At 56.3% G+C, this 56905-nt stretch carries 55 protein-coding genes and 3 tRNA genes (1 of these 58 cut by a window edge); 21 read left to right on the plus strand and 37 right to left on the minus strand.

Features of this window, described 5'->3' with window-relative positions; genetic code table 11:
* Positions 1 to 174: 174 nt before the first annotated feature.
* Positions 175 to 561 (minus strand): helix-turn-helix domain-containing protein, encoded by a 387-nt coding sequence (locus FHC48_RS17555; RefSeq protein WP_008502885.1) that lies wholly within the window; start codon positions 559 to 561, stop codon positions 175 to 177.
* A gap of 84 nt (positions 562 to 645) precedes the next feature.
* On the opposite strand from FHC48_RS17555, the gene FHC48_RS17560 reads away from it, so the two are divergent.
* The 3 genes from FHC48_RS17560 (at position 646) to FHC48_RS17570 (ending at position 3441) form a co-directional block, all read left to right on the plus strand.
* Entirely contained in the window at positions 646 to 1494 is an 849-nt protein-coding gene (locus tag FHC48_RS17560) for an SDR family oxidoreductase (protein WP_045415439.1), read from the plus strand.
* A gap of 81 nt (positions 1495 to 1575) precedes the next feature.
* Positions 1576 to 2400 (plus strand): AraC family transcriptional regulator, encoded by an 825-nt coding sequence (locus tag FHC48_RS17565; protein WP_059365050.1) that lies wholly within the window; start codon positions 1576 to 1578, stop codon positions 2398 to 2400.
* A 75-nt stretch (positions 2401 to 2475) separates the two neighbouring features.
* Positions 2476 to 3441 carry a DMT family transporter gene (locus tag FHC48_RS17570; RefSeq protein WP_059365052.1) on the plus strand — a complete coding sequence of 322 codons (966 nt, stop codon included), beginning with the start codon at positions 2476 to 2478 and terminating at the stop codon, positions 3439 to 3441.
* An 87-nt stretch (positions 3442 to 3528) separates the two neighbouring features.
* Here FHC48_RS17570 and FHC48_RS17575 read toward each other — a convergent pair whose 3' ends face one another.
* Positions 3529 to 5178 (minus strand): methyl-accepting chemotaxis protein, encoded by a 1650-nt coding sequence (locus FHC48_RS17575; protein WP_039265356.1) that lies wholly within the window; start codon positions 5176 to 5178, stop codon positions 3529 to 3531.
* A 244-nt stretch (positions 5179 to 5422) separates the two neighbouring features.
* Between FHC48_RS17575 and ytfE the strand changes: the two genes are divergently transcribed.
* Positions 5423 to 6085, plus strand: a complete 663-nt coding sequence (ytfE, locus tag FHC48_RS17580; RefSeq protein WP_008502890.1) for an iron-sulfur cluster repair protein YtfE — start codon at positions 5423 to 5425, stop codon at positions 6083 to 6085.
* Between the two features lie 86 nt (positions 6086 to 6171).
* Here ytfE and cycA read toward each other — a convergent pair whose 3' ends face one another.
* Positions 6172 to 7581, minus strand: coding sequence for a D-serine/D-alanine/glycine transporter (gene cycA, locus FHC48_RS17585; RefSeq protein WP_008502891.1), 1410 nt, complete (start codon positions 7579 to 7581; stop codon positions 6172 to 6174).
* Positions 7582 to 7893: 312 nt separating this feature from the next.
* Positions 7894 to 8514, minus strand: coding sequence for an FKBP-type peptidyl-prolyl cis-trans isomerase (gene fklB / locus FHC48_RS17590; protein WP_008502892.1), 621 nt, complete (start codon positions 8512 to 8514; stop codon positions 7894 to 7896).
* Positions 8515 to 8747: 233 nt separating this feature from the next.
* Between fklB and FHC48_RS17595 the strand changes: the two genes are divergently transcribed.
* The gene (locus tag FHC48_RS17595) at positions 8748 to 9392 is read left to right on the plus strand and encodes an OapA family protein (RefSeq protein WP_008502893.1); all 645 of its coding nucleotides are present in this window, start codon (positions 8748 to 8750) and stop codon (positions 9390 to 9392) included.
* Between the two features lie 68 nt (positions 9393 to 9460).
* Here FHC48_RS17595 and rplI read toward each other — a convergent pair whose 3' ends face one another.
* From rplI to rpsF, 4 genes are read right to left on the minus strand one after another with little or no spacing between them, the layout of a single operon-like run.
* The gene (rplI, locus tag FHC48_RS17600; protein ID WP_008502894.1) at positions 9461 to 9910 is read right to left on the minus strand and encodes a 50S ribosomal protein L9; all 450 of its coding nucleotides are present in this window, start codon (positions 9908 to 9910) and stop codon (positions 9461 to 9463) included.
* Between the two features lie 41 nt (positions 9911 to 9951).
* Positions 9952 to 10179 (minus strand): 30S ribosomal protein S18, encoded by a 228-nt coding sequence (gene rpsR / locus FHC48_RS17605; RefSeq protein WP_000135199.1) that lies wholly within the window; start codon positions 10177 to 10179, stop codon positions 9952 to 9954.
* A 4-nt stretch (positions 10180 to 10183) separates the two neighbouring features.
* The gene (gene priB / locus FHC48_RS17610; protein ID WP_059365054.1) at positions 10184 to 10498 is read right to left on the minus strand and encodes a primosomal replication protein N; all 315 of its coding nucleotides are present in this window, start codon (positions 10496 to 10498) and stop codon (positions 10184 to 10186) included.
* Between the two features lie 6 nt (positions 10499 to 10504).
* Positions 10505 to 10900 carry a 30S ribosomal protein S6 gene (rpsF, locus tag FHC48_RS17615; protein WP_008502896.1) on the minus strand — a complete coding sequence of 132 codons (396 nt, stop codon included), beginning with the start codon at positions 10898 to 10900 and terminating at the stop codon, positions 10505 to 10507.
* 341 nt (positions 10901 to 11241) lie between these two features.
* Between rpsF and yjfY the strand changes: the two genes are divergently transcribed.
* Positions 11242 to 11517, plus strand: a complete 276-nt coding sequence (gene yjfY, locus FHC48_RS17620) for a DUF1471 family protein YjfY (RefSeq protein ID WP_008502898.1) — start codon at positions 11242 to 11244, stop codon at positions 11515 to 11517.
* Between the two features lie 140 nt (positions 11518 to 11657).
* Here the strand turns inward: yjfY and FHC48_RS17625 are convergent, their stop codons facing one another.
* Genes FHC48_RS17625 through ulaA form a run of 6 tightly spaced genes read right to left on the minus strand, consistent with a single transcriptional unit; the run spans position 11658 to position 16065 of the window.
* Complete coding sequence (locus FHC48_RS17625; RefSeq protein ID WP_045335503.1) at positions 11658 to 12344, minus strand: L-ribulose-5-phosphate 4-epimerase; 687 nt, start codon at positions 12342 to 12344, stop codon at positions 11658 to 11660.
* On the minus strand, positions 12337 to 13197 hold the full coding sequence (locus FHC48_RS17630) for an L-ribulose-5-phosphate 3-epimerase (protein ID WP_008502900.1): 861 nt from the start codon (positions 13195 to 13197) through the stop codon (positions 12337 to 12339). Before FHC48_RS17630 ends, FHC48_RS17625 begins: the two co-directional genes overlap by 8 nt.
* 9 nt (positions 13198 to 13206) lie before the next feature.
* Entirely contained in the window at positions 13207 to 13857 is a 651-nt protein-coding gene (gene ulaD / locus FHC48_RS17635; protein WP_008502901.1) for a 3-keto-L-gulonate-6-phosphate decarboxylase UlaD, read from the minus strand.
* A gap of 12 nt (positions 13858 to 13869) precedes the next feature.
* A complete protein-coding gene (ulaC, locus tag FHC48_RS17640; protein ID WP_003856024.1) occupies positions 13870 to 14337 on the minus strand; it encodes a PTS ascorbate transporter subunit IIA in 468 nt (155 codons plus the stop codon).
* 9 nt (positions 14338 to 14346) lie between these two features.
* Positions 14347 to 14652 carry a PTS ascorbate transporter subunit IIB gene (gene ulaB / locus FHC48_RS17645; RefSeq protein ID WP_059365056.1) on the minus strand — a complete coding sequence of 102 codons (306 nt, stop codon included), beginning with the start codon at positions 14650 to 14652 and terminating at the stop codon, positions 14347 to 14349.
* A 12-nt stretch (positions 14653 to 14664) separates the two neighbouring features.
* The gene (gene ulaA / locus FHC48_RS17650; RefSeq protein ID WP_021240705.1) at positions 14665 to 16065 is read right to left on the minus strand and encodes a PTS ascorbate transporter subunit IIC; all 1401 of its coding nucleotides are present in this window, start codon (positions 16063 to 16065) and stop codon (positions 14665 to 14667) included.
* A gap of 359 nt (positions 16066 to 16424) precedes the next feature.
* On the opposite strand from ulaA, the gene ulaG reads away from it, so the two are divergent.
* A complete protein-coding gene (gene ulaG, locus FHC48_RS17655; RefSeq protein WP_010427455.1) occupies positions 16425 to 17489 on the plus strand; it encodes an L-ascorbate 6-phosphate lactonase in 1065 nt (354 codons plus the stop codon).
* Between the two features lie 109 nt (positions 17490 to 17598).
* A complete protein-coding gene (gene ulaR / locus FHC48_RS17660) occupies positions 17599 to 18354 on the plus strand; it encodes an HTH-type transcriptional regulator UlaR (RefSeq protein ID WP_008502904.1) in 756 nt (251 codons plus the stop codon).
* Here ulaR and yjfP read toward each other — a convergent pair.
* Positions 18351 to 19073, minus strand: a complete 723-nt coding sequence (gene yjfP, locus FHC48_RS17665) for an esterase (RefSeq protein WP_059365058.1) — start codon at positions 19071 to 19073, stop codon at positions 18351 to 18353. The two genes, ulaR and yjfP, sit on opposite strands and share 4 nt — an antisense overlap.
* Before the next feature lie 137 nt (positions 19074 to 19210).
* On the opposite strand from yjfP, the gene bsmA reads away from it, so the two are divergent.
* From bsmA to FHC48_RS17680, 3 genes are all read left to right on the plus strand, one after another.
* Positions 19211 to 19540 (plus strand): biofilm peroxide resistance protein BsmA, encoded by a 330-nt coding sequence (bsmA, locus tag FHC48_RS17670; protein ID WP_023616161.1) that lies wholly within the window; start codon positions 19211 to 19213, stop codon positions 19538 to 19540.
* 136 nt (positions 19541 to 19676) lie between these two features.
* Positions 19677 to 19964 carry a DUF1471 family protease activator YjfN gene (yjfN, locus tag FHC48_RS17675; RefSeq protein ID WP_021240708.1) on the plus strand — a complete coding sequence of 96 codons (288 nt, stop codon included), beginning with the start codon at positions 19677 to 19679 and terminating at the stop codon, positions 19962 to 19964.
* Positions 19965 to 20136: 172 nt separating this feature from the next.
* The gene (locus tag FHC48_RS17680) at positions 20137 to 22068 is read left to right on the plus strand and encodes a methyl-accepting chemotaxis protein (protein ID WP_059365060.1); all 1932 of its coding nucleotides are present in this window, start codon (positions 20137 to 20139) and stop codon (positions 22066 to 22068) included.
* Here FHC48_RS17680 and FHC48_RS17685 read toward each other — a convergent pair.
* On the minus strand, positions 22065 to 23687 hold the full coding sequence (locus tag FHC48_RS17685; RefSeq protein WP_032655256.1) for an isovaleryl-CoA dehydrogenase: 1623 nt from the start codon (positions 23685 to 23687) through the stop codon (positions 22065 to 22067). The genes FHC48_RS17680 and FHC48_RS17685 overlap by 4 nt on opposite strands.
* A 194-nt stretch (positions 23688 to 23881) precedes the next feature.
* Here FHC48_RS17685 and FHC48_RS17690 point away from each other — a divergent pair, with 194 nt between their 5' ends.
* The gene (locus tag FHC48_RS17690) at positions 23882 to 25156 is read left to right on the plus strand and encodes an MFS transporter (protein ID WP_119312278.1); all 1275 of its coding nucleotides are present in this window, start codon (positions 23882 to 23884) and stop codon (positions 25154 to 25156) included.
* 82 nt (positions 25157 to 25238) lie between these two features.
* On the opposite strand, the gene rlmB is transcribed toward FHC48_RS17690, so the two are convergent.
* The 14 genes from rlmB to nnr all read right to left on the minus strand — a co-directional run bounded on the left by rlmB (position 25239) and on the right by nnr (position 41013).
* Complete coding sequence (gene rlmB, locus FHC48_RS17695) at positions 25239 to 25970, minus strand: 23S rRNA (guanosine(2251)-2'-O)-methyltransferase RlmB (RefSeq protein ID WP_025758266.1); 732 nt, start codon at positions 25968 to 25970, stop codon at positions 25239 to 25241.
* 66 nt (positions 25971 to 26036) lie between these two features.
* On the minus strand, positions 26037 to 28478 hold the full coding sequence (gene rnr / locus FHC48_RS17700) for a ribonuclease R (RefSeq protein ID WP_008502912.1): 2442 nt from the start codon (positions 28476 to 28478) through the stop codon (positions 26037 to 26039).
* A gap of 38 nt (positions 28479 to 28516) precedes the next feature.
* A complete protein-coding gene (gene nsrR, locus FHC48_RS17705) occupies positions 28517 to 28942 on the minus strand; it encodes a nitric oxide-sensing transcriptional repressor NsrR (protein WP_023293453.1) in 426 nt (141 codons plus the stop codon).
* Positions 28943 to 29134: 192 nt separating this feature from the next.
* Positions 29135 to 30433 (minus strand): adenylosuccinate synthase, encoded by a 1299-nt coding sequence (locus FHC48_RS17710; protein ID WP_006178975.1) that lies wholly within the window; start codon positions 30431 to 30433, stop codon positions 29135 to 29137.
* A gap of 104 nt (positions 30434 to 30537) precedes the next feature.
* Positions 30538 to 30735 (minus strand): DUF2065 domain-containing protein, encoded by a 198-nt coding sequence (locus tag FHC48_RS17715; RefSeq protein ID WP_003855996.1) that lies wholly within the window; start codon positions 30733 to 30735, stop codon positions 30538 to 30540.
* A gap of 71 nt (positions 30736 to 30806) precedes the next feature.
* Positions 30807 to 31811 (minus strand): protease modulator HflC, encoded by a 1005-nt coding sequence (gene hflC, locus FHC48_RS17720; protein WP_008502916.1) that lies wholly within the window; start codon positions 31809 to 31811, stop codon positions 30807 to 30809.
* 2 nt (positions 31812 to 31813) lie between these two features.
* Entirely contained in the window at positions 31814 to 33073 is a 1260-nt protein-coding gene (hflK, locus tag FHC48_RS17725; RefSeq protein WP_059365142.1) for an FtsH protease activity modulator HflK, read from the minus strand.
* 56 nt (positions 33074 to 33129) lie between these two features.
* Positions 33130 to 34410, minus strand: a complete 1281-nt coding sequence (gene hflX / locus FHC48_RS17730; protein ID WP_008502918.1) for a ribosome rescue GTPase HflX — start codon at positions 34408 to 34410, stop codon at positions 33130 to 33132.
* A gap of 74 nt (positions 34411 to 34484) precedes the next feature.
* On the minus strand, positions 34485 to 34796 hold the full coding sequence (gene hfq / locus FHC48_RS17735) for an RNA chaperone Hfq (protein WP_008502919.1): 312 nt from the start codon (positions 34794 to 34796) through the stop codon (positions 34485 to 34487).
* An 85-nt stretch (positions 34797 to 34881) separates the two neighbouring features.
* Positions 34882 to 35832 carry a tRNA (adenosine(37)-N6)-dimethylallyltransferase MiaA gene (miaA, locus tag FHC48_RS17740; protein ID WP_008502920.1) on the minus strand — a complete coding sequence of 317 codons (951 nt, stop codon included), beginning with the start codon at positions 35830 to 35832 and terminating at the stop codon, positions 34882 to 34884.
* Positions 35825 to 37669 carry a DNA mismatch repair endonuclease MutL gene (gene mutL / locus FHC48_RS17745; protein ID WP_059365141.1) on the minus strand — a complete coding sequence of 615 codons (1845 nt, stop codon included), beginning with the start codon at positions 37667 to 37669 and terminating at the stop codon, positions 35825 to 35827. Before mutL ends, miaA begins: the two co-directional genes overlap by 8 nt.
* 9 nt (positions 37670 to 37678) lie before the next feature.
* Positions 37679 to 39019, minus strand: coding sequence for an N-acetylmuramoyl-L-alanine amidase AmiB (gene amiB / locus FHC48_RS17750; protein WP_059365140.1), 1341 nt, complete (start codon positions 39017 to 39019; stop codon positions 37679 to 37681).
* 16 nt (positions 39020 to 39035) lie between these two features.
* Complete coding sequence (tsaE, locus tag FHC48_RS17755) at positions 39036 to 39497, minus strand: tRNA (adenosine(37)-N6)-threonylcarbamoyltransferase complex ATPase subunit type 1 TsaE (protein WP_008502923.1); 462 nt, start codon at positions 39495 to 39497, stop codon at positions 39036 to 39038.
* Positions 39490 to 41013 carry a bifunctional ADP-dependent NAD(P)H-hydrate dehydratase/NAD(P)H-hydrate epimerase gene (gene nnr / locus FHC48_RS17760; protein WP_059365139.1) on the minus strand — a complete coding sequence of 508 codons (1524 nt, stop codon included), beginning with the start codon at positions 41011 to 41013 and terminating at the stop codon, positions 39490 to 39492. Before nnr ends, tsaE begins: the two co-directional genes overlap by 8 nt.
* Here nnr and queG point away from each other — a divergent pair.
* The gene (gene queG / locus FHC48_RS17765) at positions 41012 to 42151 is read left to right on the plus strand and encodes a tRNA epoxyqueuosine(34) reductase QueG (RefSeq protein ID WP_023345299.1); all 1140 of its coding nucleotides are present in this window, start codon (positions 41012 to 41014) and stop codon (positions 42149 to 42151) included. The genes nnr and queG overlap by 2 nt on opposite strands.
* 270 nt (positions 42152 to 42421) lie before the next feature.
* Here queG and FHC48_RS17770 read toward each other — a convergent pair.
* From FHC48_RS17770 to orn, 4 genes are all read right to left on the minus strand, one after another.
* Positions 42422 to 42497, minus strand: a tRNA-Gly gene (locus FHC48_RS17770).
* Between the two features lie 36 nt (positions 42498 to 42533).
* Positions 42534 to 42609: transfer RNA gene (locus FHC48_RS17775), tRNA-Gly, on the minus strand.
* A 36-nt stretch (positions 42610 to 42645) separates the two neighbouring features.
* A tRNA-Gly gene (locus FHC48_RS17780) sits at positions 42646 to 42721 on the minus strand.
* Between the two features lie 196 nt (positions 42722 to 42917).
* Positions 42918 to 43463, minus strand: coding sequence for an oligoribonuclease (gene orn / locus FHC48_RS17785; RefSeq protein ID WP_059360840.1), 546 nt, complete (start codon positions 43461 to 43463; stop codon positions 42918 to 42920).
* Positions 43464 to 43570: 107 nt separating this feature from the next.
* Here orn and rsgA point away from each other — a divergent pair, with 107 nt between their 5' ends.
* The 3 genes from rsgA (at position 43571) to mscM (ending at position 49032) form a co-directional block, all read left to right on the plus strand.
* Positions 43571 to 44623, plus strand: coding sequence for a small ribosomal subunit biogenesis GTPase RsgA (gene rsgA / locus FHC48_RS17790; protein ID WP_008502927.1), 1053 nt, complete (start codon positions 43571 to 43573; stop codon positions 44621 to 44623).
* 97 nt (positions 44624 to 44720) lie between these two features.
* Positions 44721 to 45689, plus strand: a complete 969-nt coding sequence (gene asd, locus FHC48_RS17795) for an archaetidylserine decarboxylase (protein WP_023326546.1) — start codon at positions 44721 to 44723, stop codon at positions 45687 to 45689.
* A gap of 19 nt (positions 45690 to 45708) precedes the next feature.
* Complete coding sequence (gene mscM / locus FHC48_RS17800) at positions 45709 to 49032, plus strand: miniconductance mechanosensitive channel MscM (protein WP_119312277.1); 3324 nt, start codon at positions 45709 to 45711, stop codon at positions 49030 to 49032.
* Positions 49033 to 49069: 37 nt separating this feature from the next.
* On the opposite strand, the gene yjeM is transcribed toward mscM, so the two are convergent.
* Positions 49070 to 50569, minus strand: coding sequence for a glutamate/gamma-aminobutyrate family transporter YjeM (gene yjeM, locus FHC48_RS17805; RefSeq protein WP_059364623.1), 1500 nt, complete (start codon positions 50567 to 50569; stop codon positions 49070 to 49072).
* A gap of 178 nt (positions 50570 to 50747) precedes the next feature.
* Entirely contained in the window at positions 50748 to 51725 is a 978-nt protein-coding gene (gene epmA, locus FHC48_RS17810) for an elongation factor P--(R)-beta-lysine ligase (RefSeq protein WP_045337298.1), read from the minus strand.
* A 310-nt stretch (positions 51726 to 52035) separates the two neighbouring features.
* On the opposite strand from epmA, the gene frdA reads away from it, so the two are divergent.
* From frdA to frdD, 4 genes are read left to right on the plus strand one after another with little or no spacing between them, the layout of a single operon-like run.
* Positions 52036 to 53826 carry a fumarate reductase (quinol) flavoprotein subunit gene (gene frdA / locus FHC48_RS17815; protein ID WP_008502932.1) on the plus strand — a complete coding sequence of 597 codons (1791 nt, stop codon included), beginning with the start codon at positions 52036 to 52038 and terminating at the stop codon, positions 53824 to 53826.
* On the plus strand, positions 53819 to 54553 hold the full coding sequence (locus tag FHC48_RS17820; RefSeq protein ID WP_021240721.1) for a succinate dehydrogenase/fumarate reductase iron-sulfur subunit: 735 nt from the start codon (positions 53819 to 53821) through the stop codon (positions 54551 to 54553). The genes frdA and FHC48_RS17820 overlap by 8 nt, the downstream gene beginning before the upstream one ends.
* A 10-nt stretch (positions 54554 to 54563) precedes the next feature.
* Positions 54564 to 54959 (plus strand): fumarate reductase subunit FrdC, encoded by a 396-nt coding sequence (gene frdC, locus FHC48_RS17825; protein ID WP_008502933.1) that lies wholly within the window; start codon positions 54564 to 54566, stop codon positions 54957 to 54959.
* Between the two features lie 10 nt (positions 54960 to 54969).
* The gene (gene frdD, locus FHC48_RS17830; RefSeq protein WP_008502934.1) at positions 54970 to 55329 is read left to right on the plus strand and encodes a fumarate reductase subunit FrdD; all 360 of its coding nucleotides are present in this window, start codon (positions 54970 to 54972) and stop codon (positions 55327 to 55329) included.
* A gap of 29 nt (positions 55330 to 55358) precedes the next feature.
* Here frdD and ampR read toward each other — a convergent pair whose 3' ends face one another.
* Entirely contained in the window at positions 55359 to 56234 is an 876-nt protein-coding gene (gene ampR / locus FHC48_RS17835; RefSeq protein ID WP_023293463.1) for a LysR family transcriptional regulator AmpR, read from the minus strand.
* A 132-nt stretch (positions 56235 to 56366) separates the two neighbouring features.
* Between ampR and blaMIR the strand changes: the two genes are divergently transcribed.
* Positions 56367 to 56905, plus strand: the 5' end (the start) of a protein-coding gene (gene blaMIR, locus FHC48_RS17840; protein WP_059364619.1) for an MIR family cephalosporin-hydrolyzing class C beta-lactamase. Its footprint extends 607 nt past the window's final position; only the first 539 of its 1146 coding nucleotides appear in the window; the start codon lies at positions 56367 to 56369; the stop codon falls past the right edge of the window.

Below are 56905 nucleotides of genomic sequence, written 5' to 3' on the forward strand. Positions count from 1 at the left end.
GTCGGGTCTCAGTCCAGGGCATAGCGAGTCTCCTCTTCTATGCCAGTTATAACTGTTACCCATGTATCCGGTCTAAAGTGTTACCCATGTTTCCGGTTCATACCCTTCGCTTACCCGGCCTACGGGATGGAAGATTATGGGTAGGCCGGGTAAGGCGAAGCCGCCACCCGGCTTTTACGCCGCGCGATCGTCCCGATTCGCCATCACCTTCGGCGTATTCACCTCAATCCAGTCCGCCAGCGCGGCGACTTTCTCGCTGACCTCGATCCCCATCGGGGTCAGGCTATACTCTACGTGCGGCGGCACAACCGGGTACGATACGCGATCGACAAACCCGTCCTGCTCCAGCGCCTGAAGCGACTGGGACAGCATCTTTTCGCTCACCCCGCCCATTTTACGGCGCAGATCGCTAAAGCGATGCGTTCCCTGGCGCAGCGCCAGCAGAATCAGTACCCCCCAGCGGCTGGTAACGTGTTTGAGCACCTCTCGTGAAGGGCACTGTTCCGCGAAGAGATTGCCATCGCGCAATTGTTCGCTGAGCGTCGGTATCGTTGTTTTCATACTTACCTTTTTGTACGTACTTACTAAAAGTTAGCTATGGTGCTAGTGTGCCACAACACCAGACAAACACGAAGGAGATTCATCATGATCGCGATTACCGGCGCCACCGGCCAGCTTGGCCATCTCGTTATCGAACAGCTGTTGAACACCGTACCGGCTAACCAGATTGTGGCCATCGTACGTAACCCGGCAAAAGCTGAAGCCTTAAGCCAGCAGGGAATTGTGGTTCGTCAGGCGGACTACACGGATGAAGCCGCATTCACCGCCGCGCTGAACGGCGTGGATAAGCTGCTGCTGATCTCGTCCAGCGAAGTCGGCCAGCGCGCGATCCAGCACCAGAACGTGATTAACGCCGCCAAAGCGGCAGGGGTGAAATTTATCGCCTACACCAGCCTGCTGCATGCGGATACCTCGCCGCTCGGTCTGCACGTTGAACACGTTGCCACTGAAAAAGCGCTGGCGGCGTCCGGCATTCCTTATGCCCTGCTGCGCAACGGCTGGTATACCGAAAACTATCTGGCGAGCGCGCCGCCTGCGCTGGAACACGGCGTGTTTATTGGTGCGGCAGGCGAAGGCAAAATTGCCTCTGCCACCCGCGCAGACTATGCCGCGGCGGCAGCGAAAGTGATTGCTGAAGAGGGCCATGCGGGCAAGGTGTATGAACTGGCGGGCGACCACGGCTGGACGCTGAGCGAACTGGCGGCTGAACTCAGCAAACAGAGCGGAAAGCCGGTCACCTACCAGAATCTCAGCGAAGCGGACTTTGCTGCCGCGCTGAAGAGCGTCGGCCTGCCTGCCGGTCTGGCCGATATGCTGGCGGACTCCGATATCGGGGCCTCCAAAGGCGGGCTCTTTGACGACAGCCATACGCTGAGCAAACTGATCGGGCGCCCAACCACTACGCTGGCGGAGAGCATTAAAGCCATTCTGTAATTGTTACGGGATGGTTATTTTTTGTGGCATCCCCTCGGGTCATCTTTGATAATGAAAAGATGACCCACGAGGAGGCTCACCGTGCAAGGCGTACCGGAACAGTTTAATGATGAAAGAGACAGCGCGCGCTTTCGCCATCTGGCGCAGCTACCGGGCCTGGAGCTGTATCACGCGCATATTTCTGACTACGCCTTTGAGCCTCACACCCATGAAGCCTTCGGCATCGGCACGATTGAAACCGGTGCCGAACGCTTTCGCTATCGCGGCAGCCAGCATCTCGCGGCGGAGAAATCCGTCGTTACCATGAACCCGGACGAGATCCACACCGGCGAATCCGCCACCGAGGGCGGCTGGCGCTACCGGATGGTCTATATCGAACCCGACCTGCTGGAAGAGGTGACCGGCCTCCGGCACTGGTGGTTCAGCGACGTGACCCGTCATGACCCGTTGCGCTCACAGCAAATCGGCAGGCTTATTTACGGCTTGTGGCACACGGACGATCCGCTTGCGCAAAAAGGTTTACTGCTGGATCTGATTGAGACCTTCCAGCCGTTTGCCCACCACGCGCCACGGGTCCAGGAAGGCGCGCACCGCTTCGAACGGGTACGCGAGTACCTGCACGACAACTATATGCGCGCTCTGACGCTGGACGAGCTGGCCAGCGTCGTCTCGCTCAGCGCGTATCATTTCCAGCGCCAGTTCAAAGCCCATTTTCACGTGACGCCGCATCAGATGCTGATGGCCATTCGCCTCTGGCGCGCCAAAGCGTTTCTCACCCACGGCATGCCCGCCGCAGAGGTTGCCGCCGCAACCGGGCTGACCGATCAGTCACATCTGACCCGCGCGTTTACCCACCGCTACGGCATTACGCCCGTGCGCTACCAGAAGCAGGTTACACGGCGCTAATGCGCAATCTCATACAATACGCGCGCATTCGCCCCTCCTACACTGACTACAGCGTAAATACCTGTGGATGGAAAAATGATTAGTGGAGTGTTGTATGCCCTGCTGGCCGGGATGATGTGGGGACTGATTTTTGTCGGCCCGCTGATCGTGCCCGAGTATCCGGCAATATTACAGTCGACCGGACGTTATCTGGCGCTGGGGCTGATTGCCCTGCCCCTGGCGTGGCTGGGACGCGCGCGCTTGCGCCAGCTCAGCCGTCAGGACTGGGGGACCGCGCTGGCGCTGACCATGATGGGCAATCTTATCTATTACGTTTGCCTCGCGAGTGCCATTCAGCGTACCGGTGCGCCGGTATCGACCATGATTATCGGCACGCTGCCGGTCGTCATCCCCGTCTTTGCTAACCTGCTCTACAGCCACCGCGATGGCAAACTGGCGTGGTCAAAAATGGCCCCGGCGCTGGTATGCACCGCCCTGGGGCTGATATGCGTTAATATTGCCGAGCTGCGTCATGGGCAGGTGGACGTTGACCTGTGGCGGTACGGTTCTGGCATTCTGCTGGCGTTCGTTTCCGTGGCGTGCTGGGCGTGGTATGCCCTGCGCAACGCGCGCTGGCTGCGTGAGAACCCGGACAAGCACCCGATGATGTGGGCGACGGCGCAGGCGCTGGTCACGCTGCCCGTATCCGTCGTGGGATATTTCGGCGCATGCCTCTGGCTGGGCCATCAGCAGCCGGACTTCGTCCAGCCCTTCGGGCCAAGACCCTGGGTGTTTATCGGCCTGATGGTGGCGATCGCGGTGCTGTGTTCATGGGTAGGCGCGCTGTGCTGGAATATTGCCAGCCAGAAGCTGCCGACGGTGATCTTAGGGCCGCTGATTGTCTTCGAAACCCTGGCCGGACTGCTTTATACCTTCCTCATGCGCCAGAGCGTACCGCCGCTGTTCACGACCTGTGGGATCGTGCTGCTGGTTGTGGGGGTAGTGATGGCGGTGAGAGCGAAGCCGGAAAAACCGAGGGTCGTTCCGGCGTCGGAGGTGTGATATTTGCCGGGTGGCGGCTCCGCCTTACCCGGCCTACAAGGAGCCGTTTCGTAGGCCGGGTAAGCGCCAGCGCCACCCGGCATGATGTTAAAACGTTTCCCAGTTTGCTTCAGACGCCGCCGCGACAGGCTGCGCTTTTGGCACATAGGTTTTTACCGGCGCCGCTTTGACCGCCTGGTTGCGGGTAATTTTGAACACCGCCACCGCTTCGTTCAGACGCGCAGCCTGATCTTCCAGCGCCGCCGCCGCGGCCGCAGACTCCTCCACCAGCGAGGCGTTCTGCTGGGTCACGCGGTCCATCTCGGCTACCGCCTGGCCCACCTGGTCGATACCGCGGCTCTGCTCGTCAGAGGCCGAGGCAATTTCGCCCATAATGTCGGTGACGCGAGTAACCGCATTGACGATCTCAGCCATCGTCTCCCCGGCTTCGTTAACCAGCTGCGAGCCCGCGTTCACGCGTTCGCCGGAGTCATCGATCAGCGCTTTGATCTCTTTCGCCGCCTGAGCGCTGCGCTGCGCAAGGGTACGCACTTCCCCTGCCACCACCGCAAAACCACGGCCCTGCTCGCCTGCACGGGCCGCTTCCACCGCCGCGTTCAGCGCCAGAATATTCGTCTGGAAGGCAATTCCGTCGATCACGTTGGTAATTTGCGCGATTTTGCTGGAGCTGGTGGCGATTTCATCCATCGTCCGCACGACGCCTTCCACCACGTGACCGCCCTTCTTCGCCGTGGAGGAGGCATCCAGCGCCAGACGGGAAGCCTGACGCGCGTTATCGGCGTTCTGCTTCACGGTTGCCGTCAGCTGCTCCATGCTGGCTGCCGTCTCTTCCAGAGACGCGGCCTGCTGCTCGGTACGGGAAGAGAGATCGTTACTGCCTGCGGAGATTTCGCCTGCACCGGTGTAAATCGTATCTGCGCCTTCGCGCACCACGCCCACGGTGTTCGCCAGCGAAGTTTGCATCTCCTGCACGTTACGCGCAAGGATGGCCATTTCATTTTTACCGTCGGCCTGAATCGGCTGGGTGAGATCGCCTGCCGCAATGGCGCGAATATGGTTAATCACCTCTTCCAGCGGCAGCAGCAGCACGCGGCGCATCGCAATCCAGCTGGAGATAATCACCACAATCACCAGCAGCATGACCGCAGAGAGGATCCACAGGATGCGCTTGTAATCACTTTCGTTATCCTGAATGCCTTTATCCGTGAGCGCGGCCTGCGCTTCACGCCATTCACGATAAACCGTCTGCATCGCATTCTGTTTTTGTTCAGCATTCTGCTTGAACATATCTTCCAGATTGCCCTGGCTCAGCAGAACATTCATTTGCGTCAGCGTTGCAGAGTAAATGCGGTACTGCTCTTCGAGTTGGTTGGTCAGGTTCTCATCCAGGCCTGGCGTATTCGGCAAGGCATAGTATTTATCGTAATGAACCTGGGCTTCAGTCAGCAGATTTTTCGCCGTGGTCACCAGCTCATTCAGCTGACCGCCGTTAATTTGCGAGGCCATGCTGCTTTGCAGGCGCAGCATCCCGCGGTTCAGGGTGACGCGCGCCTGGTTCAGACTGATCCACGCATCGGTAAACTCCGCCACGTTCTTGCTGGAGAGCTGCGACACGGTAAAGTTGTCTTTATCGTTATTCAGGGCGTTGATAAAGATACCGGCGGAAATCACTTGCATGATGCCGAGCACAAGCAGCACCGAAATCAGAAGGGTAATGACTTTTATACGTTTAAACATGCGTTGCCTTTGTTATATGCAGGTTTGTCTGACGTGGATATATCGGCAGGTGCAGCGGGTTGTTTACTGTTTCTCCACCTTTAAAAAGTTTCGAAACCACTTTCCTGAACCCATTCAGAGAGTTAAATCGGATATTTTTTTGTGATCTGCATCTCACTTTTACCCGTCCCTCTAAAGGGTTATAGCGTCGTTTATAAGATGCATTTAATATGCATATTATATTATTGATGATGAGGTAACTGCTATGGCCTTTCGCGACCAACCCCTGGGCGAGCTGGCGCTCTCCATTCCTCGCGCTTCTGCGCTTTTTCGCAAATACGATATGGACTACTGCTGCGGCGGTAAGCAAACCCTGGCACGGGCGGCCTTACGCAAAGAGCTGAACGTTGAGGTGATTGAAGCCGAACTGGCGAAGCTGGCCGAGCAGCCCGTCGACAAAGACTGGCGAACCGCTCCGCTCGCAGAAATCATCGACCACATCATCGTGCGTTACCATGACCGTCACCGTGAACAGCTGCCGGAGTTGATCCTGCAGGCGACCAAAGTCGAGCGCGTGCATGCCGACAAACCTTCCGTACCGCGCGGTCTGGCGAAATACCTGACCCTGCTGCACGAAGAGCTTTCCAGCCACATGATGAAAGAAGAGCAGATCCTCTTCCCGATGATTAAACAGGGAATGGGAAGCCAGGCGATGGGGCCCATCAGCGTGATGGAAAGCGAGCATGATGACGCGGGCGAACTGCTGGAAGTGATCAAACACACCACCCACAACGTCACGCCGCCGCCAGAAGCGTGCACAACGTGGAAAGCGATGTACAACGGCATTAACGAGATGATTGACGACCTGATGGAACACATCAGCCTTGAGAACAACGTTCTGTTCCCGCGGGCATTAGCGGGGGAATAAAAAAGCCCGGTGGCGCTAGCGCTTACCGGGCCTGCAAGGTCCTCGAACGTAGGCCGGGTAAGCGTCAGCGCCACCCGGCAACATGCTTAACGCATGCCAGCCATCCGTTTCTTACCGATAAACATCCAGCCCAGCCCCAGCGCGATAAACCACAGCGGCGTGACGATCAGCGCCTGACGGGTATCATCTTCCAGCGTCAGCAGAACCAGCACGAAGACGAAGAACGCCATGCATACCCAGCACATCAGCTTGCCCAGCGGCATCTTGTAGATCGATTTTTCATGCAGGTGTGGGCGCTGTTTGCGGTACACCAGATAGGAACAGAGGATGATGGTCCAGACGAACATAAACAGGATCGCTGAGACCGTGGTAATCATGGTGAACGCGCCAATCACGCTTGGGTTTACGTAGAGCATCACCACGCCGCCCAGCAGGCACATGCAGGAGAAGGTCAGCCCTTTCGCAGGTACCGCACGCTTAGACAGCTTGGCGAACGCGCTCGGCGCCACACCTTCCTGCGCCAGACCAAACAGCATACGGCTGGTTGAGAACACGCCGCTGTTCGCGGAAGACGCCGCTGAGGTCAGCACCACGAAGTTAATCAGGCTCGCTGCCGCAGGCAGCCCCACCAGCACGAACAGCTCAACGAACGGGCTCTTGCTTGGCACCACCGAGCTCCACGGCGTCACGGACATAATGATGATCAGCGCGAAGACGTAGAACATGATGATACGCACCGGAATGGAGTTGATGGCGCGCGGGAGAGATTTCTCCGGATCTTTGGTTTCCGCAGCGGTCGTTCCGACAAGCTCAATCCCTACAAACGCGAACACCGCAATCTGGAAGCCAGCAAAGAAGCCGCTAATGCCTTTCGGGAACCAGCCTCCATCATTCCACAGATGGGTAAACGACGCCTGAACGCCGGTTGGTGACTGGAAGTGGGTGAGCACCATCACCAGGCCCACCACGATGAGCCCAACGATGGCCACGATTTTGATCATCGCGAACCAGAACTCCATCTCACCGAACATTTTAACGGTGGCGAGGTTCAGGCTCAGCAGCAGAACAATAACCGCCAGCGAGGCCACCCAGTCCGACAGCCCGGGGAACCAGAACTGCGCATAGGCGGTTATCGCCACGACGTCCGCCATACCGGTCACGACCCAGCAGAACCAGTAGGTCCAGCCGGTGAAATAGCCCGCCCATGGCCCGAGCAGGTCTGAAGCGAAGTCGCTGAAGGATTTGTATTCGAGGTTCGAGAGCAGCAGTTCACCCATTGCACGCATCACGAAGAACAGCATAAAACCGATAATCATATAAACGAATATGATTGACGGTCCGGCGAGACTGATGGTTTTGCCTGACCCCATAAACAGCCCGGTACCGATGGCACCCCCAATAGCAATGAGCTGAATATGACGGTTTGTGAGATTGCGCCGTAGCGACTGTTCAGACGACGCCTCTTCGTCGGCGACGACTTTGACCTGATCTACCATGTGATATTTTCCTGTTTATGCCTGTCTGTGTTGTTAAGGCTCTTCTGGCCTTTAAATACGTCAAAAAAATGACGTTCCCTTGTTAGGGCTAATCGATATTAGGTAAGAATCGGCGGGATGAATACTATGATTTAGATATTATGTTAATATTATGTTGAAAGTGAGTGTCATATCACTCATGCAGCGCGAAACAGCTCACAAAAATACACGCAACAGTTTCGTTTGCAAGATAAAATATTGATTCCGACTTAACTATAGGTTTTCACGCTATTTTCCCCTCCCCAAGCGGGGAGAGGAAATAAGAAAAGTCGATTACAGAATTTCCAGCAGCTCGACTTCAAAGACCAGAGTGCTGAATGGCGGGATGGACGCGCCAGCGCCGCGCTCGCCGTAAGCCAGGTTGTGCGGGATAGTCAGTTCCCATTTGGAACCGACTGGCATCAGGGTCAGCGCTTCGATCCAGCCCGCGATAACGCCATTCACCGGGAACTCAGCCGGTTCGCCGCGCGCGACGGAGCTGTCGAAGACGGTACCGTCGATCAGCTTACCGGTGTAGTGTACGCGAACGTGGTCGGTACGCGCCGGGATTGCGCCATCGCCCTGATTGATCACGCGGAACTGCAGACCAGACTCGGTGCTGTTCACGCCTTCACGCTCACGGTTCTCTTCCAGATATTTCACACCTTCGGCGGCCATCTCTTCAAAGCGCGCGCGACGCACGGCGTCAGCACGCTCGTGGATTTCACGCAGCGCACGGTGCACAACGTCAACCGGAACGGCAGGCTGTTTGCCTTCCAGCGCGTCAGCGATACCCGCCACCAGCGCTTCAGGTAACAGACCTTCCAGGCCGGATTCGCTCAACTGCTGTCCTACCTGCAAGCCGATACCGTAACTTGCCTGCGCTTCGATAGTGTCAAAAGTCGGGGTGGTCATGGGTTTTCCTTCCATCACATTTAAAGTAGCGGGCAGCATATCAGCCATGCCCTTATGGGTAAAACTTTGTCTGAAGTTAAGGTGACAAACCGCGACGAAACAGAAACAATAGAGAGAACCAGGATTAATCCCGAACTGATGTCACGGATGTCGGGTTTACTACGCCGTTCAGGCAGTTAGCAAACTATACTTCGGGGCACAGGATAAAAAATACGCGGAGCAGGAGGAGTGCCATGCCCGGGCGATTTGAACTGAAACCTACCCTGGCGAAAATCTGGCAGGCGCCGGACAATTTTCGCATCATGGATCCGCTGCCTCCTCTGCATCGCAGAGGGATCATCATTGGTGCGCTGATGGTGATTGTGGGCTTCCTGCTTCCTTCCGGTGGCGATGATGTTGATACTGCCCCCGTCACCCGCAATGCTCAGCTGGACCTTCAGTCGCAAACGCGACCGCAGCCTGACGCACAGCCGATGCAGACGCAGCTCGTTACCCCGTCTAACGATCCGGGTCAGGTCGCGCCGGTTGAGCCAGAGCCGATTCAGGACGAACAGCCACAGGAACAGGCCGCCGCCCCGTCTCAGCCTCAGACCCAACAGCCCACCGGCATTGAGCAACAGTGGCGTTCCTATCGCGTAGAGCCGGGGAAAACGCTGGCGCAGCTGTTCCGTGACCACAACCTGCCGCCGACAGACGTGTATGCCATGGCGAAGGTGGAAGGCGCGGGTAAACCGCTCAGTAACCTGCAGAATGGCCAGATGGTGCAAATTCGCCAGAATGCCAGCGGGGTGGTGACAGGGTTAACGATTGATACCGGAAATGGACAACAGGTGCTGTTTACCCGCCAGACAGACGGCAGCTTTATCAGGGTACGTTAAGGGCAGGGTTCTGTAAAAAGCAAAACGCCGGCACAAGGCCGGCGTTTCAACGTGAGCAGAGTAAAAAATTACTCAGCTACAACGTTAACAACCAGTTTAGCGAACACTTCGCTGTGAACCTGGAAGTCAACTTCGTGCTCACCAGTGGTACGCAGAACGCCGTTCGGCAGACGAACTTCGCTCTTAGCCACTTTAACGCCTGCTGCAGAAACTGCATCAGCGATATCGCGGGTACCGATGGAACCGAACAGTTTACCTTCGTCGCCAGCTTTGGACGCGATGGTAACGGTGCCCAGTGCGTTGATTGCTTCAGCGCGAGCGTTAGCAGCCGCCAGAACGTCAGCCAGTTTGGCTTCCAGTTCAGCGCGACGTGCTTCGAAAAACTCTACGTTTTTCTTGGTAGCTGGAACAGCTTTACCCTGTGGAACCAGGAAGTTACGAGCGTAACCCGCTTTAACGTTTACCTGATCACCCAGGCTGCCCAGGTTTGCTACTTTATCAAGCAGAATAACTTGCATTACCTTATCCTCTTAAAGTCGTATTAATGGACCGTGCCCGATTACTGATGACGATCAGTGTACGGCAGCAGGGACAGGTAGCGAGCGCGTTTGATAGCGCGAGCCAGCTGACGCTGATATTTTGCACGAGTACCGGTGATACGGCTTGGGACAATCTTACCGCTTTCGGTGATGTAGTTTTTCAGCGTTGCGATATCTTTATAGTCGATCTCTTGAACGCCTTCCGCGGTGAAACGGCAGAACTTGCGACGACGGAAATAACGTGCCATATGGCTAGTCTCCAGAATCTATCAAATCAATCTGCTCGGCATGCAGAACCATTTTGGTCAGACCGTTCTTTGCCTTGTGGCAAGAGATGAACCCCTGAACGATTACTGCACTACCGACCGTTAAACTGTGAGTAATGGCCTGGTTTTCGTGTCCGCTAATAATAACGGGCATTTGGCACCACGCCTGCCGGTGAAACCCGGCTTCCTCTTGCACAGAACGATGCTCAAGCACGAACTGGCAATGCGGAATTCCTGATGGACTGACCTTTCGAAGGGGAGCCCTGCATACGATGCCGGACAACGCCAGACGGTTGGTCATCAGAAATTACTCTTCAGAATCCCCAGCATCAGAATCATCTGCGGTTTCGTTTGCGAAATCATCGCGACGCTCACGGCGCTCGTCTTTCGCTTTAACCATCGGAGATGCTTCGGTCACTGCGTTTTTGGTACGCATAACCATGCTGCGGATAACGGCATCGTTGAAGCGGAAGTTAGTTTCCAGCTCATCGATCACTTCCTGCGGCGCTTCAACGTTCATCAGAACGTAGTGTGCTTTGTGCAGTTTGTTGATCGGATAAGCCAGCTGACGGCGGCCCCAGTCTTCCAGACGGTGGATCGTGCCCGCTGCTGCAGTGATTGCACCAGTGTAGCGCTCGATCATACCCGGAACCTGTTCGCTCTGGTCAGGATGGACCATAAAAACGATTTCGTAATGACGCATCGAATTGCTCCTTACGGATTATTCAGCCTCCTGTCTGGGTCAGCCGAGGCCCGGGGAGGCAAGGAACGTGTTAAAGGTCGGCTGAAAAATTGACGCGTCATAATACTTGCGCGCCCCTGGAAACTCAAGCTGATTGCACAAATAATTCGCACAAAGCGCGAAGCGGGTCTAAGTGGGTGATTTAAAATTACTCACATCCGTAAGCGGTGTTTTTTTGAACAACTGCATCAGAAATGGTCACGCATCCCCGCCGGAGGAATGATTACACTTTAATCAGAGATAACCGAAACAGAAGAAGGAGCATCCCCCCTCTCACAGCACGCAGTCGTGGAGCGCATATCATGAAAAAAATCGCATTAGCCATAATGGCGGCGCTTTTGCTCAGTGCAAACGCGATGGCAGCCATCAAGATAGACAGCCGACAGGCCAGAAACATGGATGATGTGCACAGCTTAGGCGTAATCTATATTAATCATAATTTCGCCACCGAAAGCGAAGCAGATCAGGCACTAAATGAAGAGACCGACGCCCAGGGCGCAACTTATTACCACGTGATGTTAATCCGTGAGCCCGGCAGCAACGGCAATATGCACGCCAGTGCAGATATTTACCGATAACGCCTTAACGCTAGCACCAGGAAAGCCAACTACGAGAACATAGCCATAGTTGACGTTGCCCCCTGCCCGGGGGCTTTTTTTGTGAATGGCTCCGGAATACCACCGGTTACAACTGTTTTTCGGTATTCCAGAGCACTTATTCACTTCTGCCCGTAATAGGCATTCGGGCCATGCTTGCGCATGAAATGCTTGTTCATCAGGTAATCATCAATGCCCTGAAGCTGTGGGTTAATGCCGCGGGCAATCCACGCCATACGTGCCACTTCCTCCATGACGACCGCATTATGGACGGCGTCGTGGGCATCTTTTCCCCAGGCGAACGGGCCGTGCTGATACACCACAATCCCCGGCGTATGCAGCGGCTCGCATTCTCCCAGCGTGTCGATAATCACCTTTCCGGTGTTGAGCTCGTACTCTCCTTCCACTTCATCCTGCGTTAATGCGCGCGTGCAGGGGATGTCGCCAAAGAAGTAGTCCGCATGTGTCGTGCCCAGCGCCGGAATCGCCAGCCCCGCCTGTGCCCAGGCGGTCGCGTGCGTGGAGTGAGTATGCACCACACCGCCAAGGGACGGATAACGCCGATACAGCGCCAGATGGGTCGCCGTGTCCGAAGAAGGACGCCATTTACCGTCAACGACGTTTCCTTCAAGATCGACCACCACCATATCGTCAGCGTTCATGGTGTCATACGCCACACCGCTCGGCTTAATCACGATCAGCCCCTGCTCGCGATCGATAGCGCTGACGTTACCCCAGGTGAAGGTGACCAGGCCATAGCGGGGCAGATCCATGTTGGCTTCAAAGACCTGCTGTTTAAGCTTAAGCATGTTCAGCCTCCAGTAATCCCGCGCGCGCCATACGCTCGCGCACCCAGTCCCGCGCCTTTGCTACTTCCGCAGCAGGGTTGTCCGACGTTTCGCTCCACATCTCAATCAGGTAAGGCCCGCAATAGCCTGTCTGCTTGAGCGTCTCGAAGCACCGTTCGAAATCCACCACCCCGGTGCCGAACGGTACGTTTTTAAACACGCCAGGACGGGTATCTTTGACGTGCACCGCCACGATATGCCCTATGCCTGCCTGCAGCTCCATCTGCACGTCGTTATCCCATGCCGACAGGTTGCCGATATCGGGATAAAGCTGGAACCACGGGTTGTTCAGATAGTGCGCGTAGCCCAGCGCCTTACTGATGGAGTTCATCAGCGGGTAATCCATGATCTCCATTGCCAGCGTGACCTGCGCACGGCTGGCCATCTCAACGCTCTCTTTCAGACCATCACGGAAACGACGGCGCGTTTCATCGTTAGCTTCCTGATAGTAAACGTCATAACCCGCCAGCTGGATCACGCGGATACCCACGTCCTGCGCAAAGCGGATGGCTTTACGCATGATCTCCAGCCCCTGCGCGCGCACGGCATCATCTTCGCTGCCGAGCGGAAAACGACGATGAGCGCTCAGGCACATGGACGGCACGCGCACGCCCGTTTCCGCGATGGCGCTTACCAGTGCCAGGCGCTGTTCGCGGCTCCAGTCGAGGCGAGCAAGACGCTCGTCCGTCTCATCCACCGACATTTCGACAAAATCGAAGCCCAGCTGTTTTGCGAGCTGTAACCGCTCCAGCCAGCACTCCCCCGCAGGGAGTGCCTTTTCATAGATGCCAAGCGGGACCTGTTTTGACAACATACCCGCTCCTTAGCCCCAAAGCTGAGCGATTGAGCGTTTGAACTGACGCGCGGCTTCCACCGGAGACGCCGCATCACGAATGCTGCGACCGGCAATAAAGACGTGAATCGGAATGCCCTTGAACAGCGGCAGATCTTCCAGCGCCAGACCGCCAGTGACGGTCACTTTGAAACCCATATCGGCCAGACGTTTGATGGCGCTGATATCCGCCTCGCCCCACGCCACACCTGCGGCCTGCGCATCACGGCTGCGGTGATATACCACCTGCTGAATGCCCGCGTCGCGCCACTCCTGGGCCTGCTCCCAGGTCCAGAAGCCGGTCAGCTCAATCTGCACGTCGCCGTTAAACTCTTTTGCCACGTCCAGCGCGCCTTTGGCGGTGTTGATATCCGCACAGCAGATCACGGTGACCCAGTCGGCGTTGGCTTCGAAGCACATGCGGGAGAGGATTTTGCCTGCGTCGGCGATTTTGGCATCCGCCAGCACGATTTTATGCGGATAGAGCGCTTTCAGGTCACGAACCGCACGAACGCCTTCGCCCACGCACAGAATGGTGCCCACTTCGATGATGTCCACTTCTTCCGCAATCAGGCGGGTGGTTTCGTAAGCGTGAGACAGCGTTTGGTTATCCAGCGCAACTTGCAACATGGGTAATGACATATTCAATTCCTCTTAAACGGCCGCCGCAGTGGCGTTATCAATTAAATCCAGCACGTCCTGCGCGGTGCGGCAGGCGCGTAAACGGTCAAAATTGGCTTCGTCATCAAACAGATTGACGATCTGCATGATGCCCACCTCCTGGTGGGTATTGGCATCGACAGCCGCCATAGTGATAAGGATGTCGACCGGGTCGTTATCTTCGTGGTTAAACACCAGCGGCGTTTTCAGCGTCACCAGCGCGAAGCCGGTTTTCTTAACGCCCTCTTCCGGGCGGCCATGCGGCATCGCCAGGCCTGGCGCAATCACAAAGTAAGGGCCATGCTGCGCCACGCCATCCAGAATCGCCTGGTAGTAACGCGGCTCGACAACGTCAGCCTTAACCAGCAGATCCACACTCAGCTTCACCGCTTCCTGCCAGGTACTGGCTTCGGCCTGTAAAAGGATGGAGTTATTCTCTGCCAGCGAATCACGTAGTTTCATGTGGCGTCCTTACTTCACGTCTTGTGGGAAGTGTTCTTTGATCACTTCCAGCAGTTTTGGTCCGAAATCCGCAGGCGACAGCATGTTGCGTACGCCCACCACATATTTATTACCCGACACACTAATTTCGCCGGCGATATGAGTAGAGGCGATGATGATGTCCGCGCCGTTCAGCTCACTTTTGTATTCACCCACTGCGCAGCTGTTCACCATGTGGTCGATGTTGGACTGGGTTAAAAACTGGTCCACTTTCATCTTCATGATCATGGAGCTGCCTTGCCCATTACCACACACAGCCAGGATACGTACGGTCATAATCGAAACTCCTTAATGAGCAGACACTTCTGCTGTTTGTTTTTCCGCATCTTCTTCAGCTCGCAGCGAACGGCCAGCGAAGAACATATAAGCCAGAGCAATCAGGATGATGATGGCCATAAAGATCAGTCCGATGGAGGCAAAACCCTGCATCATCGGCGGTGCCAGAATTGACCAGTCCGCCATGCCCATCCAGGCGCTCATACCGGTGAGCTTGACCGCCCACACGCAGCCAAAGATTTCAACCATGCCCATTACCAGGCAGATCTTGAGCGCCGCGCGCCAGCCGCCGAAGTGGTTAGCGAATACGCCGATGGTGGCGTTGGAGAAGAACATCGGGATAAAGCCCGGAATAATCAGGATTGAGGAGCCGCAGCCGACCAGGATACCCACCGCAATCAGCTGGCCGATGGTGCCCCACATAAAGCCCCAGACCACCGCGTTTGGCGCGAAGCTATAGATAGCGGCACAGTCGATGGCCAGTACCGCGCCAGGAATCAGGCGCTGAGAGATACCGTTGAAAGCTTCAGACAGTTCGGCGACGAACATACGCACGCCCTGAGTAATGATGAAAATAGCCACGGCGAAAGAGAAACCGGTCTGCAGGATGTAAACCGTCCAGTGGGTTTTCCCCGCCATCGCCTGCACCACATCAATACCGAAGGAGAGCAGAATGGCGCCGAAGAAGAGGGTCATCACAATCGCGGTCGACACGATGTTGTCATGGAAGATATTCAGCCAGCCAGGCAGCTTAAGGTCTTCAACACTCTCTTCTTTTTTACCCAGGTACGGCGCAACTTTATAAGCAATCCAGGCAGCAAACTGTTGCTGGTGACCGATGGAAAAACCGCAACCGTCGGTCACTATCTGGGTTGGCTTGTACATCATGTTGGAGGTGATACCCCAGTAGAGCGAGACCAGCACCGCGGTGCAGATAATCGTGGTCCACATTGGGTAACCGAAGATATAGAGAGAAACCGCAATCAGCCCCGCCTGCTGGAACATAATGTGCCCGGTGAGCATGATGGTGCGAATACCGGTAATGCGGCGCAGCAGAACATAGATAATGTTCAGCGCCAGCGCGAGCAGAACGGCGTAACCTACCCAGCTATAGGCATCACCCATACGATCGATGGTCGCCATCATTGAGGCGTAGGTATCAGAGATAGCCCCATTAATGCCATACACTTCCGACATTTTGGCAACGACTGGCTTAAACGTGCTGGTCAGTATGCCCGACCCCGCCTGCAACAGCATGAAACCGATAATGGTTTTGATGGTGCCTTTAATAATCACGCTGACGCTTTTACGCAGCAGGATATATCCCAGGCACGTCACGATACCCAGCAACAGCGGGGCGTTGGTCATTACCTGATTAAAGAAAACGGTAAAGACGTTGTAGAGGATCTCCATAACTCTCTCCAGAAATGAGAACACGAGGGGCAATCCCTGTGCGGTTGGTGCCATCACTCTATTAATCACAAATAATCACAACAAGATTGAATTTGATTATCTGTGACGCATCACGCAATTTATTTCCCTTCAGTTAGTAATGATTTTCACTACCGCACAAATGAAATAAATTAGTCCTTATAATTCATGAAATTAATGTTTATTACGCGATAATCTAACAAGTAACAAGCAGAGAGTCTGTGACGTTGAGCAGATAAAATTCCGCATTTTCGCTATTGCAAAGCGCGTAAAATGGTGCCAGCATTAATCACAACGAATCACAATGTGATTACTTTTGATTAAAACCAGGAGTCAAAACGATGAGTAAAGTGAACACCATCACCCGTGAATCATGGATTCTGAGCACCTTTCCGGAGTGGGGTAGCTGGCTGAACGAAGAAATCGAGCAGGAACAGGTTGCTCCTGGCACGTTTGCAATGTGGTGGCTGGGCTGCACCGGGATCTGGCTGAAATCAGAAGGTGGCGCCAATATCTGCGTCGATTTCTGGTGCGGCACCGGCAAACAGAGCCACGGTAACCCGCTGATGAAAAAAGGCCACCAGATGCAGCGTATGGCCGGCGTTGAAAAACTCCAGCCGAACCTGCGTACTACACCGTTTGTGCTTGATCCTTTTGCCATTCGTCAGATCGATGCCGTACTCTCTACCCACGATCACAACGACCATATTGATGTAAACGTGGCGGCAGCGGTGATGCAAAACTGCGCGGACGATGTGCCGTTTATCGGGCCGCAGACCTGCGTGGATCTCTGGATTGGCTGGGGTGTGCCGAAAGAGCGCTGCATCGTGATGAAACCGGGCGACGTGGTGAAAATCAAAGACATTGAAATCCATGCCCTGGATGCCTTTGACCGTACCGCTCTGATTACGCTGCCGGCCGATCAAAAAGCGGCAGGTGTACTGCCAGACGGCATGGACGAGCGCGCGGTGAACTACCTGTTCAAAACGCCGGGCGGCTCCCTGTATCACAGCGGTGACTCCCACTACTCCAACTACTACGCTAAGCACGGTAACGAGCATCAGATTGACGTGGCCCTGGGCTCCTACGGCGAGAACCCGCGCGGTATTACGGATAAAATGACCAGCGCCGACATGCTGCGCATGGCGGAAGCGCTGAACACCAAAGTCGTTATTCCGTTCCACCACGATATCTGGTCAAACTTCCAGGCCGATCCGCAGGAAATTCGCGTGTTGTGGGAGATGAAAAAAGACCGCCTGAAGTACGGCTTCAAGCCATTTATCTGGCAGGTAGGCGGCAAGTTCACCTGGCCGCTGGACAAAGACAATCTTGAGTACCACTACCCGCGTGGTTTCGATGATTGCTTCACCATTGAGCCTGACCTGCCGTTTAAGTCCTTCCTCTGATTCCGAGGCCACATCGCCAGACTTGTGTCTGGCGATTTCATATTTATTTTAGTAATTTCACGCTATTTCAAATATCATCTTTTCAAATCAATTCTTATCGGAATAGCTCATGACGGAAGCGCAACGGCATCAAATTTTACTGGAACTCCTGGCGCAAACAGGGTTTATCACCGTCGAGAAAGTGATCGAACGTTTAGGGATTTCCCCCGCCACCGCGCGGCGAGACATTAACAAGCTGGATGAAAGCGGCAAGCTGAAAAAAGTTCGCAACGGTGCGGAAGCCATTAGCCAGCAGCGCCCCCGCTGGACGCCGATGAACATTCATCAGGCGCAGAATCACGATGAAAAAGTGCGGATCGCCAGAGCCGCGTCGCAGCTGGTGAATCCCGGTGAGAGCGTCGTTATCAACTGCGGCTCTACGGCGTTTTTGCTGGGCCGCGAGATGTGCGGCAAGCCGGTGCAAATCATCACGAACTACTTACCGCTCGCCAACTATCTCATCGATCAGGAGCATGAGAGCGTGGTGATCATGGGTGGTCAGTACAATAAAAGTCAGTCGATTACGCTTAGCCCACAGGACAGCGAAAACAGTCTCTACGCCGGACACTGGATGTTTACCAGCGGCAAAGGCCTGACCGCTGAAGGTTTGTATAAAACCGATATGCTGACCGCGATGGCGGAACAAAACATGCTCAACGTGGTAGGCAAACTCGTGGTGCTGGTCGACAGCAGTAAAGTCGGTGAACGCGCAGGCATGCTGTTCAGCCGCGCAGAACAGATCGATCTGGTGATCACCGGCAAAGGAGCTAACCCCGAGATCCTCCAGAAGCTGGAAGATCAGGGAGTAAAAGTGCTGCGCGTTTAAAGGTGCTGGCGGAAAAACGCTACCGTGGCGTCGAGCGCCGCTGGCGTAATGCGGTGGCGAACGCCTGATTCCCACAAACAGGTCAGATTACCGTCCAGCCCTTCCTTCTTTAACGCCTGCTGCAGGCGGAAGGTACCGTCAGGTGGCACCACATCATCCGCGTCACCGTGCCACAGCAAAAGCGGGCGATCTGCGAGGCGCGGCAATGCCCGGATTACTTCCCACTCTTCCAGCCTCGCGGTGATTTCCGCTAAATCCTGAGGGGGAAAAAGGGTCTTCGCCAGCGAGGTAAAATAACCCGAGCCCATCAGACAGGCGACCGACTTCACTTCTGGATGGTGCGTCATGATCCCCAGGGCTGTCATACCGCCCATCGACGCCCCGGCCACGGCCAGACGATTCTCGGCCACCAGCCCTGCCTCATAAAGCGCATCGCGCAACCCGGCAAACTCGGTCAGACTCCCGTGCAGTATGTGCCAGAACTGCCCAAGGCGCGCCTGCTCATTACCCATAAATCGTGCGCCGTGGTCAGGCGCATCCGGCATCACCACGCGAAAACCTGCCTGCGCCAGCGCGACCGCAAAGTAACTGTAAACCAGCTTCGATGAGGTAAATCCATGATAAAAAACCACAACAGGCAGCGGTTTATCACGTTTACCCGCTGGCATAGCGTGTAAAATTTCATGGTCGCCGAGATGGCGTATTTCAATTTCAATCATTGTCGACCCTGCACGAATGGATGATTCATAATGTTGAGAACTGAATTACGGTTTCAGGCTATTTTCATTCGAAAATTACGTCCCAGCTAACACTTCGGGAACATTCCCCCAAAACTAAATTCACAGACAACTACACTATGGCTATCAGGAAACGAGATATGGTTATGCACAGGTTTGCTGCTTTATTGCTGGTGTTTCTGCTTAGCGGCTGTAGCGCACTGCAGGGAACACCGCAACCCGCTCCCCCGGTTGCCGATCATCCGCAGGAGATTCGTCGTAATCAGACGGAAGGATTACAACGAATGGGCACCGTCTCCGCGTTGGTTCGCGGTTCGCCGGATGACGCAGAAGAGGCAATAAAGGCACAAGCCGTCGCCGCCAAAGCAGATTATTACGTCATTATTATGATCGACGAAACCATCATAACGGGACAGTGGTATTCACAGGCCATTTTGTACCGAAAATAATGGTTTACCTTTGAACGACATTTACACTGCTTTGCGTCCATAGACATTTTCCTGTCCACAATAAACTCCATGCCAGCGACAAGGAATGGGGGTTTATTCGCGAAGGATTGCCCGGCGGATACCGGAAATATGTGAAATGGAGCTGACGATGAAACGAACTCTTGCTTTGACCTCTCTGTTGCTCTCCGCAGGCCTGGTGAGCACCACCGCGCAGTCAGCAGAATTCGCCAGTGCTGACTGTGTAACTGGCCTGAATGAAATTGGCCAGATCTCCGTGAATAATATCTCGGGGAGCCCGCAAGACGTTGAACGCGTCGTGGCATTAAAGGCCGATGAGCAGGGTGCTTCCTGGTATCGCATCATCCAGATGCAGGAAGATAACCATATCGACCACTGGCGGGTACAGGCCATTCTCTACGTGTAAACTCCCTCCTGATAAAAGCCACTTATTTTTAGTGGCTTTTCGCTTTTGCAAATTTTTTATCTTATTAAAAACCAATCAATAACAACAAAATAACATTTTGTTACATTAATTCAGTAAACGTAATCTCCGCTCTGCCGTTGAAGAACCATACCTATTCAATGATGAGCAATTTATGATCAACGTTTTTCGCCGTGCAGGCCTGGGGGCGAAGCTGTCGCTGCTTACGGGCGTCAGTGTCGCCACGCTGTTTCTGCTTTTCACTTTTCTGCTCAGTCAAAAAGCCAGCCAGCAGCTTGAAGCCCTTGCGGTAGAAGACCTGCACAATCAGTCCACCGGCATGGTCGATATGGTGCAGATGTTTAACACCAGCCTGAGTGAAGAGGTTGAGAGTTATACCCGGCTGTTTACCACTTTTTTACCGCAGCCACTGAATATTGATACTTCCCAGGCTCAGACGATTAACGGACTCAGCGTCCCGCTTCTGAAAGGCGGTGACACCGGACTGCATCAAAACAACACCCTGTCTGACGAGTTCCTGAACCGTACGGGAGCCATTTCGACGCTGTTTGTACGCAGCGGTAATGACTTTGTTCGCGTAGCCACCTCCCTGCGCAAAGAGAATGGCGAGCGGGCGATGGGCACCGTGCTGGATACCGCCAGCCCGGCCTTTGCCGCCGTCAACAGAGGGGAAGTCTACCGCGGACTGGCGCTGCTGTTTGGCAAACGCTATATCACCCAGTATCAGCCGGTTAAAAACGCCGAAGGACAGGTCATTGCGATCGTCTTTGTTGGCGTGGACATTACGCACTCCTGGAACGTCATGCGCGAGAAAATCCTCACCCGCCGCCTGGGCGAGAGCGGTCACTTCTTCGTGCTGGATCGCAGCAACGGCAAAACGCGCGGGCAATACCTGTTCCATGCCGGTGAAGAGGGGCAGTTGCCGAAGTGGGACGACGCGACGCAGCAGCAGCTTCTGGGTGACAAGCCCGGCACCCTGGAACGCGTAAGCGACGACGGCCGCACGCTTAAAATGGCGTATACCCCGTTGCCAGGCTGGAACTGGACTATCGTGGGCGAAGTGGATAAATCGGTGCTGCTCTCAAGCGTTAACGCCATGCGCGATCGCTTCCTGCTGGCCGGCGTGGTCTTATCTATCCTGTTTGCTGGTCTGTTTGTGGTCCTTATTCGCCGTGTGCTGACCCGACCGCTGAGCAATGTGATCCATCTTGCCCGGCAATATGCTGCAGGGGATCTCCGTTCCAGCCTGCCCGTGACGCGTCAGGACGAGGTCGGCCAGCTGATCGACGCCATTAACGGCATCGGCGGCGGCCTGCAAAAAATTGTTCTTCAGGTTCGCGAGGCCGCAGGCAAGATCCATTTGGGTACTAACGCGCTGGCTTCCGATACCGGCGAGATTTCTGAGCAGATCAACAAGCAGGCCAGCAGCGTGGAAGATACCTCCGCCAGCATGGAGCAGCTGGCCGCCACCGTACAGCAAAATGCCGCCAACATGGAGCAAACGCAGCAGCTGGTGGGTGAAACCTCCCTCGCGGTCCATCAGGGCGGTGAGACGGTCACCCACGCCGTGTCGACCATGGACGACATTCGCGAGGCGTCAAAACGCATCGAAGACATCACGCGCGTGATTGAGTCCATCGCTTTCCAGACCAATATCCTGGCGCTGAATGCGGCAGTGGAAGCGGCCCGCGCGGGCGAGCATGGGAAAGGGTTTGCGGTGGTTGCGCAGGAAGTTCGCGCCCTGGCCGGACGCAGCGCTAACGCGGTGAAGGAGATTGAACAGCTGATTGGCGATACGCTCAGGAAAGTGAGCGAAGGCCATGCGCTGTCTGAACAGACGCGCCTGGCGATGGATGACATCATCATTCATATCGATAACATCAGCCAGCTGGTCACCGAGATTAACCATGCCTCACGCGAGCAGTCCGCAGGGATTGGCCAGGTAAATCTCGCCATGACCCACATTGGCGAAGCGTCGCATATTAATGCGGATCGTATCTCACGCAGCGAACAAACCGCTCAAACGCTGCGCGAGAAGGGGTCACATCTGGCTCAACTGGTGAGTCTGTTCCAGCTAAAAGACTAACCGACTCTGCCCGTCGCACGCAGCAGCAGGTCATTTTGCACCTGCTCGCTCATCAGCGTACCGCCACGGGTATCCAGCATCATGCGGCACCACGCCTGCGCCACCGGGGGCGATGCGTGCCGCAGCATTTCGCTTCCGGCACCCAGCAGGAAAAGCTGCTGCGCAATTTCCCGCCCCTGCGCCTCCTGCGGTTTACGCAGTTTTTGCTGAAGCTGTCGCCAGCTGCGGTCGAAGTGTCTGTCCTGCCCTTTTACCTGTGCAAACTCATCGGCAAGCAGATCGTGAATACCCGGCTGCTTCGCCAGCACGCGCAGCACGTCCAGGCACATGATATTCCCGGACCCTTCCCAGATGCTGTTCACCGGCATCTCGCGATACAGGCGGGGAAGCTCGCTCTCCTCGCAGTACCCGACTCCGCCCAGCACCTCCATCGCTTCCGCCACATACGGGATGCCCGCTTTGCACACGCTAAATTTCGCGGCGGGGGTAAACAGCCGCGCCCATGCCGCTTCCTGGGGATCCGTGCGTTTATCCCACGCCCGGGCCAGGCGGAACAGCAGCGCCGTTTGCCCCTCCAGCACCAGCGCCATCCGACTTAACACCTCACGCATGAGCGGCTGATCGATAAGATTTTTGCCGAAGGTCTGACGCTGATGCGCGTGGTATAGCGCCACGGACAGCGCACGACGCATCAGTCCGTGGCTGCCCAGCGCGCAGTCAAAGCGCGTCAGGCCGCCCATTTTGAGGATCTGCCGTACCCCTTCGCCCTCTTCCCCCAGCAGCCAGCCGGAGGCATCAAGAAACTCTACCTCGCTGCTGGCGTTGGAGCGGTTCCCGAGCTTGTCCTTAAGGCGCTCCAGCCGGACGGCGTTGCGCTGTCCGTCAGGTAAAAAGCGCGGCACAAAAAAGCAGGACAACCCGCCCTTCGCCTGTGCCAGCACAAGATGCGCATCGCTTTGCGGGACGGAGAAAAACCATTTATGGCCCACCAGCCGGTAGCTGCCGTCACTGCATTTTTCCGCTTTGGTGGTGTTGCTCAGCACGTCCGAGCCGCCCTGTTTTTCCGTCATCCCCATACCGATCAGCAGGCCGCGTTTTTGCGCGCCAGGCGCCAGATGAGGATCGTAGCGATCGCTGAGCAGCGGCGTCAGCCAGTCGTGAAATAGTTTAGGGAGCGCCTGCTGCAGGAGCGGTGTCGCGGCAAACGTCATGGTGACGGGACAAAGCGTGCCTGCCTCAACCTGAGCATGAAGCACAAAGCGTGCGGCCCGGGCGACAAACGACCCTTTACGCGCCTCCTCTTCCCATGCCAGGTTATGTACCCGATTGGCACACAGCCCCTGCATCAGCAGGTGCCATGCCGGGTGAAAGCGAACGTCATCCAGTCGCTCTCCGGTGGCGTCATAGCGAAGCAACTCCGGCGGATTCACGTTCGCCAGCCTGCCCAGCTCCAGCGACTCTGCTGTGCCTAACTGCTGTCCGATGCTGGCGAGCAGTTCGATATCCCACTCGGCACCCTCACGCGAGACTGCGTCACGCAGCGCGCAGTCCGAGAGAAAAAGGTTGCTGTTAGAGAGTGGTGCAGGTTGATTGAAAACGGTATGAGTCTGCCAGTGCATACTGTCTCCCTCCTTCAGTGGCAATGACGATAAGTATGGACAGACCGCGCACACGCTGCATGGGAGGGGAGTCACACGTTCACGATCCCGCTGATATCATTCGTGAAATAGCTCACAGAACATAAGAATAAACTATTTCATGACTTCGCTTTTGTTGAATAATTTATTCTCTCCCCCTTTCAGTGAGGAAAGTTATGCAACCGGATGCGCACAAGCGAGCATTAATTGCCGGCTCCATTGGTAACTTTATCGAGTGGTATGAGTTTGCGGTCTACGGTTTTCTGGCGACCGTCATTGCGAAGAACTTCTTTCAGCTTGAAGGGGAAGCGGGGCTTACCAGCCTGATCCTCACCTACGCCTCATTTGCCATCGCCTTCTTCTTCCGCCCGCTGGGGGCGGTGGTGTTTGGCCGCATCGGCGACCGGATTGGCCGTAAGCCGACGCTAATCATTGTGCTGGTGCTGATGACGCTCGCTACCGCCGCCATCGGCATTGTGCCGGTCTACGCCAGCATCGGGATTGCCGCCCCGCTCATTATTACACTGCTTCGCATCCTGCAGGGACTGTTCGCGGGCGGCGAGTACGGCGGTGCGGTCTCGCTGATGACGGAGTTCGCCCCGCGAGGCAAGCGCGGGCTCTATGGTGCCTGGCAGTCCTTTACCGTGGCGCTGGGGCTGTTAGCGGGTGCCGGCATCGTGGCGCTGCTCTCCGCCCTTCTCACGCCTGAAGCCCTGCACGACTGGGGCTGGCGCATTCCTTTCTTCCTGGCGCTGCCCATGGGCGCTGTTGCGCTGTGGCTTCGCGTCAGCATGGAGGAGACACCCAGCTTTGTGCAGCAGCAGGACAAACCGACCGTCGCTCAGGCGGACATTGCCGCCACGCTCCGGGCCATCGTGATGGGGATTGGCCGCGTGATGGTCTGGTCTGCGGCGGGGTACACCTACCTGGTGATTATGCCGACCTATCTGCAGTCGGCGCTGCACACCGGGTTTAATCAGGCGCTGCTGATCGCGGTGATTTCGAACGTTGGGTTTGCGCTGACGATCATTCCGTCGGGGATCCTGAGCGACCGGATCGGGCGTCGCACGGTGATGATTATCGCCACCGCGCTGCTGCTGATCCTCGCCCTGCCGCTGCTGAAACTTCTGCAGGCGGAGTCCATCGCGCTGGCGGTGAAGGCTGTTGTGGTACTGATTGCGGGCGGTCTGGTGGGCATGCTGGCGGGGCCGGGCCCGGCGATGCTCTCTGAGATGTTCCCAACCCGAATGCGCTATACGGGGCTGGGGCTGGCCTATTCGTTATCGAACGCGATTTTCTCGGGATGCGCAGGGTTAATCATAACCGGGCTGATTAAGCAGACGGGCAATCTGGATATTCCGGCGTACTACGTGATGGCGACGGCAGTAGTGAGTATTTTCGCGCTGATGACGCTGAGGAAGGATGACCATTTGCGGTCGTTAGAGGAGTGAGGTTGTTTTGCCGGGTGGCGGCTTCGCCTTACCCGGCCTACAAAACCGTAGGCCCGGTAAGCGAAGCGCCACCGGGCGAAAATCAGCTGCGCTGACGCACCGCTTCAAACAGGCAGATGCCCGTCGCAACAGACACGTTCAGGGAGGACACGCTGCCCGCCATCGGGATGCTGATCAGCTCGTCACAGTGCTCGCGGGTCAGACGACGCATGCCTTCGCCCTCCGCGCCCATTACCAGCGCCAGACGGCCGGTCATTTTGCTCTGGTACAGAGTATGATCCGCTTCACCGGCAGTACCGACGATCCAGATGTTCTCTTCCTGCAGCATACGCATGGTGCGCGCCAGGTTGGTCACGCGGATCAGCGGAACGTTTTCCGCCGCGCCGCAGGCCACTTTCTTCGCCGTCGCGTTCAGCTGCGCGGAGCGATCTTTCGGCACGATCACCGCATGCACGCCCGCCGCATCCGCACTACGCAGACACGCGCCGAGGTTGTGCGGATCGGTAACGCCATCGAGGATCAGGAAGAACGGATTCTCGAGCTCAGCGATCAGATCCGGCAGATCGTTTTCCTGATACTGACGGCCCGGCTTCACGCGGGCAATGATCCCCTGGTGAACCGCGCCTTCACTTTTCTCATCCAGGAACTGGCGGTTAGCCAGCTGGATCACCACGCCCTGCGCTTCCAGGGCGTGGATCAGCGGCATCAGACGTTTGTCTTCACGCCCTTTCAGAATAAACACTTCCTGAAAACGCTCCGGTGCGCGCTCGAGAAGGGCCTGCACCGCGTGGATGCCGTAAATCATTTCACTCATTGATGGTTCTCGTAATAAGTATTTCCCCTCTCCCGCTTGGGGAGAGGGTCAGGGTGAGGGGAGAATTTACTCCGCCTGCTTTTTCTTAGCCGCGCGCTTCGCTTTGGTGGCGGCCGCTATTTTCTGTGTCTTCGCGGAAGGTTTCTTCGCGGCACGGGCTTCTTTCTTTGCCGCCTTCGGCTTCTGCTTCTTCTCGCCGCGGAACGCGCTGTCCGGCTCGAAGTTCACCTTCTTACCGGCCTGACGGCGCTTGCCGCTCGTTTTGCCGTTTCCGCCTTTTTTCGCTCTTTCGCGCTCGGTTTTACCGACGTTACGCGGCGCGCGCTCGCTGGAGATCAGGCTGAAGTCGATTTTACGGTCGTCCATATTCACGGCCTCAACCTTCACTTCCACACGGTCGCCCAGACGATAGGTCTGGCCGCCAGATTCGCCGATCAGACGCTGGCCGACCTGGTCGAAGCGGTAGTAGTCGTTATCCAGGCTGGAGACGTGCACCAGACCGTCGATAAACAGCTCGTCCAGACGAACGAAGAAGCCAAAGCCGGTCACGCTGGCAATCACGCCTTTGAAGACGTTACCGACCTGGTCCAGCATAAAGTCACACTTCAGCCAGTCCGCCACGTCGCGGGTAGCTTCATCGGCACGGCGTTCGGTCATGGAGCAGTGCTGACCCAGCTGCAGCATCTCTTCCATCGAATAGTGGTAGCCACCGGTTTCGGTGGTGTTCCCTTTATGGCCCTGCTCCTGCGCCAGCAGATACTTGATCGCACGGTGCAGCGAAAGGTCAGGGTAACGACGGATCGGCGACGTAAAGTGGGCGTAAGACTGCAGCGCCAGGCCGAAGTGACCGCGGTTTTCCGGATCGTAAATCGCCTGCTTCATCGAGCGCAGCAGCATTGTCTGTAGCATTTCTGCATCAGGACGATCGCTAATGGATTCCAGCAGCTCGGCGTAATCGCGCGGCTCTGGCTTATTGCCGCCCGGGAGCTCCAGGCCCAGTTCAGCCAGCACGGAGCGGAACGCGGTGATGGCTTCCGTCGACGGTTTATCGTGAATACGAAACAGCGCAGGCTCTTTGGCTTTCTCAACGAAGCGTGCCGCCGAGATGTTCGCCAGGATCATACACTCTTCAATCAGCTTGTGCGCATCGTTACGCTGAGTCTGCTCGATGCGCTCAATGCGGCGCTCGGCGTTGAAGATAAATTTCGCCTCTTCGCTCTCAAAGGAGATCCCGCCGCGCTCTTCGCGCGCCTGATCCAGCGTTTTGTAGAGGTTATGCAGCTCTTCGATGTGTTTGACCAGCGGCGCGTACTGTTCGCGCAGATCCTGGTCGCCCTGCAGCATATGCCAGACCTTGGTGTAGGTCAGACGCGCGTGCGAGCTCATCACCGCTTCGTAGAATTTATAGCCAGTTAAGCGCCCTTTGTTGGAGATGGTCATCTCGCAAACCATACAGAGGCGGTCAACCTGCGGGTTCAGGGAACACAGGCCGTTAGACAGCACTTCCGGCAGCATCGGTACAACCTGCGACGGGAAGTAGACCGACGTACCACGGCTGCGCGCTTCGTTATCCAGCGGAGTATGCGGACGAACGTAGTAGCTTACGTCTGCAATCGCTACCCACAGACGCCAGCCGCCGCCGCGTTTTTTCTCGCAGTAGACGGCGTCATCGAAGTCACGGGCGTCTTCACCGTCGATCGTAACCAGCGGCAGGGAGCGGAGATCCACGCGGCCCACTTTGGATTCTTCCGGCACTTCTTCACGCAGGCTTTCGATCTGCTCTTCAACCGCTTTCGGCCAGATGTATGGAATTTCGTGGGTGCGCAGCGCCATATCAACGGCCATGCCGGTGCCCATATTATCGCCCAGCACTTCGACGATTTTACCTACCGCTTTGGTGCGACGGGTTGGGCGCTGGGTGAGTTCCACCACCACCACAAAGCCCATGCGGGCGCCCATCACCTCTTCAGGTGGGATCAGGATGTCGAAGCTCAGACGGCTGTCGTCCGGCACCACGAACCCCACGCCCGCGTCGGTAAAGTAGCGGCCGACAATCTGGCTAGTTTTTGGCACCAGGACGCGCACGACGCGCGCTTCTCGGCGACCTTTACGGTCAGCGCCCAGCGGCTGCGCCAGAATTTGGTCACCGTGGATGCACATTTTCATCTGTTCAGATGAGAGATACAGATCGTCTTTACGGCCTTCCACGCGCAGGAAGCCGAAGCCATCGCGGTGACCAATGACGGTCCCTTTCAGCAGATCGAGGCGTTCTGGCAGCGCGTAGCACTGGCGGCGGGTAAAGACCAGCTGCCCGTCACGCTCCATCGCGCGCAGGCGGCGGCGAAGGGCTTCAATTTGCTCTTCACCTTCAATGTTTAATTCAACAGCAAGTTCTTCACGATTGGCGGGTTTTTCGCGTTTTGTTAAGTGTTCAATGATGAACTCGCGGCTGGGGATAGGATTCGCGTATTTTTCGGCTTCGCGTTCCTGGAAAGGATCGTGTGACATGTCGGTTCCTCCGTTGTCAGCTCCGGTGGAAATTTTCTTCATTCCACCAGCAATAATTTATAAAGCGGTTGATTCTCTTCAACCAAATCGGCCAGCGTGTAGTTATCCAGTTCCTTGAGAAAACTTTGCACGGCCTTAGAAAGCGCCTTTTTCAGGCGGCAAGCGGGCGTGATGTGGCAGAACTCGCTGCTGCAGTTCACCAGAGACAGCGGCTCCAGTTCACGTACCACATCGCCAACACGAATACTCTGTGCCGGTTTACCGAGACGGATCCCACCATTCTTCCCGCGGACGGCAGCAACGTATCCGGCACGACTAAGTTGATTGATTATTTTGACCATATGATTACGGGATACGCCGTAGACCTCTGTGACTTCAGAGATACTGGTCATTTTCCCATCGGGTAACGACGCCATGTAGATCAGGGCGCGTAAGCCGTAATCGGTGAAACTTGTTAACTGCACATCAACCTCAGGAAAAAGGGAAATCGCGGACAAACCGCAGAGATATTCATTAATGATGATAAACCAGCCAGATAGTTAGCGGCTAATTTATTTGACAGACGGGGCGAAAAAGCGGAGATCCAGGAGCGGTCGCCGGATGGCGCTACGCTTATCCGGCCTACGGGTCTCCCCGCAGGCCAGCAGTCACGAAGATTATGCGTCGAACGGGTCGCGCAGGATCATCGTTTCAGTACGATCCGGGCCGGTAGAAATAATATCGATCGGCACTTCGGTCAGTTCTTCAATACGCTTGATGTAATCCAGCGCCGCCTGCGGCAGGCCGCTACGCTCTTTCACACCGAAAGTGGTCTCAGACCAGCCCGGCATGGTTTCGTAGATTGGCTCAATGCCTTCCCAGTCGTCAGCAGCCAGCGGCGTGGTGGTCACTTCGCGACCATCAGGCATACGGTAGCCTACGCAGATTTTCACTTCTTTCAGGCCGTCCAGTACGTCCAGCTTGGTCAGGCAGAAGCCAGACAGGGAGTTGATCTGCACTGCACGACGCACGGCAACCGCATCCAGCCAGCCGGTACGACGACGACGACCGGTGGTCGCGCCAAACTCGTTACCCTGCTTGCACAGGAACTCGCCGGTTTCATCAAACAGTTCGGTCGGGAATGGACCTGCACCCACGCGAGTGGAGTACGCTTTGATGATGCCCAGAACGTAATCCACATAACGTGGACCCAGGCCAGAGCCGGTCGCCACGCCACCCGCGGTGGTGTTGGAAGAGGTTACGTACGGATAGGTACCGTGGTCGATGTCCAGCAGCGTACCCTGCGCACCTTCGAACATGACGAAATCGCCACGCTTGCGCGCCTGGTCCAGCAGATCGGACACATCAACAACCATACCGGTCAGAATGTCTGCAATCGCCATGACGTCATCCAGCACTTTCTGGTAGTCAACAGCGTCAGCTTTGTAGAAGTTCACCAGCTGGAAGTTGTGATATTCCATCACTTCTTTCAGTTTTTCAGCGAAGGTTGCTTTGTCGAAGAGGTCGCCCACGCGCAGACCGCGACGAGCCACTTTATCTTCGTAAGCCGGACCGATACCACGACCGGTGGTGCCGATCGCTTTTGCACCGCGTGCTTTTTCACGCGCAACGTCCAGCGCCACGTGATAATCCAGGATCAGCGGGCAGGCTTCGGAGAGCAGCAGACGCTCACGAACAGGGATACCACGGTCTTCCAGACCTTTCATCTCTTTCATCAGCGCCGCTGGAGACAGCACAACGCCGTTACCGATGATGCTGGTGACGTTTTCGCGAAGAATGCCTGATGGAATAAGATGGAGGACGGTTTTTTCACCGTTGATTACGAGAGTATGGCCTGCGTTGTGACCGCCCTGGTAGCGCACAACATATTTAGCCCGTTCAGTCAGAAGATCAACAATCTTCCCTTTACCTTCGTCACCCCATTGGGTGCCCAGTACGACGACGTTGTTACCCATTTTTTTCAAAATCACCGTTTGCTTAAAAATGGATTCTACCATCGCTTTTTCAGATATACAGCACTTTTTGACCTCAGAATATCCCAAATCCGACCACTTTTTGATCAGCCAATCGTTTTCCTCAACATGTAGTAGATCACGATGCCCGCAACCACAAGACCGCCGCCAAAACGACGTAAAATATTATCCGGCAGTTGGCTCATGGTGGCGATCATTCGACGCCAGGCGCGTGGATAGAGCATCGGTCCCAGACCTTCCAGCACCAGGACCAGGGCCAGCGCGAGCCAGATCGTTGAATTCATTTTTGTTCCTTATAAAAGAAAACCACCGCTCCGTGGGGAGCGGTGGTTTGAATACTCAAACGAGTCTGAGTTTATCGCGTTGCGTTAGTCGGCGTCTTCATATAACGGAAGAAATCACTGTCCGGGCTGAGCACCATCACGTCCTGGTTGCTCTGGAAGCTATTCTCGTAAGCACGCAGGCTACGGATAAAGGCATAGAAGTCAGGATCCTGACTGAAGGCATCGGCAAACAGCTTCGCCGCCTCGGCATCACCTTCACCACGCAGGATACGGCCCTGACGCTCAGATTCCGCCAGCGTTTTGGCCACTTCGTAGTCCGCAGCAGCACGCAGCTTCTCCGCCTCTTCCTGGCCCTGTGAACGGTGACGACGGGCGACCGCTTCACGCTCGGCGCGCATACGGTTGTAAATCGCCTCGGACACTTCCACCGGCAGGTTGATCTGCTTGATACGCACGTCTACCACTTCAATACCCAGCGCAGCCATACTGTTCGGGTTGATCACCGGCACTTTACCGTTGGTTTCAGCCTGAACGCGCTCAGCCGCTTTGGCAATCGCATCATCTGCTGCTGGCGTTGAAACTTCATCTTCCGTGCCCGCTGTGCCGGAGTTCAGCGCATCGCGAACTTCCAGGGTCAGACGGCCACGGGAATCGGTCACGATGTCTTTCACATCCAGACGACCAATCTCAGAACGCAGACGGTCAGAGAACTTACGTTTCAGCAGCACTTCTGCCTGAGAAACGTCACCGCCGCCCGTTGCCAGGAAGTAACGGCTGAAATCGCTGATGCGCCATTTGATATAGGAATCAACGATCAGGTCTTTCTTCTCTTTAGTCACGAAACGGTCGGCCTGGTTATCCATGGTCTGGATACGCGCATCAAGCGTTTTCACTGACTGAATGAACGGCACCTTGAAGTGCAGACCCGGCTCGTAGATCACCGGGCGTTTGTCGCCATCACGCACGACGCTGCTGAACTGGAACTTGATCCCACGCTCGCCCTCTTTCACCACAAAGATCGAGGTATAAAGCACGACCAGTACGATGACGATGATCGCAATAACTGACTTACGCATCCTTATTCCCCCTGACGCTGGTAGTCGTTACGCTGCGCGTTAGCACGGCGTTGGTCCATAATGTCACCATCGCTCGAAGAAGACGTGGTTGTTGCGCTTGTGCTACTGGATGACGCAGGTGGCAGACGCAGCAGGTTGTTCGCACCGCTGTTGTCTTTTGCTGCCGATGCAGAACTGCCTTTCAGCATCTGATCCAGCGGCAGCACCATCAGGTTTCCGCCTTTACTGTCGTTAACCAACACTTTGCGGGTGTGGCTCAGCACTTTTTCCATGGTCTCAATATAGAGACGCTCACGGGTAATTTCCGGCGCCGCTTTATATTCCGGCAGGATCTTCGCGAAGCGAGCGACCTCACCCTGTGCTTCCAGGATGGTCTGCGTCTTATACGCACGCGCTTCTTCCAGAATACGCTGCGCCTGACCGTTAGCACGTGGCTGAACTTCGTTGGTGTAGGCTTCTGCTTCACGGATGTACTGCTGTTCGTTTTCACGTGCAGCAATCGCATCGTCAAAGGCCGCTTTCACCTCTTCCGGCGGACGTGCAGCCTGGAAGTTGACGTCCAGCAGGGTAATCCCCATGTTGTATGGACGAATGGTCTCTTCCAGCTCACGCTGGGTATCGCTACGGATAACGGTACGACCTTCGGTCAGGATACGGTCCATGGTGTATTTACCGATCACCCCGCGCAGGGCGCTGTCGGTCGCCTGACGCAGGCTGTCATCGGCGCTGGTCACGCTAAACAGATAACGCTCAGGATCGGTCACGCGGTACTGCACGTTCATCTCAACGCGCACCACGTTTTCATCAGACGTCAGCATCACACCAGACGCCGCCAGTTCACGGACCGATTCCACGTTGACCGCGGTCACGTCGTCAATGAAGGTCGGTTTCCAGTTCAGGCCCGGCTCAACCAGATGGCTGAACTTACCAAAACGCGTAACGACACCGCGTTCCGCTTCTTTAATGGTGTAGAACCCGGTAGCAGCCCAGATGATTACCACTGCAGCGGCAACAATACCGACTACGCGGCCACCCATTTGCGGGCGCGGCCCCTGGGTGGAATTTCCACCTGAGCCAGAACCTTTACCTCCGCCAAGACCACCAAGCTTCTTGCTCAGCTTGCGGAAGATATCATCCAGATCCGGCGGCCCCTGCTCGCGACCACCTTTGTTGCCATTTCCCCCAGAGTTGCCGCCTTGATTATTGCTGCTTCCCCACGGGTCGCGGTCCTGTCCGTTATTACCGGGCTGATTCCACGCCATGTATATGCTCCATATTTGTTATGCAAGGGCGAATTATTCAGGCATCCCCTTTCTGATCAGACGATATAGTCGACCAGCGCAGGTTCTTGTTTACAGAGGCGACGCCAGTCAACGATCGGCATACGCACCTGCATCCCCACGCTGCCGTCATCCTCCATCCACTCTTTTTCTATCGCCTGAAGCTGATAAAACCGGCTGCGCAGCCTGCCTTCCTGTGGCGGCAGTCGCAGCGTGTGCTGAGCTACCTCACCGGAAAGACGTTCTGTCAAAGCCTGGAAAAGCAGTGGCACACCAAGACCGGTCTGGGCAGAAAGCCAGACCCGAATCGGTTTGTTCTCTTCATCTCTGTCGATACGCGGTTCGAAATCGTCCAGCATATCGATCTTGTTCATCACCAACAGCGTTGGGATTTCGTGGGCGTCGATCTCTTCGAGCACCACGTTCACCGCGTCGATGTTCTCCTGCACGCGCACGTCTGCCGCATCAATCACGTGCAGCAGCAGGGTCGCCTGTCGCGTCTCCTGCAGGGTGGCCTTGAACGCCGCCACCAGGTCATGCGGCAGGTGACGGATAAACCCTACGGTATCCGCCAGCACCGTTTCACCGACGTCTGCAACGTCAATACGGCGCAGCGTCGGGTCCAGGGTCGCAAACAGCTGGTCTGCGGCATAAACCTGGGCCTCGGTTATCTGGTTAAACAGGGTGGATTTACCGGCGTTGGTATACCCCACCAGCGACACCGTCGGGATGTCGGCTTTGGTTCGTGCCCGACGCCCCTGCTCACGCTGTTTCTCGACCCTTTCCAGACGTGAGAGGATCTGGGTAATTCGGCCACGCAGCAAACGACGGTCGGTTTCGAGCTGGGTTTCACCCGGGCCGCGCAAACCAATCCCGCCTTTTTGTCTTTCAAGGTGGGTCCAGCCACGCACCAGACGCGTTGCCAGATGACGCAGCTGCGCCAGCTCAACCTGCAGTTTCCCTTCGTGGGTACGTGCACGCTGAGCAAAAATGTCTAAAATCAATCCCGTGCGATCGATAACACGGCATTCGCAGAGAGCTTCCAGGTTGCGCTCCTGGGCTGGAGACAGCGCATGATCAAACAACACGACTGACGCGCCGGTTGCTTTTACGGCATCCGCAATTTCGACTGCTTTACCTTCACCAACAAAATACTTTGGGTGCGGCGCTTTACGGCTACCGGTAATCACCTGCATTGCTTCGACACCGGCGGAAGAGACCAGAGATTCAAACTCCTGGAGGTCTTCCATATCTTTGTCTTGCGAAAAATAGATGTGTACCAGCACCGCCTGCTCACCGGCATCATAACGGTCAAACAAGCGTAAACCTCTCTAAAAAGATCAGCGGGGAACGCAGGATCCCTGGCTCCCCGTGTGGATAACAGTGCGAAACCTTATTCGGTCTCGTCGCTGTCCTGCGCTGGCGTTGAAGAACCCTGCGCGTTGCTGCCATGATGGTAGTTACTACCTGTGCCGCCGCCAGCGTTATTGCTGTGATGAGATACCGGACGGGACGGAACAACAGTAGAAATAGCGTGCTTATAGACCATCTGACTGACCGTGTTTTTCAACAGAATCACGAACTGATCGAAAGACTCAATCTGACCTTGCAGCTTAATACCATTCACCAAATAAATAGAAACTGGAACACGTTCCCGACGCAATGCGTTCAGGAACGGATCTTGTAAAGATTGCCCCTTAGCCATTCTATCTTTTCCTTATATGCTTGTTTTGTACTTAGAACCTTGCGATTCTGAAAAATTGCGCACGATACGCCTCAATTGTACACATTCAGTGAGCGATATCACCAACAACCTCAATCACGTCGCTTAACGCCTGTTGTGGTTTTTCACTGTCTAACCAGTGAACCCCTTCCCAACCGCGCAGCCAGGTGATCTGGCGCTTCGCTAACTGTCTCGTGGCGCAAACACCTCGATAAACCATTTCATCGTATGAAATCTCACCTTCAAGGTACGACCACATCTGGCGGTATCCCACACAACGAATGGAAGGCATGTCCGTATGCAAATCTCCACGGGCAAATAGCGCCCGCACTTCTGCTTCAAAATCTGAAGCTAACATCTGATGAAAACGCTGCTCAATTCGCTGATGGAGCAGTTCACGGCTCGCCGGGGCGATGGCGAACTGATGCACCTGATACGGCAGAGCGTCTCCTGACGTTTGCGTCAGTTCCGTTAAAGTTTTACCCGAAATGAAAAAAACTTCCAGTGCCCGGGAAAGCCTTTGCGGATCATTTGGATGGATCCGCGCTGCGGCAACCGGGTCAATCTCCGCCAGTTGCTGATGCAAAACGTCCCACCCCTGCTCTGCCGCCTGCTGCTCAATTTTCGCTCTTACTTCCGGGTCCGCGGATGGCAGAGGTGATAACCCCTCCAGCAGCGCCTTGAAGTAGAGCATGGTTCCGCCAACCAACAGCGGTATACGCCCCGCCGCCGTTATCTCGGCCATCTCGGCTAAGGCATCCCGGCGAAAATCCGCTGCGGAGTAAGCCTGAGCCGGATCGAGGATATCCAGCAAACGGTGCGGTGCCGCGCGCAGTTCTTCTGCGTCAGGCTTCGCCGTGCCGATGTCCATCCCTCGGTAGATGAGGGCGGAGTCGACGCTAATCAACTCTACAGGCAAAACTTTACGCAACTCAATGGCGAGCGCCGTTTTGCCGGAGGCCGTTGGGCCCATTAAAAAAATTGCCTTAGGCAGGCTCGCCTTACTTACGTCAATCATGTTTCAGGGCGTTCATCGCCGTTTTTAAATCAACAGGTTGTAATAACCCACCCGGCGGCGCTTTCACCAGATGCGGACAGAGGCGTTCCACCTCCGCCAGCACGCTGATGGCCTGTGCCATGCTCCACGGCGCGTGTTCGCTGGCCAGATGGCGGGCGATCCACTGCGCGGTGTTAGCGGCATCAAACGATGTTTGCTGCGCCAGGTAGCCTATCAGTTCAGGAATCAAGTTTTGTAAATTTTGTTGGCGTAAGGGTAAAGGCACTGCACGAATTGTCACATGTTGTGGTTCGAGCACAATTTCAATACCCATTTGCGCCAGCTGTGCTTCGGCACGCTGCAATACCCTTGTTTCATCAGGGGATATTTTCAGGCGAACCGGAATTAACAGCGGCTGCGCACAGGCGGCATTTTCGCCCGGCGTGAGCTGCACCTGTTTAAGCCAGCGTTCGGCAACCGGCAGTGCCAGAAGCTTCAATTTGCCGTCACGCTCCAGCAGTGCCATATCCGGCGCGATAATCGTCAGCACCCGGCCAAAACTCTGGCTATGGCCGTCCAGAGAAGGCTGAGGTGCCGGAATGGGTTCTTTACGCTCTACGGCTGGCGTCTCCAGCAGTTTGCGGTACAACGCGCCCTGCTGCTTTTGATAGCCAGGCTGGGCATTCGGGTAGTTGGCACCCGTTGGACGCGGCGCGGCCCCTGCGGAGGAAAAGCGCGGCGCTTCCGGTTCACGCGCAACGGCGGGCTCCGCAAAATGGTTGCGGCCCGCAGCGACACGGTTTTCAGGAATTGGGCGCGGCGCAGGTTCTGCGTGTTCCAGCGGCAACGGCGTTTCACCCTGCTGCTGCAGCACGCTCAGCACGCCCTGATAGATAAAATCATGCACCAGTCGCGACTGGTGGAACCGCACTTCATGCTTGGCAGGATGGACGTTCACATCCACCTGATGCGGGTCGATGACCAGATAAAGCACGAAAGCAGGCTGCTGATCGGCCCCGAGCTTGTCTTCGCAGGCCTGGCGAATGGCGTGATTGATGAGACGGTCGCGCATCATGCGGCCGTTGACGTAGCAATACTGGATCTCCGCAAACGCAGCGCTGCTCGCGTTCGGATCGGCTACCCAGCCGCGCAGCGCCAGATCGCCGTGCTGCCACTCAATGGCCAGCGCCTGTTCCAGAAACGGGGTCCCGCAAATGGCGCCCAGCCGACGCTCTTTCTGTCCACCTTCTGCCACCGCGCGATACTGGCGCATCACCTTGCCGTTGTGGCTGAGGTTGATGGTGACATCGAAACGCGCCAGTGCGATACGGCGGATGATCTCGTCGATGTGTCCGAATTCGGTCTTCTCGGTACGCATGAACTTGCGTCGGGCGGGGGTGTTGTAGAAGAGATCTAATACTTCAAGCGTCGTGCCGACAGGGTGCGCCGCGGGTTTGACCGTCACATCCATATCGCGCCCTTCGGCGTAAGCCTGCCAGGCTTCCTGCTGTTCGGCGGTACGGGAGGTCAGCGTTAAGCGCGAAACCGAGCTGATGCTCGCCAGCGCTTCACCGCGAAAGCCAAGGCTAATAATCGCTTCCAGGTCATCCAGAGAAGCTATTTTACTGGTGGCGTGACGCGCCAGCGCCAGCGCCAGCTCCTCTTTTTTTATGCCGCAGCCGTTGTCGCGAATGCGGATAAGCTTCGCGCCACCGCGCTCGATATCAATATCGATGCGGGTCGCGCCCGCATCGAGGCTGTTTTCCACCAGCTCCTTCACGACCGACGCAGGGCGTTCCACCACCTCACCGGCGGCGATTTGGTTCGCAAGCTGCGGCGGCAGAACCTGAATCGGCATGAATTCTCCTTAGTTCGTCGCGGTCATCTCACCCGGTAGCGCTGCGCTGGCCGTCTGGGCAGCGCCGCTCTGTGGCGCAGACTGCAGCGGATGGGCATCAAAGTATTTACGCAGACCGTTATAAATCGCTTCGGCAATTTGCTGCTGATAGCTGTCGCTTCCCAGCAGACGCTCTTCACCGTTGTTACTGATAAAGCCCGTCTCTACAAGGATGGACGGGATATCTGGCGAGCGCAGAACGCCGAGGCTGGCATGTTCAGGACGACGCTTATGCAGCACACCAATGCTTTGCAACTGGTTCAATACGTTAGTGGCCACATCATACCCGACGCGCTGAGAATGACCGAACTGTAAATCCAGCACCGCCTGGCTGAGATACGGGTCTGACTGGCTGTTTGCCAGCACATCGCCCGCGCCGCCTAGCAGTTCAGACTGCTTCTCATGCTCTTCCAGCCAGTTGGCCATTTCGCTGTTGGCGCGACGGTTCGAGAGTACCCATACCGAGGCGCCGGTCGCGTTACGGTTTGGCGCAGCATCCGCGTGGATGGAGACCAGGAAGTTCGCATTCTGCTTGCGCGCGACGTCCGAACGCCCCATTACCGAAATGAAGTAATCCCCGTCGCGGGTCAACACGCCTTTGAACGTAGGGTCGTCGTTGAGCAGTGCACGCAATTTGCGGGCAATGGCGATGGTGACATTTTTCTCTTGCGTCCCACCCGGGCCAATCGCCCCCGGGTCCTGTCCACCATGACCTGCATCAATGGCGATAATCACTTTGTCACCGCTGGTCGCAGCACGGCGCGTACTCACCGCCGGACGGGTCACCGTATTGCTGCTGGTTGCCGCAGTGATGCGATCGTTCTGCGATTTAAACGGATTACGCGCAGGTTCAGCAGGACGCGGCGTATACACCGGTTCTTCCACGCGTTTGGCAACGACAGGCGGCGGTGGAGGCGGTGGTGGGACATCGGCATTGATGGTAAAGACCACCGTATAGTTCGCCCCGTTTTGCTGCTTCACCGCCTTCGTTTTGCCCTTTTCGGTCAGATCGACCACCAGGCGTAACGACTGGCCATCCTGCGGCGTACCCGAACGGATACTTTTCACCAGGTTGTTGCCGCTGAACTGCAGCGGGAGTCCCTGGATCACACCTGTCTGCTTGATATCCAGCGCCACGCTGTGGCTGTCTGGCTGTGAAAACGCATACTCAGGATCGCCCATAAAGCTGAACGTGATCCGGGCCTGGCTTTCGCCGTTCGAGACCTGAATATCTGAAAGATTTGCCGCCCCGGCCTGCGCGCACAGCAGCACGGTGGCAGCCAACAACCAACCTTTAACGCGATTTATCATCCCGTCATCCCTACGCTTAACCGGCCAGACGCGCCAGTAAGGAACTGCCTGATGAGGAAACAGCACTGATGCGTGCCTCACGCCCTTGAGCCTGGTAATCTAAGTGAATTTCGACATCCGGGTCAGGCAGCACACCCGCACCTTGTTGCGGCCACTCCACCAGGCAAATGGCGTCGTTGGCAAAATAATCACGGATCCCCATAAATTCCAGCTCCTCAGGATCCGCAAGGCGGTATAAATCGAAGTGGTACACCATGAGATTTTCAAGGGTGTACGGTTCTACCAGCGTGTAGGTTGGGCTTTTCACATTCCCGTTATGCCCTAACGCCTGCAAAAAACCCCGGCTGAAGGTGGTTTTACCCGCCCCTAAATCACCATACAGATAAATGACGGTTGCCCCCTGACAGGCCTGCGCCACGCGCTTGCCGAGATCTAAAGTGGCTTGTTCATCAGGTAAAGGAATCGCTCGATTAGTCATTTTCTACGTCAATCACATCCGGGTTAACTACACGCCGCAGCGTGCAAAAGAGATCGGTGGCCAGCATACCGCGCGTACCGTAACGCGCAGCCAGTTTATCTGCCGCAACGCCGTGGGCCACGCAGCCCGCACAGGCTGCATCATAAAGGGGAAGTTTCTGTCCAAGCAATGCGCCAATAATACCGGAAAGCACATCGCCCATGCCGCCGCTCGCCATGCCCGCATTTCCGGCATCAATAACGCCCTGCGTCTCGTCACTGGCAACAACGGTTCCTGCCCCTTTTAAAACGGCAACACCTCCGTAACGTTTTACCAGACGCTGAGCAGAAAGTAAGCGATCGCTTTCAATTTCTGCCACGCTGCAGTTAAGCAGCCGCGCGGCTTCGCCGGGGTGTGGCGTCAGAATGCGATTGTGACGCTTATCCGGGTTTATTGCCAGAAGGTTAAGCGCGTCGGCATCCCACAGCATCGGTTTGCGAAAATTCTCGACCTTTTGCAGGGCCTGTTTACCCCACACTTGCTGCCCAAGCCCGGGACCGATCACCACCACGTCCGCCCATTCGAGGCTTTCCTCCAGCGTCTGGAGCGTAAGCTCATGGACCATCAGCTCTGGTCGGGCCGTGACGATCGGCGCAATATTCTCAATGCGAGTGAGCACTCGCACTAATCCGGCGCCGCTGCGCAGGGCAGCTTCACCGGTCATGCGAATCGCACCCGCCGTACCGTGGTCACCGCCCACAATCACCAGCCTGCCGTGATCGCCCTTATGTGACGTTGGTCGTCGCGGCGGGAGCCACGCTGCAAGCTGCGACGCATCATAACGCGCGAGGTGCGTTTCCTGCCCGGCCAGCCAGCTCTCCAGCCCCAGCGCACTGTGGTGCAACACGCCAACGACATCCCGCGCTTTGCCGGTCAGTAATCCTGGCTTCAGGGCGATAAAGGTTACCGTATGTGCCGCCTGAATCACCGCCCCCGGCGTCGCGCCGGTTTGTGCAATCAGGCCAGAGGGAATATCCAGGGCGACTACCGGCGCGGAATGTCTGTTAGCGTGTTCAATGAGTGCGGCAACGTTTTCGCGCGGCGCGCTGCGCAGCCCGGTGCCCAGCAGCCCGTCAACAATCAGATCAACATCCTCTGGCCAGACGATATCAGGCGCATGAATCACACCGCCGGCGTTCAGCCATGTCTCCCGCGCCGCGCTGGCCTCTTCCGGCAGCGGTTTATCACTTTCGAGAGCCAGCAAGGTCACGCGGATACCCGCAGCCACCGCGAGACGGGCGACGACGTAGCCGTCACCGCCGTTGTTGCCGTGCCCGCACAGAATCAGCCAGTGGGCGGCCTGCGGCCAGGCGCTACGGGCAACGTCAAACGCTGCCTCACCCGCGCGGAGCATCAGTTCATACAGGGTAATCCCGAGGCTGTCTGCAGCCTCTTTTTCGGCGCGCCGGAGGTCATCCGCATGCCAGATGGAATGTGGTATACTTGCGGGGTTTTTCTTCACCGTATGGTCCGTCATGTCACAGCCCCTCGATCTCAATGAATTAGCGCAAAAAATCAAACAGTGGGGTGCTGAGCTTGGCTTCCAGAAGGTAGGCATTACCGATACCGACCTCTCCGCCAGCGAGCCCAAACTGCAGGCCTGGCTGGACAAACAATACCACGGCGAAATGGAGTGGATGGCACGTCATGGCATGATGCGCGCCCGTCCACACGAGCTTTTGCCGGGCACATTACGCGTCATCAGCGTGCGCATGAACTACCTGCCCGCCAACGCGGCCTTTGCGCGCACGCTCAAAGACCCCTCGCTGGGTTACGTTAGCCGGTACGCCCTCGGTCGTGATTACCATAAGCTTCTGCGTAACCGTTTAAAAAAACTCGGGGAAACTATTCAACAGCACTGTGTTTCGCTGAATTTTAGACCCTTTGTCGATTCCGCGCCTATTCTTGAGCGTCCGATCGCCGAAAAAGCCGGGCTTGGCTGGACAGGTAAGCACTCACTTATTCTTAGCCGCGACGCCGGATCGTTCTTCTTCCTCGGTGAACTGCTGATTGATTTACCGCTGCCGGTAGACGGCCCGGTAGAGGAAGGCTGTGGCCGCTGCGTGGCCTGTATGACCATCTGCCCCACCGGCGCCATCGTCGAGCCTTACACCGTTGATGCGCGCCGCTGTATCTCCTACCTCACGATCGAACTGGAAGGCGCCATTCCGGAGGAGTTCCGACCGCTTATCGGCAACCGCATCTACGGCTGCGACGATTGCCAGCTCATCTGCCCGTGGAACCGCTATTCACAGCTCACCGACGAAGAGGATTTCAGCCCGCGCAAGGCGCTCCATGCCCCGCCGCTCGCTGAACTGTTCGCCTGGACCGAAGCCTGGTTCCTGAAAGTGACGGAGGGTTCGGCCATTCGCCGTATCGGCCATCTGCGCTGGCTGCGAAATGTGGCCGTCGCGCTGGGGAATGCCCCGTGGGATGAAGCGAATATTCGGGCGCTTGAAAGCCGTAGAGGTGAGCACCCACTTCTTGATGAACACATAGAATGGGCGATTGCGCAGCAAGTTGAGAAACGTAATGCCTGTGTGGTCGAGGTGCAGCTACCGAAGAAACAGCGTCTGGTGAGGGTGATTGAAAAAGGGCTTCCGCGGGATGCCTGAACTATTCACAGCCTGTGAATAAAATTACAAACTCAAGCGCCATCTGGGCTGGAGAAGAGTTCAAGTGATCTCAATAACATTTTGAAATCAAATTTTATGATGTAAATACAATATGTTATGAAAATATTATTCACCCTGCTAAGTTTTAACCCTGTTTCGGTTAAGCGCAGTTTCTGTGGATAACTCTGTTCACAAGAGTATTTCAGAGAAAACAGAAAACGTCCCCAGCGATTCTTTTCGCTGTGGATATTTTAGAGATGAATAAGAATTTGGAGCGGGAAACGAGACTCGAACTCGCGACCCCGACCTTGGCAAGGTCGTGCTCTACCAACTGAGCTATTCCCGCTTGGGTGGTCCGTGCTGTGGAAGCACTTTCAAATTTTGGAGCGGGAAACGAGACTCGAACTCGCGACCCCGACCTTGGCAAGGTCGTGCTCTACCAACTGAGCTATTCCCGCTTGGGCAGTCTGTGCTGTGAAAGCACTTTCAAATTTTGGAGCGGGAAACGAGACTCGAACTCGCGACCCCGACCTTGGCAAGGTCGTGCTCTACCAACTGAGCTATTCCCGCAAATCTGCACTGCTTTTGTTGCTGTCGTAACGTGTAATTCTCTGTCGTTACGGGAGGCGCATTATACGAGAAATCCTTTTAGCTGCAACCCCCCTTAAAGCGATTTTTTCGAAATTCAGTTCAAATGCTTATTTAATCGGCAAGCTGCACAATTTAACGACAAAAACCCGGCCACGCAAGGCGCCGGATCTCAAAATCACAGCTTAATAAAGTTTTCGCGGTAGTAAGAAAGCTCCGCCACGGACTCTCGGATATCGTCCATCGCCTGATGCGTCCCCTGCTTTTTAAAGCCGTCGAGAATTTCAGGCTTCCAGCGACGCGCCAGCTCTTTCAGCGTGCTGACATCCAGATAGCGGTAGTGGAAGTAAGACTCCAGCTCCGGCATGTACTTAAACAGGAAACGACGATCCTGGCCGATGCTATTCCCACAGATAGGTGATTTGCCCGCCGGAACCCACTGTTTCAGGAACTCAAGCGTCGCCAGCTCCGCCTCACGGTCACCCATCGTGCTCGCCTTCACGCGTTCCACCAGGCCACTGCCGGTGTGGGTACGCACGTTCCACTCGTCCATCAACGCCAGCTGGTCATCAGACTGATGCACCGCAATCGTAGGCCCTTCCGCCAGGACATTCAGGTTGGCGTCCGTCACCAGGGTCGCAATTTCAATGATGCGATCGCGCTCGGGATCCAGCCCGGTCATTTCGAGATCGATCCAAATCAGGTTGTTTTCATCCGCGCTCATGTTATTTTCCACCCTTCTCGCATAACCGGCAGTAGCAGGTTAACTAGTATTAATTAGAGTGTATCATAGAGGTTTTGCCCCCTACGGGCGACCAGGAGCCAGTGCGATTGAGTAAAAATAAACTCTCCAAAGGGCAGCAGCGCCGCGTGAACGCCAATCACCAGCGCCGTCTTAAAACCACTGCGGAGAAGGTCGATTACGACGACAACCTGTTTGGCGACCCAACGGAAGGCGTAGTCATCAGCCGTTTCGGTATGCACGCTGACGTGGAATCCGCCGATGGTGCGATTCACCGCTGCAACATCCGCCGGACCATTCGTTCTCTGGTGACCGGCGACCGCGTCGTCTGGCGACCGGGTAAAGAGGCGGCGGAAGGCGTAACGGTAAAAGGTATTGTTGAAGCGGTCCATGAGCGCACGTCCGTGTTAACCCGTCCCGATTTCTACGACGGGGTCAAACCGATTGCCGCCAACATTAACCAGATTGTTATCGTATCGGCGATTTTGCCCGAACTGTCGCTCAATATTATCGACCGATACCTCGTCGCCTGCGAAACGCTGCAGGTTGAACCGATCATCGTGCTGAACAAAATCGATCTGCTGGACGACGACGGAATGGCCTTCGTCAATGAGCAGATGGATATCTATCGCAAAATTGGCTATCGCGTCCTGATGGTCTCCAGCTACACCAAAGATGGCCTGAAACCGCTTGAAGAGGCACTGACCGACCGCATCAGCATCTTTGCGGGCCAGTCCGGCGTGGGTAAATCGAGCCTGCTGAACAACCTGCTTGGCCTTCAGCAAGAGATCCTCACCAACGATGTGTCTGACGTCTCGGGCCTGGGCCAGCACACCACCACCGCGTCACGCCTGTATCACTTCCCACATGGCGGCGACGTGATCGACTCCCCGGGCGTGCGAGAGTTCGGTTTATGGCACCTTGAGCCGGAACAAATCTTTAACGGATTTGTCGAATTCCATGATTATTTAGGCGCTTGCAAGTACCGCGACTGTAAACACGATAACGATCCAGGCTGCGCTATCCGTGAAGCGGTTGAGAAAGGCGAAATCGCGGAGACCCGCTTCGAGAATTATCACCGCATTCTTGAGAGCATGGATCAGGTAAAAACGCGTAAAAACTTTTCTGATTCTGATAACTGACAACTAAGCTAAGCATCGCTAAAATCGTCCCCTTTTTTCAGGTTCCGGTGGCTTACCGCCGGATCAGGAACGACAAAACAATGGCCTGGAGGCTACCTTGTTAAACGCATTTAAACTTTCGCTTCAATACATTCTGCCAAAACTGTGGCTCACTCGCCTGGCGGGCTGGGGCGCGAGCAAACGCGCAGGCTGGCTGACCAAACTGGTCATCGACCTTTTCGTAAAATATTACAAGGTCGACATGAAAGAGGCGCAGAAGCCGGATACCGCCAGCTACCGCACCTTCAACGAATTCTTCGTGCGCCCGCTGCGTGACGACGTGCGCCCGGTGAACACCGACCCTAACGTCCTGGTGATGCCGGCAGACGGCGTGATCAGCCAGTTGGGTAACATCGAAGACGACAAAATTCTGCAGGCGAAGGGCCATAACTACAGCCTGGAAGCGCTGCTGGCGGGTAACTACCTGATGGCGGATCTGTTCCGCAACGGTACCTTTGCCACCACCTATCTGTCACCGCGCGACTACCACCGCGTGCACATGCCGTGTAACGGCATCCTGCGTGAAATGATTTACGTCCCGGGCGATCTGTTCTCCGTGAACCACCTGACCGCGCAGAACGTGCCAAACCTGTTTGCCCGTAACGAGCGCGTCATCTGCCTGTTCGATACTGAATTTGGCCCTATGGCCCAGATTCTGGTCGGTGCGACCATCGTCGGCAGCATCGAAACCGTCTGGGCAGGCACCATCACCCCGCCGCGCGAAGGCGTGATCAAACGCTGGACCTGGCCTGCCGGTGAAGCGGAAGGTTCCGTGGCCCTGCTCAAAGGTCAGGAGATGGGCCGCTTTAAGCTGGGCTCCACCGTGATCAACCTGTTTGCGCCGGGCAAAGTGAAGCTGGCTGAACAGCTTGAAAGCCTGTCGGTGACAAAGCTGGGCCAGCCGCTGGCGGTCTCTACCGAAACCTTCGTGACGCCAGATGCAGAGCCTGCTCCGCTGTCACAGGAAGAGATCCAGGCCGAGCACGACGCCAGCCCGCTGGTTGACGACAAAAAAGACGAAGGCTAACAACAGAAGGATCGCTGACGTGCGCCCGATTATCGTTCTACTGATGGCCTGGTGCCTCAGCATGGGGGCGTACGCAGCGACAGCCCCCGACGCCAAACAGATAACCCAGGAACTGGAGCAGGCAAAAGCGGCCAAACCCGCTCAGCCAGAGACCGTCGAGTCGCTCCAGTCCGCACTGAACGCGCTTGAGGAGCGGAAAGGCTCGCTTGAGCGCGCTCAGCAGTATCAGCAGGTTATCGACAACTTCCCCAAACTCTCGCAGACGCTGCGCGCGCAGCTCAATAACTTGCGCGACGAACCGCGCGATGTGCCGGCAGGGATGACCTCCGACGCGTTGAACCAGGAGATCCTGCAGGTCAGCAGCCAGCTTCTGGAAAAGAGCCGCCTTGCTCAGCAGGAGCAGGAGCGAGCGCGCGAAATTGCCGACTCCCTCAGCCAGCTTCCGCAGCAGCAAACCGACGCCCGCCGCCAGCTTAATGAAGTTGAGCGCCGCGTGGGAACACAAAACGGCAACACGCCACAGGCGCAGGCCCAAAATCTGGGCCTGCAGGCAGAATCAGCTCGCCTGAAGGCCCTTGTCGATGAGCTCGAGCTGGCGCAGCTTTCCGCCAATAACCGCCAGGAGCTGTCGCGGATGCGCTCAGAACTCGCTCAGAAGCAGAGCGAGCAGCTGGACGCCTATCTTCAGGCCTTGCGCAACCAGCTCAATAGCCAGCGCCAGCGTGAAGCGGAGCGCGCGCTGGAAAGTACCGAGCTGCTGGCAGAAAATAGCGATAACCTGCCTGCCGGCATCGTCGAGCAGTTTAAGGTCAACCGTGAGCTTTCGGCCGCGCTGAATCAACAGGCGCAGCGTATGGATCTGGTGGCCTCGCAGCAGCGTCAGGCCACTAATCAAACCCTTCAGGTTCGCCAGGCGCTCAACACCCTGCGCGAACAGTCCCAGTGGCTCGGATCGTCAAACCTGCTGGGCGAAGCGCTACGCGCCCAGGTCGCGCGCCTGCCGGAGATGCCGAAGCCGCAGCAGCTGGATACCGAAATGGCCCAGCTACGTGTTCAGCGACTGCATTTTGAAGATCTTCTCAATAAGCAGCCGCAAATCCGCCAGATCCGTCAGGCTGACGGACAGCCTCTGACCGGCGAGCAAAGCCGCATTCTGGAAGCCCAGCTGCGTACCCAGCGTGAACTGCTGAACTCTCTGCTCCAGGGCGGGGATACGCTGATTCTTGAGCTGACCAAGCTAAAAGTGTCCAACAGCCAGCTGGAAGATGCGCTGAAAGAGGTGAACGAGGCGACGCACCGTTACCTCTTCTGGACGTCCGACGTGCGTCCGATGACCTTCTCGTGGCCAATTGAGATTGTCCAGGATCTGCGTCGTCTGATTTCGCTCGATACCTTCAGCCAGCTGGGACAGGCCAGCGTGATGATGCTCACCAGCAAAGAAACCATTTTCCCGCTGCTGGGGGCGTTAATTCTGGTGGGCTTCAGCATTTACTCGCGCAGACATTTCACCCGCTTCCTCGAGCGTTCCAGCTCCCGAGTGGGGAAGGTTACCCAGGATCACTTCTGGCTGACGTTGCGCACCGTATTCTGGTCGATTCTCGTCGCCTCCCCGCTGCCGGTGCTGTGGATGACGCTGGGCTATGGCCTGCGGGAAGCCTGGCCCTATCCGCTCGCGGTAGCGATTGGCGATGGCGTCACCGCCACGGTGCCGCTGCTGTGGGTGGTGATGATTTGCGCCACCTTTGCGCGACCCAATGGCCTGTTCATCGCCCACTTTGGCTGGCCGCGTAATCGCGTGGCGCGCGCCATGCGTTACTATCTGATGAGCATCGGGCTGATTGTGCCGCTGATTATGGCGCTGATCATGTTCGATAATCTCAACGACCGGGAGTTTTCAGGCTCGCTGGGCCGCCTCTGCTTTATGCTGATATGCGGAGCGCTGGCCATCGTCACGCTCAGCCTGAAACGCGCGGGTATTCCGCTCTATCTGGACAAAACCGGCAGCGGCGACAATATGTTCAACCGGCTGCTCTGGAACCTGCTGCTCAGCGCACCGTTGATTGCGATGCTGGCAGCCGCGGTGGGTTACCTGGCGACGTCGCAGGCGCTGTTGGCACGTCTCGAAACCTCGGTGGCCATCTGGTTCCTGCTGCTGGTGGTGTATCACGTTATCCGCCGCTGGATGCTGATCCAGCGCCGCCGTCTGGCGTTTGACCGTGCCAAGCATCGCCGGGCGGAGATCCTCGCCCAGCGCGCGCGGGGTGAGGAGGAGCCAAACCACGTTAACAGTACGGAAGGTACGACGGAGGCGGATGAGGTCGAACTGGATCTGGATGCCATCAGTACCCAGTCCCTGCGTCTGGTTCGCTCCATCCTGATGCTGATTGCCCTCCTGTCGGTCATCTTCCTGTGGTCGGAGATCCACTCGGCATTTGGCTTCCTGGAGAACATCTCGCTGTGGGACGTGACGTCCACGGTGCAGGGTGTTGAAAGCCTGGAGCCGATCACCTTAGGGGCGGTGCTGATTGCCATTCTGGTGCTGATCATCACCACCCAACTGGTGCGTAACTTCCCGGCGCTGCTGGAGCTGGCGCTGCTGCAGCATCTGGATTTAACGCCGGGTACGGGCTATGCAATCACGACCATTACCAAGTATCTGATCATGCTGTTTGGCGGTCTGGTTGGCTTCTCGATGATCGGCATTGAGTGGTCGAAGCTCCAGTGGCTCGTCGCAGCGCTCGGCGTTGGGTTAGGTTTTGGTTTACAGGAGATCTTCGCCAACTTCATCTCGGGCCTGATCATTCTGTTCGAAAAACCGATCCGTATTGGCGATACCGTCACGATCCGCGATCTGACCGGCAGCATCACGAAGATCAACACCCGTGCGACGACGATCAGCGACTGGGATCGGAAAGAGATCATCGTGCCAAACAAGGCGTTTATTACCGAGCAGTTCATCAACTGGTCGCTCTCAGACTCCGTTACCCGTGTGGTGCTGACGGTACCGGCACCGTCGGACGCGAACAGCGAAGAGGTCACCCAGATCCTCTACACTGCCGCGGAGCGCTGCTCGCTGGTCATCGACAACCCGGCACCGGAAGTTTTCCTTGTGGATTTACAGCAGGGGATTCAGATTTTCGAGCTGCGTATCTACGCCGCCGAAATGGGCCACCGTATGCCGCTGCGCCATGAGATCCACCAGCTGATTCTGACGGGCTTCCGCGAGCACGGTATTGATATGCCGTTCCCACCGTTCCAGATGCGTCTGGAAAGCCTGGACGGGCGTAAAACGGGAAGAACGCTGACGTCAACGGCGCGTACGCGCCCGGCGGGCAGCTTATAACGCGTCTCCCCTCCCTTTCGGGAGGGGAATATTCCCGCTACGCCACTTCTGCGATGTACGCCGTCACGCGTCGACGGTAATTCTCATAAATCCCCATCGCTAACAGCGAGAAGAAGATTGGGCCGCCCACCATCCACAGCGCGCTGCTCCAGTCGTTCGCCTCAATCACCGGCTGAATGATGGTGAAAATATTGGCAAACGCCACCACCAGCAGCACCACCGTGGTGGCCAACAGCGTTGCCGCGCGGGTTTTGAAGATCACAAACGGACGCTCAAGCTCCTGCTTTGCCTTAAAGAACGGGAACGCCAGGGTCAGGAACAGGTACGGCAGGGTCATCGACACGTTCGCCATCAGGGTCAGCTTGTTATAGAACGCCGATGCGGTATCACCGCCAAATGAGACCAGCAGAATAAACACGCACACCAGCAGACACTGCATCCACATGGCGTTGGCAGGCATGCCTGCGGTATTGAGCTGGGTCATGCGTCCCGGCCACAGCGCTTTTGGCGTACCCTGGATGATCGCTTTCAGCGGCGAGTAGATCAGCGTGAAGAATGCGCCGGTATAGGCAAGGAACATCGACAGGCCGGTAATGCGCGCAAACCAGATCCCCATGGTGGCCGATGCTTCCGGCGTCAGGTGCATGGCGTTACCCAGCGTCATCCCCAGGCTTTTCATCAGCACGTAGGTAATGTTCCCGAGGTTGGTGGTGTTGTTACTCAATACCTGCTGCCAGTTGGTGCTGACGCCCCAGAGGAAAATCGCCAGTGAATAGCCGATGGAAATCACGATAGCGGCAAAAATAATCCCTTTGGCAAAGTTCTTTTCCGGGTTCTCGGTCTTGTCGACCAGCCCGCCCACCGCTTCAATACCGCCGTAGGCGAAGATGGCAAACACCACGAAGGAGAGCATGGCCAGCCCGGACTGGTAACCTGGATTAGGCGAGGAAACGAAGTTCACCTCCTGCGCAAAATGACCACCGTTCAGGCACAGAATGGCAATACTCACCAACAGCAGCACCAGGTTCAGGCACATCACGGAAATACCGCCAACGGCAGTGATACGGGCAATTTTGTTGATGCCTTTTGACGCCACCAGCGTGACCACCACCATCCAGCATACCGCCAGGATACCGACGACCTGCGTGGAGCTCAGCCCGGCTAACGACCAGACCTGCGTTTTATCGGCACCGAAAAGAAACGTGGAGAATGGCACCCAGACTTTGGCCGCCGTGCTGACCATCCAGACGACATAAGAGGAGAACCACATAAACGTGCCGATAAAGGCATAACGCGGGCCGACGCTGTTGTTCATCCATGAGTAGATCCCGCCCTCTTCTTTCCGGTAAGCCGAGCCCATCTCCGCCATCATCAGCGCAAACGGGATAAAGAAGAACAGAGCCGAAACGATATAAAACGGCGTCGCGCTGTAACCCATCAGATAGAACGCTGACGGGCTGTTGGCAAAGCCAAAGACTGAGGTAAATATCATCAGGATGAGCCCGGTAAGGGTCATCTTTTTGAGTGACTGGGACATAGAACCATCCGAAAAGGAATTAAACTGCGCGGATGGTAGCAGATGACCAGACTAATATTGTGGCTATAAGGGGCAAATTAAGAAAAAGACCCGTATATTGATAATATGACAGTTTTTAATGTGGCAGGGCCAAATGACCGAGTAGGCCGGGTAAGCGACAGCGCCACCCGGCAATTCTTTAAGCGCGATCGACCGTAAAGGCAATCACATCGCCAAGCTGCTCTGCGCCCAGGGCCAGCATGACCAGACGGTCTACGCCCAGCGCCACGCCGGAGCAATCCGGCAGACCTGCTTTTAATGCTTCAAGCAGATTAACATCAATAGGCTGCTGCGGCAGGCCGCGCGCGGCGCGCTTGCGGTTATCCTGCTCGAAACGCTGCGCCTGCTCGCGGGCGTCCGTCAGTTCGTGGAAGCCGTTCGCCAGCTCAATACCTTTGTAATAGACCTCAAAACGCTCTGCCACACGGTGGTCTTCGGTACTGATCTGCGCCAGTGACGCCTGGCTTGCCGGGAAGTGATAGACAAACGTCGGACGGTCTTTGCCAATCTGCGGTTCCACGCCGAAGGTGAACAGCAGCTGCAGCAGCGTGTCGCGGTCCTCTTCGGCATCTGCCACGTTGCTCAGATCCAGTTTTGCCGCCACTTCGCGCAGCAGGGTTTTGTCCGCCGACAGCGGATCGATTTCCAGATGGCGCTGGAAGGCCTGCTGATAAGAGAGCGTTTCCGCTTCTGAGCAATCCAGAACCTGCTGAAGCAGATCGTCCACCTCATTCATCAGGCGGTACATATCATAATGCGGGCGGTACCACTCCAGCATGGTGAATTCCGGGTTGTGGTGACGACCCATCTCTTCGTTGCGGAAGCTACGGCACAGCTGATAGACCGGACCACATCCCGCCGCCAGCAGGCGTTTCATGTGGTATTCCGGGCTGGTCATCAGATACAAATTCATGCCCTGAGAGTGGCCGGGGCCAACAAAACGGGTTTCAAACGGGACCAGATGAATATCCGTTACCGTTGCCTGACTCATGCACGGGGTTTCCACCTCCAGGACGCCGCGGTCGGCAAAGAAACGGCGGATCTCCGTCATAATTGCAGCGCGTTTTAACAGATTAGGGATGGATGCGCTCGGCTCCCAGGTGGCCGTTTCGCTCATGAGTTGTTCTCCGATTTCAGACAAGGGCACGAAGTCTACTCGTTAGCAGGGACAGAGACAAATTTTGCGCAGTAAAAAAGCGCATTTCATTTAGGTGAACAATTGCGTGATGCAATTCATCAATCTCAATGATAAATCGCCGGACAGAACAGCAAAAAAATCGAACACGTCAAATTTCCCTGACATCTACACGGTTATACTGTTTTACCCATAAAGGAGCAGTGGAAACGCTTTCGCAATCGTCCTTTTGGACGGGTGAACTACCTTTAGTTTGTCGCGTTGCGAAATAACAAAAATCTGGAGGAATGTCGTGCAAACTTTTCAGGCCGATCTTGCCGTAATAGGCGCTGGCGGGGCTGGATTACGTGCTGCGATTGCTGCAGCGCAAGCTAATCCCAACGCTAAAATCGCATTGATTTCAAAAGTCTATCCAATGCGCAGCCACACGGTGGCCGCAGAAGGAGGATCCGCCGCCGTTGCGCAGGATCATGACAGCTTTGAATACCATTTCCACGACACGGTTGCAGGGGGCGACTGGCTTTGCGAACAGGATGTCGTTGACTACTTTGTGCACCATTGTCCAACGGAGATGACCCAGCTTGAACAGTGGGGATGTCCGTGGAGTCGTCGCCCGGACGGCAGCGTCAACGTTCGTCGCTTCGGCGGCATGAAGATCGAACGTACCTGGTTCGCCGCCGATAAGACCGGCTTCCACATGCTGCACACCCTGTTCCAGACCTCCCTTCAGTTCCCACAAATCCAGCGCTTTGATGAGCATTTCGTCCTCGACATTCTGGTGGATGATGGACACGCGCGCGGCCTGGTGGCGATGAACATGATGGAAGGCACGCTCGTCCAGATCCGCGCCAATGCGGTGGTGATGGCGACGGGCGGTGCAGGCCGCGTTTATCGTTATAACACCAACGGCGGTATCGTTACCGGCGACGGTATGGGTATGGCGCTCAGCCACGGCGTGCCGCTGCGCGATATGGAGTTCGTGCAGTATCACCCAACCGGTCTGCCGGGCTCCGGCATTCTGATGACGGAAGGCTGCCGCGGTGAAGGCGGTATCCTGGTCAACAAAAACGGCTACCGCTACCTGCAGGATTACGGCATGGGCCCGGAAACCCCGCTCGGCGAGCCAAAGAACAAGTACATGGAACTCGGCCCGCGCGACAAAGTCTCTCAGGCTTTCTGGCACGAGTGGCGCAAAGGCAACACCATCTCCACACCGCGTGGCGACGTGGTTCACCTCGACCTGCGTCACCTGGGCGAGAAAAAGCTGCTGGAACGTCTGCCGTTCATCTGCGAGCTGGCGAAAGCCTACGTCGGCGTCGATCCGGTGAAAGAGCCGATTCCGGTCCGCCCAACGGCGCACTACACCATGGGCGGGATCGAAACCGACCAGCAGTGCGAAACCCGTATTAAGGGTCTGTTCGCCGTCGGTGAATGTTCCTCCGTGGGCCTGCACGGTGCCAACCGCCTCGGCTCAAACTCGCTGGCCGAGCTGGTGGTCTTTGGCCGCATGGCGGGCGAGCGCGCGATGGAACGAGCGGCAACCGCAGGCGAGGCTAACGGTGCCGCGCTGGATGCGCAGGTCGCAGACGTTGAAAAACGCCTGAAAGACCTGGTGAACCAGGAAGGTAACGAGAACTGGTCTAAGATCCGCGACGAGATGGGCCTGTCGATGGAAGAAGGTTGCGGTATCTACCGTACCCCTGAGCTGATGCAAAAAACCGTCGATAAGCTGGCGGAACTGCAGGAGCGCTTCAAGCGCGTGCGCATCACCGACACCTCCAGCGTCTTCAACACCGACCTGCTCTATACCATCGAGCTGGGCCACGGCCTGAACGTGGCGGAATGTATGGCGCACTCTGCGCTGGCGCGTAAAGAGTCGCGTGGGGCGCACCAGCGTCTTGATGAAGGCTGTACCGAACGTGACGACGTCAACTTCCTGAAACACACTCTCGCCTGGCGCGATGCGGATGGCACCACACGTCTGGACTACAGCGACGTGAAAATCACCACGCTGCCGCCGGCTAAACGCGTGTACGGTGCAGAAGCAGAAGCCGCCGAGAAGAAGGAGAAGGCGAATGGCTGAGATGCAAAAACTGAAAGTTGAAGTGGTGCGCTACAACCCGGAAGTGGATGCCGCACCGCACAGCGCTTTCTATGAAGTTCCTTACGACGAGCAAACCTCCCTGCTGGACGCGCTCGGGTATATCAAAGACAACCTGGCGCCAGATCTGAGCTACCGCTGGTCCTGCCGCATGGCGATCTGCGGCTCCTGCGGCATGATGGTCAACAAGGTGCCGAAGCTGGCCTGTAAGACCTTCCTGCGTGACTACACCAAAGGCATCAAGGTCGAAGCCCTGGGCAACTTCCCTATCGAGCGCGATCTGGTGGTCGATATGACCCACTTTATCGAAAGCCTGGAAGCCATTAAGCCTTACATTATTGGCAACCCGCGCACGCCGGATCAGGGGCCAAACAACCAGACTCCAGCTCAGATGGCGAAATACCATCAGTTCTCAGGCTGCATCAACTGCGGTCTTTGCTACGCCGCCTGTCCGCAGTTTGGCCTGAACCCCGAGTTCATCGGCCCGGCCGCCATTACCCTGGCGCACCGCTATAACGAAGACAGCCGCGACCACGGTAAAAAAGAACGTATGGCGCAGCTTAACAGCCAGAACGGCGTCTGGACCTGTACCTTTGTGGGTTATTGCTCCGAAGTCTGTCCGAAGCACGTCGACCCGGCCGCCGCCATTCAGCAGGGTAAAGTGGAAAGCTCGAAAGACTTTCTTATCGCTACCCTGAAACCACGCTAAGGAGTGCATGATGACGACTAAACGCAAAGCCTATGTGCGGCCTGTGCCGTCCACCTGGTGGAAAAACCTGCCGTTTTATCGCTTCTACATGCTGCGTGAAGGCACAGCGGTACCGGCGGTCTGGTTCAGCCTTGAGCTGATGTACGGCGTTTTTGCCCTCAAGCATGGCCCGGAAACCTGGGCCAGCTTTGTCGGTTTCCTGCAAAACCCGATCATTGTCATTCTGAACCTGATCGTGCTTGCAGCCGCGCTGCTGCATACCAAAACCTGGTTTGAACTGGCGCCAAAAGCGGCGAACATCATCGTAAAAGGCGAGAAAATGGGGCCAGAACCGGTGATTAAGGGGCTCTGGGCGGTGACGATTCTGGTCACTGTGGTCATTCTGTTTGTCGCACTGTTCTGGTAAGGAGACTACTGTGATCAATCCAAATCCAAAACGTTCTGACGAGCCGGTCTTCTGGGGCCTCTTTGGCGCAGGCGGCATGTGGAGTGCCATCATTGCCCCCGTCATCATTTTGCTGGTGGGCATTATGCTGCCGCTGGGGCTGTTCCCGGGCGATGCGCTGAGCTACGAACGCGTACTGGCATTCGCGAGCAGCTTTATTGGTCGCGTGTTCATCTTCCTGATGATCGTCCTGCCGCTGTGGTGTGGCCTGCACCGTATTCACCATGCGATGCATGACCTGAAAATCCATGTACCGAGCGGGAAATGGGTATTCTACGGTCTGGCGACCATCCTGACCGTGGTCACGCTGATTGCCGTGATCACTATCTGACGCCTCTGGCCCGCCATCCGGCGGGCCTTTTATTTCTGCATCTTCCCCACCAGCCATTGAGCAAACTCGCGCATTGCGGGCGTTTCTGCGCGTGACTGCAGCCTCGTGAGCCAGTAGCTGCCAAGGTCAATCTGCGTCGCAAAGGGTTGTACAATGCGCTCACTGTTCAGCAGATGGGTGAACATATCGACAGGGGCAATCGCGATGCCCGTACCTGCCTGCGCGGCTTCCAGCATGGTCACGGACGAATCAAATACCATTACCCGGTGCGTCGGTGAAGGCGGGTTTTCTCCCGCGGCCTGCATCCAGGCGGTCCACTCGTCGCGCCGGTAAGAACGCAGGAGGGTAAACTTCAGGATATCGGCAGGGGTGTGCAACGCGGCTGCAATGTCAGGCGTGCAAAGCGGCGCAAGCGGTGCAGGGCAAAGAAACGTCGCTTCCGTGCCGTGCCACGCCCCACCGCCATAACGAATGGCGTAATCAAGCCCCTCGGCTGCCGGATCGACGCGATTGTTGTGCGTCGACAGCTGAAGATCGATATGCGGATAGCAGCGACGAAAGTCCGCGAGCTGCGAGAATAACACCCCGGTAGCAAAGGTACCCACCACGCCAATTTTCAGCTTCTCCTGGGCGCGCTGGCTGGCAAAGCGATCCAGCATTCCGGCAATTCGGTCGAACGAGTCATTCAGCACCGGCAGCAAATTCTCGCCTTCCGTGGTCAACATCAGCCCACGCGAAACGCGGACGAACAACTGGCAGTTAAGATGCTGCTCCAGCGCCTTTACGTGCTGGCTAATCGCGGAATGGGTGACATTCAGCTCAATAGCGGCATGCGTAAAACTGAGGTGCCTTGCGGCAGCTTCGAAGGCGCGAAGCGAATTAAGCGGAAGATAGCTGCGGGTCATGGTCCCATCCGTTAGAAAAATTAACAGCTAATGCTAAATTTAACCGTTTGTCAGCCACAGTCAAATCCAACAGACTACAGCGGTCTGACGGGCCCGGACACTCCCTTGAACTGCTATTACGGAAGATAACCGATGATGACAAAATCCCTAAGCTGTGCCCTGCTGCTCAGCGTCGCCAGCTCTGCATTCGCCGCACCGATGTCCGAAAAACAGCTGGCTGAGGTGGTGGAACGTACCGTTATGCCGCTGATGAACGCGCAGGCCATTCCGGGTATGGCGGTGGCGGTAATTTATCAGGGTCAGCCACACTACTTTACCTTCGGTAAAGCCGATGTTGCGGCGAACAAACCCGTCACCCCGCAAACCCTGTTTGAGTTGGGCTCTATAAGTAAAACCTTCACCGGCGTACTGGGCGGCGATGCCATTGCCCGGGGTGAAATAGCGCTGGGCGATCCGGTAGCAAAATACTGGCCTGAGCTCACGGGCAAGCAGTGGCAGGGCATTCGCATGCTGGATCTGGCAACCTATACCGCAGGCGGTCTGCCGTTACAGGTGCCGGATGAGGTCACGGATACCGCCTCTCTGCTGCGCTTTTATCAAAACTGGCAGCCGCAGTGGAAGCCGGGCACCACGCGTCTTTACGCTAACGCCAGCATCGGTCTTTTTGGTGC

The organism is Enterobacter sp. EC_50 (assembly GCF_019584525.1).
Classification (GTDB): domain Bacteria; phylum Pseudomonadota; class Gammaproteobacteria; order Enterobacterales; family Enterobacteriaceae; genus Enterobacter; species Enterobacter roggenkampii.

Bases quoted from the DNA above. Each gene is read 5' to 3' on its own strand.
- rpsR (WP_000135199.1), bottom strand. From the start codon at position 10,179: ATGGCACGTTATTTCCGTCGTCGCAAGTTCTGCCGTTTCACCGCGGAA.
- miaA (WP_008502920.1), bottom strand. From the start codon at position 35,832: ATGATTGACGTAAGTAAGGCGAGCCTGCCTAAGGCAATTTTTTTAATG.
- ampR (WP_023293463.1), bottom strand. From the start codon at position 56,234: ATGACCCGCAGCTATCTTCCGCTTAATTCGCTTCGCGCCTTCGAAGCT.
- FHC48_RS17570 (WP_059365052.1), top strand. From the start codon at position 2,476: ATGATTAGTGGAGTGTTGTATGCCCTGCTGGCCGGGATGATGTGGGGA.
- epmA (WP_045337298.1), bottom strand. From the start codon at position 51,725: ATGAGCGAAACGGCCACCTGGGAGCCGAGCGCATCCATCCCTAATCTG.
- yjeM (WP_059364623.1), bottom strand. From the start codon at position 50,569: ATGTCCCAGTCACTCAAAAAGATGACCCTTACCGGGCTCATCCTGATG.
- ulaC (WP_003856024.1), bottom strand. From the start codon at position 14,337: ATGAAACTACGTGATTCGCTGGCAGAGAATAACTCCATCCTTTTACAG.
- rlmB (WP_025758266.1), bottom strand. From the start codon at position 25,970: ATGAGTGAAATGATTTACGGCATCCACGCGGTGCAGGCCCTTCTCGAG.
- ulaA (WP_021240705.1), bottom strand. From the start codon at position 16,065: ATGGAGATCCTCTACAACGTCTTTACCGTTTTCTTTAATCAGGTAATG.
- rpsF (WP_008502896.1), bottom strand. From the start codon at position 10,900: ATGCGTCATTACGAAATCGTTTTTATGGTCCATCCTGACCAGAGCGAA.
- orn (WP_059360840.1), bottom strand. From the start codon at position 43,463: ATGAGCGCGGATGAAAACAACCTGATTTGGATCGATCTCGAAATGACC.
- ulaD (WP_008502901.1), bottom strand. From the start codon at position 13,857: ATGTCATTACCCATGTTGCAAGTTGCGCTGGATAACCAAACGCTGTCT.
- FHC48_RS17690 (WP_119312278.1), top strand. From the start codon at position 23,882: ATGCAACCGGATGCGCACAAGCGAGCATTAATTGCCGGCTCCATTGGT.
- rplI (WP_008502894.1), bottom strand. From the start codon at position 9,910: ATGCAAGTTATTCTGCTTGATAAAGTAGCAAACCTGGGCAGCCTGGGT.
- yjfY (WP_008502898.1), top strand. From the start codon at position 11,242: ATGAAAAAAATCGCATTAGCCATAATGGCGGCGCTTTTGCTCAGTGCA.
- hfq (WP_008502919.1), bottom strand. From the start codon at position 34,796: ATGGCTAAGGGGCAATCTTTACAAGATCCGTTCCTGAACGCATTGCGT.
- nnr (WP_059365139.1), bottom strand. From the start codon at position 41,013: ATGACGGACCATACGGTGAAGAAAAACCCCGCAAGTATACCACATTCC.
- yjfN (WP_021240708.1), top strand. From the start codon at position 19,677: ATGGAGCTGACGATGAAACGAACTCTTGCTTTGACCTCTCTGTTGCTC.
- frdC (WP_008502933.1), top strand. From the start codon at position 54,564: ATGACGACTAAACGCAAAGCCTATGTGCGGCCTGTGCCGTCCACCTGG.
- FHC48_RS17575 (WP_039265356.1), bottom strand. From the start codon at position 5,178: ATGTTTAAACGTATAAAAGTCATTACCCTTCTGATTTCGGTGCTGCTT.
- ulaR (WP_008502904.1), top strand. From the start codon at position 17,599: ATGACGGAAGCGCAACGGCATCAAATTTTACTGGAACTCCTGGCGCAA.
- cycA (WP_008502891.1), bottom strand. From the start codon at position 7,581: ATGGTAGATCAGGTCAAAGTCGTCGCCGACGAAGAGGCGTCGTCTGAA.
- FHC48_RS17680 (WP_059365060.1), top strand. From the start codon at position 20,137: ATGATCAACGTTTTTCGCCGTGCAGGCCTGGGGGCGAAGCTGTCGCTG.
- priB (WP_059365054.1), bottom strand. From the start codon at position 10,498: ATGACCAACCGTCTGGCGTTGTCCGGCATCGTATGCAGGGCTCCCCTT.
- FHC48_RS17630 (WP_008502900.1), bottom strand. From the start codon at position 13,197: ATGTTGTCAAAACAGGTCCCGCTTGGCATCTATGAAAAGGCACTCCCT.
- FHC48_RS17715 (WP_003855996.1), bottom strand. From the start codon at position 30,735: ATGAATTCAACGATCTGGCTCGCGCTGGCCCTGGTCCTGGTGCTGGAA.
- FHC48_RS17625 (WP_045335503.1), bottom strand. From the start codon at position 12,344: ATGCTTAAGCTTAAACAGCAGGTCTTTGAAGCCAACATGGATCTGCCC.
- hflC (WP_008502916.1), bottom strand. From the start codon at position 31,811: ATGCGTAAGTCAGTTATTGCGATCATCGTCATCGTACTGGTCGTGCTT.
- bsmA (WP_023616161.1), top strand. From the start codon at position 19,211: ATGGCTATCAGGAAACGAGATATGGTTATGCACAGGTTTGCTGCTTTA.
- ulaG (WP_010427455.1), top strand. From the start codon at position 16,425: ATGAGTAAAGTGAACACCATCACCCGTGAATCATGGATTCTGAGCACC.
- FHC48_RS17595 (WP_008502893.1), top strand. From the start codon at position 8,748: ATGCCCGGGCGATTTGAACTGAAACCTACCCTGGCGAAAATCTGGCAG.
- mutL (WP_059365141.1), bottom strand. From the start codon at position 37,669: ATGCCGATTCAGGTTCTGCCGCCGCAGCTTGCGAACCAAATCGCCGCC.
- FHC48_RS17560 (WP_045415439.1), top strand. From the start codon at position 646: ATGATCGCGATTACCGGCGCCACCGGCCAGCTTGGCCATCTCGTTATC.
- FHC48_RS17820 (WP_021240721.1), top strand. From the start codon at position 53,819: ATGGCTGAGATGCAAAAACTGAAAGTTGAAGTGGTGCGCTACAACCCG.
- fklB (WP_008502892.1), bottom strand. From the start codon at position 8,514: ATGACCACCCCGACTTTTGACACTATCGAAGCGCAGGCAAGTTACGGT.
- hflK (WP_059365142.1), bottom strand. From the start codon at position 33,073: ATGGCGTGGAATCAGCCCGGTAATAACGGACAGGACCGCGACCCGTGG.
- tsaE (WP_008502923.1), bottom strand. From the start codon at position 39,497: ATGACTAATCGAGCGATTCCTTTACCTGATGAACAAGCCACTTTAGAT.
- rnr (WP_008502912.1), bottom strand. From the start codon at position 28,478: ATGTCACACGATCCTTTCCAGGAACGCGAAGCCGAAAAATACGCGAAT.
- FHC48_RS17710 (WP_006178975.1), bottom strand. From the start codon at position 30,433: ATGGGTAACAACGTCGTCGTACTGGGCACCCAATGGGGTGACGAAGGT.
- FHC48_RS17685 (WP_032655256.1), bottom strand. From the start codon at position 23,687: ATGCACTGGCAGACTCATACCGTTTTCAATCAACCTGCACCACTCTCT.
- ulaB (WP_059365056.1), bottom strand. From the start codon at position 14,652: ATGACCGTACGTATCCTGGCTGTGTGTGGTAATGGGCAAGGCAGCTCC.
- ytfE (WP_008502890.1), top strand. From the start codon at position 5,423: ATGGCCTTTCGCGACCAACCCCTGGGCGAGCTGGCGCTCTCCATTCCT.
- queG (WP_023345299.1), top strand. From the start codon at position 41,012: ATGTCACAGCCCCTCGATCTCAATGAATTAGCGCAAAAAATCAAACAG.
- FHC48_RS17555 (WP_008502885.1), bottom strand. From the start codon at position 561: ATGAAAACAACGATACCGACGCTCAGCGAACAATTGCGCGATGGCAAT.
- amiB (WP_059365140.1), bottom strand. From the start codon at position 39,019: ATGATAAATCGCGTTAAAGGTTGGTTGTTGGCTGCCACCGTGCTGCTG.
- yjfP (WP_059365058.1), bottom strand. From the start codon at position 19,073: ATGATTGAAATTGAAATACGCCATCTCGGCGACCATGAAATTTTACAC.